This window comes from Sporomusa intestinalis, from assembly GCF_055383785.1.
In genome coordinates, this window is the sequence record NZ_AP042390.1 from 5,425,172 (window position 1) to 5,482,842 (window position 57,671).

The window sequence follows — 57,671 nt, forward strand, 5'->3', positions numbered from 1 at the left end:
GAAATCAGCGACGCCAGCTGGACAAGAACCTGGGCTGCTTTTTCAGCAGCTGATTCTCCTGCTTGCGAGTTGCCTGCCACCTTGCCGATACTACCGGCGACCTCATTAACCGTCGAACTCATCTCTTCACTCGAAGCCGCCAGGTGTTCGGAGGCCGAAGCAATCTCCTGGCTGGCCCTCATTACCGCCCCCACAAGCTCCCCCTGGTTAGCAATCATAATATTGAACGATTGCGTTAACCTGCCAATCTCGTCCTGCGACTTCACCTCAGCCCTGACTGTCAAATCACCCTGACCGACATATTGCATCAAGCCTGCCAGTTCTTGCAGTGGTTTGGTCAGCTTCCGTGCAACCCAGGCCGAGAAGATAATACCGATAACAAAGATCACTAGCCCGACTGCGCCCATAGTGAGCAGGCTCTTATTACGCACAGCAACCGCCTCAACCTCTGATTTACCGGCAAAGAGAACCCCAACCGGCTTTTGGTCACTGCCCAGCAGCGGCTGATAATAAGTAACATAAGGCATCCCCAAAATATTAGCATTGCCGGTAAACGGCATATTATTATTTAACACTGTCGTGGCAATATTACTATCCAGTTTAGTACCAACGACCCTTTTGCCGTCTTGCTCAACTGTGGTGGCTACCCTCACATCGCCGGCAAAAATAGTAGTATCGACTTTATGTACCGCTTTTACCCGATCAACAAATACATCCTCGGAAACAACAGTTCCCGCCACTACAGCCCCGGCAGCATTGCCGCCCGTGTCTTTTACCGGCACCACCGCAATACTCATAACAGCCTGGCCTGGTACAGCTTCATAAAAGGCGGCTGTCTGGCCTTGCTGAGCTGCTGTGACAGCTGCTTGACTTGCCATGATCTGGCCATCGCTGGCTATGCTCCGGCCCTGATTATCCAGCACCTGCACAAAAGATATCTTGCCCTGACTGCTCAGGCCTGCAATCGCCCGCATGGCAGCAGCAGGATCCTGGGCAACAAGCGCCTGCATAATATCCGGTCGTCCGGCAACCAGAGCCGCCGCTGTACTGACGCGTTCCCGGCAGTCTTCAAGCTCCAGGCTTAGACCGGCCACCCCCTGGATAGCTGCGCCGCGATTAACCCCGTCAGTATACTCAAACAAAAAGTAACTGCTCGCAGCTAACAGCAGGACTGAGATCACGAGTATAATAAGACCGGTATAAAGCGATTGTTTAAACTGAATACTTTGAAACATAACACAGCGCCTCCTTCATATAAAATAACTACTTATAAAAAATAATTATTTGTTAGTTTTTATATTCTATGTGCAAATAATAAATTCCTCTTTTATTACCTAAAAAAGTCCTTTTTTTCTATAAACCGGATGTGCCGCTGATCGCCATAAGGGCAATTTCCAGGTAAAAACAATGGCCCCGGCCAATGCCAGCAATCCACTAATAAAAAAGGTAGCCGGTGTGCCGATGATACCGGCGGCATGGCCGGCAAGCAAACTGCCGATCGGTGTAATTCCGCCAAAGGACAATACATACAAACTCATAACACGGCCCCGTTTATCTTCATCTACCAGGGTTTGAATAATTGTATTGGTTGAAGCCATCTGGGCAATAAGACCAAAGCCCATGATAAAAGCAATAGGCAGCGAAAGCCACAATACCTCGGCCAGGGAAAATGCCATTAGTCCTGCGGCAAAGAGAATAGAGTTGACTGCAATCATCTTTTCGATACCAACGACAGTCTTACGGGCTGCCAAACAAATAGTGCCAATAAGAGCCCCCAGACCAAAAACAGCCATTAGCCACCCCAATGTCTCCGGGCCGCCCCCTAAAACCTGTCCGGCAAACAACGGCATCAGCGGCATAACCGGAAAGCCCACCAGGCTTGTAAGCGCCAGCAGTAAAAGCACCATCCGGATAGGCAGGCAATGATATGTATAAGTACACCCTTCCTTTAATCCACATAGTATATTAGCAGATGAAGCCGCAATCACTTGCTGCCCAGTCAGCCTCAATGCCAATAGTGCCCCCACGCTGGCGATATAGCTCAGTCCGTTAAACAAATAGCATAACCCTTCCCCGAAAGCGGCAATCGCCAGCCCGGCAATGGAAGGCCCAATAATCCGCGCCCCGTTAAACATCGCTGAATTAAGAGCAATGGCATTAGCCAAGTCTTCTTTATCTTCAACAATCTGGGCAATAAAGGCCTGACGGGCCGGCATATCAAAAGAGTTAATCATACCTAACAATGTGTTTAGTATAACTATGTGCCATACCGCCACAGTACCGGTAAACACCAGGGCAGCCAGGGTTAATGCCTGCACCATACTCAGGACCTGCGTCCAGAGTATCACCCGGTACCTGTTCCAACGGTCCAGAAGCACGCCGGCAACCGGTATTAACACAACGCCGGCAATTTGTCCGGCAAAATCGACATTTCCCAGTATTTGCGGCGACTGGGTCAGGCGGTATACCAGCCAGATTGTTGCCGTTCGCTGCATCCAGGTACCAATCAGCGACAGGCCGTGCCCGAAATAAAACAGCCGGTAATTGCGATGTCTTAAGGCTCTAAAGGTTTGTTGAATATCCAACCGAAGCACCCGCCCCATTTCTAATACGCCAGATAACTATTAGTTTATTCCCGATTATGGCAGGCGTCAACTCTGGGCAGGCGATTAATTGCCAAATCCGGTGGTGGCCGGGAAACCCTGTGCTGTAAGAATATTGCGTGATTGGGGCGCAACACGGAAGCGGCTGAATTAGTTGTTGCTTCCAGCTCTTCCTCATGATACTATCGGTATTATAAGAAACTAATTGAAATTAGGCGATTTCAGTGAATAACTATCGTATTTATAGCATGCTCATCGGTGTCATTTTCCTGTGGGGCATCAATGTTGTCATGATAAAATACTTGACTAATTTTTATCCACCACTGGCTCTGGCCGGTATCCGGATGGTATTGGCGGCCCTCTTCTTACTGCCGGCAATATTGTATCAGGGTGGCTGGCAGCCTGTACCGCGCACAGCCTGGTGGCCAATCTGCGGTGTAGCTGTTTTCTGTATCTTTCTGCATCAGCTTAGCTTGTCCTGGGGCATCAAGGCTACCAGTGCTACACATGCCACACTGATACTCGCGCTCAATCCCTTGCTAACCACCCTGCTGGCCAGCTGGCTTATCCGGGAACCGCTCAGCAGGAACAAGTTACTTGGGGTCGCGTTCGGGCTGGCGGGGATACTACTTATTATTTCCGGCAAAGCCGATACAGTCGGCGCCAGCTTTCTCGGTGATGGTGTTATGTTCGTTGCCATGCTCACATATGTACTGGGCTCGCTGTGTGTAAAAAAAGGCACTGCTTTTGTTCCGCCGCTGGTTATCACCGCTTACAGTCATGTACTAGCTGCTCCGGCACTGATGGTGCTTGGCTTATTTACCAACCCGGTCTGGATGTATGAGGGGGCGCTGAATTTCTGGCCGCTGGCTGTTTTGCTGTTCTCCAGTTGGTTCAGCACAGCTTTGGGGGCACTGTTATGGAATACAGGGGTTCATCATATCGGTGCCTCAACCGCTTCCCTGTTTTTAAACGGCCAGCCAGTCGTCGGACTTTTTGCATCAGCCTTGTTTTTAAATGAACAATTAGTTTGGCAGCATTACCTGTCACTTTTTTTTGTACTCACAGGCGTTAGTCTGGGTACAGGCGTGCTGTGCCGCCGGTCAAAGGCCACTTATTAGCATTTCACTGCACTCTCGGCAGAAGGTTCTTACACTGATGGCTCATGGCATTCAGTATGATATGAAGAGGGCTATCGGCAAATTCGCCGATAGCCCTCTTATTCTTGTTATTTGCTTAACTTTGCTCTTACGGCACTAACAACCTCGCGGGCAAACGGGCCAAGATCATCATCGGCATAAGCCTTCATTATTCCGGCTGCAACCTGACGAATGGCACTTTTAATTACATCAGGGCTCGCGTACGGTTGGCTGCGCAAGGTCTCTTCGATTAAGACCGCAGCAGTCAGAGCCTGTTCAGCAGCCTGCGTATTAATATAGGCAACGCAGTCCGCCTGACCAAGGATGATCTTACCTACCGGCGTAAATATTGCCTGAACCAGGGCGGCAAGTTCGGCTGGCTCCTCGTCAACAATAATAATGGGCTCCGCCCCCTGGGCCATTTCCCTGGCCTGGGCAACAAACTTAGCCCCAATGTAGCTAAGATGAGTAGCAGCAGCTACAGCCAGCACGTCTTTAGTCACATTAGTCGCCACATTAATCATATTGATCGGCTTTCCCAGTTGATTGAACTCTTTAATTAAACTTATGACTTCCCGGTCAGGCACAACCAGGATAATTGTGCCCAATTCGGCCAGTTCTTCCAGATTAGCGGCCGCTGCAACCCCTGTTTGCCGGGAAACTGTCAGCAATCTGCTCTCATCGCGGTCAAAAATTTTAAGATTGACATGACCAGCTAATTTACCTGTGAGTACCTTTCCCATACGACCCACGCCAATCAAACCAACCGCCTTCATCTTCGCCACCTCATCTAATCAGGTTACCTTTCCTCCCTCTTATTCATACAATATAAGAAAAGACTTGCCGTTCGCAAAGTCCTTCAGGACGCATAGCCTTGGTCTTTTCTTACATTATCGGCTAGGGATGCTTTTAATGTTGAATTAAATTCTTTGTAATATATGCCTCTGGCTCCTAGGTGGTGCAGACTGGGATACAGGGTTGGAATTTAACCTCTAATTAACAAATTACTAACATACTTAAGCCGTAACACAAGTACAATTTAACATAGGCACACCTAGTTTGCCCAAAACAGTGCGGCCTTATTAGCTGAAGAAAGGGGATTGCTTTTTACACTGAGAGCGTTACGTCATACTTAAGGGGGCCATAGTCAATGTCAAAATGTTATGTACTTGATACCAACGTTTTGCTTCATTCGCCTAATTCCTTATTTGCCTTCAACGAGCATACGGTCATACTCCCGGAGGTTGTGATCGAAGAACTTGACCGGTTTAAAAAGGAAAGCAGTGAGCGTGGTGCCCATAGCCGACACGTCAGCAGACTTATAGATAATTTCCGGCTGCAAGGTAATCTGTTAGAGGGTGTTACCCTGAACGAGTTTGGTGGTATTTTACGGCTTGAGGCCAACCACACCTGTACCGAAATGCCAGTGCACTGGGATAAGGAAAAAGGTGATAACCGTATCCTTCAGGTCTGTAAAGGATTAATGGAAAGCGGCCATCAGGCAATTTTGGTCAGCAGGGATACAAATATGCGGGTCAAGGCAGCTATTCTTGAAATTCCGGCGGAAGATTTCCGCAATGACAAAGTCGCCACAATTGACCAGCAATATACCGGCCGCCAAACAGTATATACGACGAGCAAGATTATTAACGATTTTTACCGCGATGATGTTAATTGTCTGGACCCGTCCAAGCTTTTCACCTATGATGAAAACTCAGGCATCATGGCCCCTGCTGCATTCATTACCAATCAGTTTCTATTAATAAAGTCATCAGATAACGACAGACATACCGCCCTTGGACGGTTTGACGGCCAGAAAGTTGTCCAGCTGCGTTACCGCAGCCGGAATCCTTTTGGCGTAATCCCAAGAAATGTTGGACAAATATTTATGCAGGAATGCTTAATGATGAGTGCGGAAGAGGCGCCGCTTGTCATTATTAAAGGCCCAGCCGGCACAGCCAAAACTTTTTATTCGCTGGCAGTAGGGCTATATAAGCACATGGACTGCCGCCCGCGCGAGTACCATCACATTTTAATCTGCCGGCCTCATTGTATGCTTGATGAAGGGCTGGGCTACCTTCCCGGCACAGAAGCGGAAAAACTCGAACCGTATATGCGGTCGATAAAAGATAATTTGTTTACTTTAATGTCAGGCAGTTCAATAGCTGATGATAAAGATGTCGCCCAAGCAGAGGACACTGTCAATATGATGTTTGAAAAAGGTATTATTCAGACAGAGGCCCTGGCATACCAGCGCGGCCGCTCCCTCCAGCGATACTGGGTTATGTTCGACGAAATGCAAAATGCCACTCCCCGTCAGGCCAAAGCGGTGTTAACCCGGTCCGGACAGGGAACTAAGATTATTTTACTGGGAGATCCGGCACAAATCGATAACCCCCTCCTCGACAGCCAGTCCAATGGCTTATGTTATGCCGGTGAAAAGATGATTGGCTCTAAACTTTGCTATCAGCTAACGATGCTGCCGGAAGAATGTGAACGCTCCCCTTTAGCAGCGGAGGCTGCCATGCGTTTATAAAGAAAACGCGGCTTGCGCCGAGCCTGAGCGAAAGCGGAAGCCGCTGTTGCCCTTATCCAGGGAAAGTTAACCTTTCTATCCTGAAAAATACATTTTTCATTCTTTGCTGGTGCCAGCGTAATGGCATGAGTGTCTATCAGGATGAAAGATACCCCAGCCTGCAGGCTGGGGTATCTTTATTGCATCTATAGCAGTGTTTTCAGAATCGCCAGCCCCAGTCCGGCCAGCCCGCCGACAAGAACACCGTTAATTCGAATCCACTCCAGGTCTTCTCCGGCTTTCTCTTCAATAAAGCGATTAAGGTCTTCATCAGATAACTTCTGTAAGGCCTGCCTGGCAACTGTCCCCACAAGCTGATGCTCATTATCAATCAATTTATTGAGAAGTGCCTTGATATAGGCCTCGGCTTGACTCTGCATAGCAGGATTCTGTTTAAAGTTTTCCCAGCTGCTTTCCAGCTTATCGGCCAGCCAGCCAGTCAGGTAATGGCGATAAGTCGATGGAACTCCCAGTTCGTTCACCACAACCGCGATTAATGCCCGCAGCGGCTCCACAAGCGAAATCCTGTTAACAAGGCTGTTCTGCCAAACAGTAACCGCGTTTTCCCACTCAGGCGTCTCCAGCTTAACAATCAGTTCTGCCAGTTGATCTTCAAACCAAAGCCAAACAGGATGTTCTTCCTCATAAAGTTCATCTATCGTTTTAATAAGCTCCTGCTGTAGGGCCTCAGCCGCAGCTGACAGGTTAATCCCGTCTATACTTTCCATGAAACCCGTCACCACTGCCGACAGCCAGTTTTTCTTCGCTGTTTTCTGCTTAACCCGTTCCAGATAAAGAAAAATAGTGTCGCGGGTTTTTTCTGACCGGGCCAGTACAGCAAGCTCATCAATCATTGCTATATACACTTGCCGGCCTTTGCCTTGTTCCAGAAGCCAACGAATAGCATCGCCGGAGTGTTCAGCCAGCGGTTGATTCTTCAAAAGAAACTTAATCACTCTCGCGGCATATTTAGCAGCAATATCGGTATTAACTGACATTAGCAGCCCGGAAATAAGTTTATCAGCGGTTTGTTTAAAAAGCGGCTTGAAAGAAATGGTTTCCGACCGGACCAGTACCTGTTTAATAATTGCAGCCTCCATAAGCCTGTCAGTGATCGACTGTTTGCTAAGAAAGTCCTGCTCCACGGCCTGTACTAACCCTTCAATAAGCTGTTCCCGATTGCGGGGAATAAGCGCAGTGTGGTAAGGGAATCCCAGCGGCCGGCGAAATAACGCTGTTACGGCGAACCAGTCCGCCACACCGCCGGCCAGGCTGGCTTCGGCCACAGTCAATAACAGCCGGTACCACCAGTTACCCGGATACAGATATACCAGCACCAGCGAGACCACAAACAAAACGGCGGCGGCGGCCAGGGCCTGATTGGCCCTCCCTTTGACGGCCCTCATGGTCCCACCCCAACAGCAGTGATAACGAGGAATAAGACGATGCCAACCAGGCCGCCGACTATAGAGCCATTAATCCTTATCATTTGCAAATCATTCATTACTCTTGTCTCTATATAGTCGACAAGTTCGTCATCGCTAAAACCGGCCAGCCAATTGGCAATAAAGCCCCCAATCTCCCCCTGATTTTTTTCTACCCATTCAACAAAATAATCAATCAGCAGCGTATCAACCTTTTTTTGCCGGCTTTCATCATCTGTCAGTTCATCGGCCAGCTTTATTACCTGCCGGATTAACCACTTGGACCAGCCGGCGGCGACTTCCGGTTCAGCTGCCTGCTGCTCCCCCAAGCGCTTTGCCAGTTTCACCGCTAGTGGCCTTAGTTTTTGTTCAGCCTGCTGGCTGAATAGGGCATCAGTTTGCAGATTGCCGGCAAGCTCAACAAGCCAGCTGCGCAAACGCTGGCGCAGTGGATGGTCATAGCTGTGCATACCTTCCAGAAACTCTGCCACTTGTTCCTGGATCAGCCCTGCCACTGTGGCCGGATTGAGACTAAGCAGATTTTCTAATATCCACCCTGCGAGCTTACGCTGGTTTTGCCTGGCAGCATAGTCCCTGAGGGCACCGCTATACATCGTGGCAATGATATCGGCCATATACTTCTCACCAGTCATGTGTTTAATTTCAGCGATCGTAAAATCGATTAATTCCTCAACAAAGCCGCTTGCTAATGACCATTCCAAAGCTTGGCCGGCCAAAGGCGAAAATTTTATTTTGTCCGCGTTTTCTTGCAGCAATAAGTCAAGCCGGTCTGCTGCTTTCCCTGCATCAATAGCGCCACCGGCCATCAATACAAGGTCGCTTACTAAAGAATGCAACTGCTGTCTGGCCTCGGCCTGGCCCGCATAATGCATGATCAGTTTCGCTAAACCAACCTGGCCGAGTGTTTCTTTAATATTATTGACGGTTAGAAGTTCTTCTTCCACCATAGTAATAATTGCTTTTAAAATGCGTTCACGGTTTTTCGGAATAATTGCAGTACGGTACGGGATCTGCAAAGGCTTTCTGAACAAAGCCGTTACAGCATACCAGTCAGCCAGGCCGCCAACCAGCGCAGCGCTAAAGGCACTTGTTGACAGCCCGCCCCAAAAAGTGTGCTGATAAGGATAGCTCAGAAAAAAACCAGCAGCGGCACCCACTAAAGTTGCTGTCGCAATATGACGATTGTCAGCCTTCATCACTCCACCTTCTATTCCTTTTTCAGATTATAGGTAAATATTGAAAGCAGTATTCTAGCCTGCCAAATCATAAGATTAGACGATGCCTCAGTTCAGAATAAGCCAGCACTTCCTCCGGTTCCCATTTTTGGCCTGTCACGTCCATTGCTATCCCTTCTTCCGCACGGTACAATAAGAATACCATTATTGAAAGGGTGAGACAATGTCTATCACACGCTGGTTTTCTCATGCAATTACCGGATGTCCGGAAACAGACCTGGACCACACTATGTACGGTACAACCCATTGCCGCACCTGCGGCCGGGTTACCTTCGTCTCAGACACCCTGCCCAAAATCAGCAGATTTAAAAAATCAAATTATCTTAGACCGCGTTAACAATTACCCCGGCTAAGCCGGGGATATTTACATAACCGCCAGACTGGCTCCTCCAGACTGGCGGTTTATTATTTCCCAATTAAACCAACCTAGTTTAAAGGAAATATATCCAAGTCTGTCGAAAATAATGGAAAATATCACAGCCCCTGTTATTTTTACATAGAATATAGCACGGAAGAGCTTGGAGGGTTATTATGCAGTTTATTAAGAATCTCGCAACTGCCAAAAAAATAATCGGGTTAGTATTGCTGGTCACTGTCTTCTTAACTTGTGTCGGATATGTTGGTTATCACTTTACTGCTAAGCTGAGCGACAGTTTAGACAACATGTACGCAAACAGGTTACTGCCGGTGAAATATTTAAATGCGATGAGAGCGCACTCCCGGGCCATTGAAGCAAATATCGTCGAGTTGTTTCTGCCCAATATTGGCAAAGCCCGCGAAAACCAGCTTGCTGCCGATATTACCGCGCGGGTTGCCGAATTTAATGAAGTTCTGACCGTCTATGAGCAAACCCCGCTGGATACTTATGAGCAGGAGCGGCTGGGCAACCTCAAAGAAGCCCTCAGCGCCTACCGGACTGCCCGTGATCAAAGTCTTAGCATGGTTATAGCGGGACAAAAACAAGCTGCATATGAAAACTACGAGCACAATGCGCTAAAGCACTTAGATGCCATTAATGTTCTGCTTAAAGAGCTCGCTGATTACAGTGATACCAAGGCCGATGCAGCCAGCGAACAGGGCAGACAGGATTCGAAAATCGCCGCAGCAACCATCCTGGCAGCAGTTATTACCGCAATTATTCTCGCCTTATCTGTCGGCCTGTTCTTTTCACGGTTGATTGTCAATCCGATTAAACGTCTCCAGGCAATGACAGTCGAAGTCGGCCATGGAAATCTGACTGTACAGGAACATGTGGACTCAACAGATGAAATTGGACATTTGACCCAGGCTTTCAACACCATGATCGAGGATCAACGCAAGATTGTCAGCACCGTGCGCCAGGCCGCAATTGAGCTCGCTGCTGCCTCGGAGCAACTGGCGGCCTCCAGCCAGGAGGTATCATCAACTGCCACCGAGGTGGCACGCAACGTGCAAGAGGTGGCGCAGGAAGCTGAATCCGGCAATAAAGCGGTAGTGGATACTTCCAAGGTTTTGCTGGAGCTATCATCAATGATTCAAATTGCCAGAAAACTAGCCGAATCCTCTGTCCGCAATTCTAAAAACACCCTAAAAACCGCCACTGCCGGTTCAGAAACGGTATCAGAAGCGGTTGCCCGGATGTCAGGCATAAAAGATAAGACAGTCGAAACAGAAGAACAAATTGCCGTGTTAAGCAGATACTCCGAGCAGATCGGCCTGCTGACTGATACGATAACGACTATTGCCAGCCAAACAAACCTGCTGGCTTTGAATGCCGCCATTGAGGCGGCCCGGGCCGGTGAAGCAGGCCGGGGCTTTGCCGTGGTAGCGGAGGAAGTTCGTAAACTGGCAGAGCAGTCCAACCATGAGGCCGGTGAAGTCGCCGAACTTGTTAAAAAGATTGCTGAAAGCACGGCTGCTGCCGTTGCGGCAACGCAACACAGCCGGGCCGAGGTAGAATACGGGGTATCAGCCGTCAACCATGCCGGCGAAGCCCTGAACAATATTCTAACTGCAGTGAATAACACAGTCAATGATATTGATAGTATTGGCAATATCACGGCAGATGAGGTAGCCACTTCCGACAAAATAATTAAATTGATTAATACTGTGGCTTCCGGCATTGAAACAACGGCGGCCAATGCCGAAATGGTTTCGGCCTCCACTGAGGAAACAACCGCCACCATGGAAACAATTGCTGCCAGCGCCGAAGAAATGAGCGCCATGGCTAATCATTTGCGCAGTACTGTCGAAAGGTTTAACGTATAGCTTTCGCAGTTACGCAATCAGCCGTTTGGTCAGCAATCTGACGGCAAGGGGCATAAAGATGACAGCGACGGCCAACAGCACCCCGGCATGCACCAGCAGGCCGGGGTTAATATTTCCCAAGGCCATGGCCCGGCACACCTCAACACTATGGTAGATTGGATTAAACCAGGCCACAACCTGCGCCCATGCCGGCATCGAATGGATGGGAAAAAATACGCCGGAAAACAAATAAGACGGTGTTAAAAACAACGTAACATAATAATTGAATTTGTCAATATTGTCGGTTATGCCTGTGTAGCATATGGCTAAGAGTGAGAACGTCAGGCCAGGGATCACGAGAAACACCGGTATAAGGGCTGCCCACCAGGATTGCACCTGCCCGAGGACAGCAATCACACTCAAGATAACCAGCCCGAACAGCATACTTTTAAAGGTGGCATACATAATATCGCCGGCAACTATATCGCGGACAGTCACCGGCCCCGCCAGCATAGCCTGAAACGTTTTCTGATAATGAAGCCTGATAAAGCTTCCGTAGGTACATTCGAAAGAAGCCGCAAACATTGCCGACGAAGCCACCATCCCCGGGGCTATATACTGAATATAGGACAGACCGTCAATATTCTGAACAAAGGCGCCTAAGCCATAGCCCATAGCCGTAAGATACAGCAGCGGCTCAATAAAATTAAACATAATATTGCCAAACCAGATCTTACGGAATACCGCCAAATGGCGGGCAAAAATCTTTAGCATCGCTATTACTCTTCTTTCCCCCTGCCGGTAAGTTTTAAGAAAACATCTTCAAGATTGGCGGGCCGCAGCAGGCAGGCCTGCCTGGACAGCCCCCACCCGTCTAAACAACGCCACAGGGCCTCCCCATCAGCAGCATACAAAAACAAGCCGTCAACCACTTTGATTGCTTCACCGCCCCAGGCCGCAACCCTGGCTTCCAGACCTGCAGGCACCTGGGCCAACGGCAAATGCACCTCAACTACAAAAGGCAAAACACAGCGCCCGATTAACTCCCCCGGGCTGCCTGCTTCCAGGATAATGCCTTCGTGCATAATAACCAGCTGATCACATAATTGCACTGCCTCTTCCATATAGTGAGTCGTCAGGATTAAGGTAACTCCTTCCGCTTTAAGACTCCTTAACTTTTGCCACACCAAATGCCGGGCCTGAGGATCAAGCCCTGTGGTTGGCTCATCCAGGATAACAATCTCCGGTCTGTTCATAAGCGCCCGGGCAATAACCAAACGCCGTTTTAGACCGCCTGATAAACTCTCAATCGCGCAGTGCTCTTTATCTTCCAGCCCCATAAACTCCAGCAGCTCTTGCCCCCGCGCCCGGGCCTGGGTACGGGTTAAACCATAAATTCCCCCATATACCTCCAGGTTTTCGATAACAGATAAATCATCGTCGAGGTTATCCTCTTGCGGTACAACCCCCAGCCGGCCTTTAACAGCCGGCGGGGTTAGCTTAATGGATTGTTCAAACAGCCACAGCCGGCCTTCTTCCACAGTAGACATACCATAGATCATCCGCATTGTCGTTGTCTTACCGGCACCGTTATGTCCCAGAAAGCCAAAACACTGCCCCATATGTATGGTAAAGGAGATGCCTTTAAGGGCCGGAAAGCCGCCATATGTTTTCCCAAGCTTCTCAGCTCGTACAACCGGTAAATACATACAATCCCCTTTCATATTACAAGTCATATGTATATAATACCACTGCCAATACAGTTTTGTCTGCAATGGCCTCCCCGTTGAGCAAATAAAGGACAGCGCCAGCCAAAAACAGCTATGACCTCCTAAAAATAAATTTACGGAGTTCATAGCTGTTTCTTGGCTTATCCTGTATTTTTTTAACAAGGCGGCAGTTTATTCCGACTCAACATAGGCATCCATTGCCCCACCCGGGGCAATCATGGGCGAAACCATGTCTTCAGCAGCAATATTAGCAACAATCATTGACGGCCCCTGCCTTTCCCAGGCCCTGGCAAGAGCCGAGCAAAACTCATCTGCAGTATTGGTTACCGTTGCCGGGATGCCAAAGGCATTGGCAAAGGCGGTAAAATCCATCTGCACAGGCAGCAAGGAGGCCGAGTAGCGTTTATTGAAGAAACAATGCTGCAGCTGTCTAACCATCCCCAGGCTGCAGTTATTGACAACAATGGAAATAATAGGTAGACCCTCTGCCGACACAGTATACAACTCACAGCCTGTCATTTTCAGGGCACCGTCGCCAACAATATGAATTACCCGCTTATCCGGACAGGAAAGTTGTGCTCCCAAGCCTGCCGGCAAACCAAAGCCCATTGCCCCCAGACCGCCTGAGGTCAGGAAACTACGCGGACTGTTAACAGCAAGCCCCTGCGCTGCCCACATCTGGTGCTGGCCAACATCGGTAACATAGATTACCTCCTTATCACCTAGCTGACGATTCAATTCGCTCATCACCCAGGGAGCGGAGAAGTCCTGCCTGGCAGCAGGCGCGTCATACTCGGCCTGCCAATCCCTGATGGTTTGCCACCAGCCGGATAAGTCCCCCGGCCGGACGGTCTGCGTAAGCACAGTAAGAATATGATTCATCTCGCCCACTAACGGCACCGCGGCATCAACATTTTTATGCACCTCAGCCGGGTCAATATCAATATGAATAATAACCTTGCCGTCAGCATACCGGGCCCGGTCCCCTGTTACCCGGTCATTGAACCTGCTGCCGGTAACAATCAGAACATCCGCAGCGTGGACGGCATGATTGGCCTGCTTAAGCCCATGCAGGCCGGTCATCCCCAGCAGATTCGGATGCTTGCCGGGCATTGCGCCAATTCCCATCAGGGTAGTTACCACCGGCAAACCACATTGTTCGGAAAACTGCCGCAGCGACTGGCTGGCGTTAGCGCTGATACAGCCGCCGCCGGCAACAATAACAGGGCGCTGTGCATGGCTGATAGCCTCGGCCGCTTTAGCGAGCAGGGCCGGTAAATCAGGTGACTGCCTGATCTGCGGCTGCCGGGGATACTCGGCCGTAAGTTCGGCAAAGTCATATGTGTTTGTCTGTATATCACGCGGTATATCCACAAGTACGGGGCCGGGCCTGCCGGACTTGGCAATACAAAAGGCATGCTGCAGAGTTTCCTGCAGTCGGCTGATATCCTTAACCAGAAAGTTATGCTTAGTGATAGGCATAGTAATCCCGGTAATATCAATCTCCTGAAAAGCATCCCGGCCAATCAGGTTTGTTTGTACCTGGCCGGTAATCGCCACTACCGGGACGGAATCCATAAACGCAGCTGCCAAGCCAGTTACCAGATTCGTGGCTCCTGGGCCGGAGGTAGCGATACAGACCCCCACCTTGCCGCTGGCGCGGGCGTAACCGTCAGCAGCATGGGCTGCGCCCTGTTCATGCACCGTCAGTACGTGACGGACAGGCGAACCATACAATGCATCATACAAGGGCAAAATTGTGCCGCCGGGATAACCGAATACAATATCCACTCCTTGTCTGTTCAGGAACTCGACAATAGCCTGGGCACCGGTCATAAGCATAGCTGGTCACCTCAATCTGGCGATTACTTGCCGGCCCATTTCTTCAGTCGACACTCTGGTAAACCCGGACTGAAAAATATCTGCCGTCCGGTAGCCATCAGTCAGAACCTGTTCAACCGCCTGTTCAATCATTACGGCAGCTTGCTCATGGCTGAGCGAATAACGGAACAGCATGGCAGCCGACAGTATTGTTCCCAACGGATTAGCAAAGCCCTGGCCGGCAATATCCGGCGCCGAACCGTGAATCGGCTCATACAGTCCTGTGCCATCCCCCAAACTGGCCGATGGCAATAATCCGATCGAACCGGATAAAACGGCGGCCTCATCGCTTAAAATATCTCCAAACAGGTTGCTGGTGACAATTACGTCAAAGCTTCCCGGATTCAATACCAGCTGCATCGCACAATTATCTACATACATGTGACTGAGCTCAACCTGGGCAAAGTCCCGGGCTATCGCCGTAGCTGTTTTACGCCATAAGCGGGAGGTAGCCAGCACATTGGCTTTATCAACCGACGTCACCCTGCCCTTACGGCCGACCGCTGCCCGGCAGGCCAGCCGGACAATACGCTCGATCTCCGGCCGGCTGTAAATTTCGCTGTCACACGCCTGTTCCACCCCGTTAGTAACGGCCGCTTCCTGGCGGGCACCATAATAGATGCCGCCATTCAGTTCCCTGACAATCAGAATATTTACGCCGCTGACTATCTCGGCTTTCAACGGCGACTGCCCGGTAAGAGCCGGAAAAATTTTGACTGGCCGCAGATTGGCGTATAAGCCCAGTTCCTTGCGCAGCCCTAAAATAGCTCTTTCCGCTCTTAGCTCAGGGGCAATATGATCCCATTTAGGGCCGCCGACTGCGCCTAACAGCACAGCGTCAGCCCGGCGGCAAGCCTCAACCGTCTCTGCCGGCAGCGGTACACCATAGTCGTCAATCGCAGCACCACCGGCCTGTTTGGTTTCATAAGTAAAACTAAACCCGCTTTTGGCAGCAGCAGCCTGGGCTACCTGTAAGGCCGCAGCCGTAATCTCATCCCCAATACCATCACCGGGAATAACAACAATGTGTTTGTCACTACTCATGCTTTCCCCTCCCTGACGGCAAGTACTTGGCGGGTGTAATTAACCAATCCCCCGGCCTGGGCAATTTCCTGGATGAATCCGGGTAGTGCCGGCACAGCAAAGGTTTCGCCGGTTGCCAGATTTCTGGCTACCCCCCGGTCCAGATCCACGGCCAGGGTGTCGCCGTCCTGTATTTTAATCTCGCCTTCGCCCAGCTCAATCAGCGGCAGCCCAATGTTAATGGCATTCCGGTAAAAGATGCGGGCAAAGCTTTCCGCAACCACACAGGCAATACCAGCGGCTTGCAAAGCCCCGGGAGCATGCTCCCGCGATGAACCACAGCCAAAATTTTTACCAGCCACAATAATATCACCCTGCTGTACTTTACCGGCAAACGTAGGATCAATATCTTCCATTGCATGAGCTGCCAGTTCTTTCATATCGGCCGTATTAAGATAACGGGCCGGAATAATAACATCAGTATCCACATTATCGCCATAGCGCCATACTTTTCCTGAAAACTCCATTATATAACCTCCTCCGGGCCGGCAATCCGCCCTAATACGGCGCTGGCAGCCGCCACCGCCGGGCCGGCCAGATAGACTTCACTTTCCACATGCCCCATCCGGCCGCGGAAATTACGGTTGGTAGTCGCCACCGCCCGCTCCCCTTTCGCCAGAATACCCATGTGGCCTCCAAGGCAGGGTCCGCAGGTTGGCGTACTGACAACAGCCCCGGCTTTTACAAACGTTTCGACATAACCTAAACTGACAGCTTCAAGGTATACTGCCTGACTGCCGGGAATAACAATTGCCCGGACATTATCATGAACCTGGCGCCCTGCCAAAATGGCCGCAGCCTGCTCCAGATCCTCAATGCGACCGTTGGTACAGGAACCAATAACTACCTGGTTGATAGGGGTAGGCTCAAGGTCACGTACCGGCCGTACATTCTCTGGTAAGTGCGGCAGCGCCACCACCGGCGTAAGCTGACTTAAATTAATAGTGACAGTCCGTGCATAGGCAGCCCCGGGATCAGCAGCCACAGCGGTGTAAGCCCGCGTAACCCGCCCGGACAAATACCGCTCAGTAACAGCATCCACCGGAAATATTCCGTTTTTGGCGCCGGCTTCAATCGCCATATTGGCAATCGTCAGACGGTCTGTCATTGTAAGCGTGGCTACGCCCTCCCCGGCAAACTCCAGTGACTGGTAGCGGGCGCCGTCAACCCCAATCATGCCAATAAGTTTTAATATGATGTCCTTGCCGGAAACCCAGCGCGGCAGCTGACCTGTCAGTTCAACCTTAATGCTGGCCGGAACCTTAAACCAGGTTTCGCCTGTAGCCATCGCACAAGCCATGTCGGTTGAACCAACACCGGTGGCAAAAGCCCCCACAGCTCCATAGGTACAGGTGTGCGAATCGGCGCCGATAATCACCTCGCCCGGGGCAACAAGCCCCTGCTCCGGCAGCAGCACATGCTCAATTCCCATACGACCCACTTCAAAATAATGAGTAATATCATGCTTCCTGGCAAACTCTCGCATCGTCTTTGCCATTTCGGCGGATTTAATATCTTTATTCGGTGTAAAGTGATCAGGCACTAAGGCAATTTTATTTTTGTCAAACACTTGATTGCTGATTTGTTCAAACTCTTTAATCGCCGGTGGCGCAGTAATATCATTGCCTAATACCAAATCCAACCTGGCCCTGATAAGCTCACCAGGAGAAACCTCACTCAAACCGGCATGAGCGGCAAATATTTTCTCAGTAATCGTCATCGGTCTCGCCATCTTGTTACCTCCCCGCCGTCTGCCCGATTGCAGGAAACCCGCATACAGCCAGCATTTTATTAATTGCATTTACATAGGCTTTGGCACTTGCTTCAATAACGTCAGTTGACAATCCCCGCCCGCTAAAGGTGCGTCCATCACGTTCAATCCATACGGTAGACTCCCCCAGGGCATCCTCGCCGGCGGTTACCGCCTTGAGCTGATAGTCACGCAGGCCAACAGCAAAACCAACAGCCTGCTCAATCGCCTTAAATGCCGCATCTACCGGCCCATCGCCACAACTGGCGGCTTCACAAATGCCCGCACTTGTTTTAAGCCGCACAGAAGCAGTAGCCAAAGTCTGATTACCGCTGACAACATGGTGATAAGCCAGAGTGTACCATTCGGGCCGTACGGTTGCTTTTTCCACGATCAGGGCTTCAATATCCTTATCAAATACCATTTTTTTGCGATCGGCCAGATCCTTGAATTTAATAAACAGGCTATTGATAGTATCGGTGTCGATTTCATATCCCAGATGTTTAAGACGTTCCTCAAACGCATGGCGGCCTGAATGTTTACCAAGCACAATAGCATTGCGGCTGACGCCAACCACTTCCGGGCTGATGATCTCATAAGTCAGCGGATTATTAAGCACACCATGCTGGTGAATACCCGATTCATGAGCAAAGGCATTGTCACCGACAATCGCTTTATTAGGTGGTACGGCGATGCCGGTTAAGGTACTGACAAGACGGGATGTCCTGTAGATCTGCTGGGTATTGACATTAGCTGCGGCGCGATAATACTCACGGCGGGTATTTATGGCCATGACCACTTCTTCCAGAGCAGCATTGCCGGCCCGTTCCCCCAGGCCATTGATGGTACATTCCACCTGATCGGCACCAGCCGCCACTGCCGCCAGCGAATTGGCCACCGCCATGCCTAAGTCGTCATGACAGTGTACACTGATCCTTGCCTCGCTGATATTCGGGACATGCTCGCGGATATAAGTGATGAGGTCCCCGAATTCCTGTGGTGTTGTGTAGCCTACTGTATCCGGGACATTAATGACTGTAGCCCCGGCGGCAATTGCCCTGGTAAATACCTGACACAGGAAATCACGATCCGATCTTGAAGCATCTTCAGCGGAAAACTCAATATCCGCAGTCAGGCTCTTGGCGTAACTTACCGCCTCATCGACACGTTCCAAAAGCTGGAGCCGGGTCATTTTCAATTTATGTTCCAGATGAATATCGCTTGTGGCAATAAAAGTGTGTATCCGGGGCTTTTCTGCCGCTTTAATGGCCTGATAAGCAGTAGCTATGTCTTTTACATTAGCCCGGGCCAATGCAGCAATCGCGGGTCCCTTGACCCTTGCCGCAATCTGGCTCACTGCTTCAAAGTCACCAGGCGAGGCAACCGGAAATCCGGCTTCAATAACATCTACCTGCAGTTTGGCCAGCGCCAGGGCAATTTCCACCTTTTCTTCTGTTTGCAGACTGACTCCCGGTGTCTGTTCACCATCACGGAGAGTTGTGTCAAATATTTGAATTCTCCGAATTTCCATATCATAACCTCACCTTCGCTAAATACTGACTCACGGGGACGGTTCTTTTGAGTCATTTTTGGGTGAAGCAAGGGCCGGTTCCGCGGCTTGTTTCAGTAAAACCAGCAGTCACCGGAACCGTTCCCCTTCACGCACCCGGTTAGTAATTACTTTTTCAGCCAGGACATCATGCCACGCAGTTCGGCGCCAACAATTTCAATGTTATGAGCAGCTTCCTGGCGGCGTTTGGCATTAAACAGCGGTCGGTTAGCCTGGTTCTCCAAAATCCAGTTCCGGGCAAAGGTGCCGTTTTGTATCTCGGCTAGCACTTTTCGCATTTCCGCCCGGGTTTCCTCCGTAATAATCCGCTGCCCTGTCACATAATCTCCGTATTCAGCAGTGTCGCTGATGGAGTGGCGCATAGCGGCCATACCGCCTTCATACATGAGATCAACAATAAGTTTCATTTCATGCAGGCATTCAAAATAAGCAAGCTCAGGTTCATAGCCCCCCTCAACCAAGGTGTCAAAACCGGCTTTGATTAGTTCGGTTACACCACCACACAGTACGGCCTGTTCACCAAAGAGATCCGATTCAGTCTCATCCTTGAAGGTGGTTGTCAGCACCCCGGCCCGGGCACCGCCGATGCCTTTGGCATAGGCCAAGGCCAGGTCCTGTGTACTGCCGTTAAAGTCCTGATATACCGCCATCAGACAGGGTACGCCTTTGCCTTCGGTAAATACCCTGCGAACCAAATGACCCGGGCCCTTGGGGGCTACCATGAATACATCCACATTGGCCGGCGGCACAATCTGGTTAAAGTGAATGTTGAAGCCGTGGGCAAAAGCCAGGGCCGAACCGGGCTTAAGGTTGGGGGCGATCTCAGCTGCGTATACCTTAGCCTGCTTTTCATCAGGAATAAGAATCATTGTAATGTCCGCACAGGCAACCGCCTGAGCAACATTGGTAACAGTCAGACCGTCTTCACGCGCTTTTGCCGCTGATTTGCTGCCTTCATGCAGGCCTACAACAACTTTAACCCCACTGTCTTTTAGGTTTAACGCATGGGCATGCCCCTGGCTGCCATAACCAATAACAGCTACTGTTTTACTTTGAATAAGCTCCCAGCGTGCGTCTTGTTCATAATACATTTTGCTCATCGTTTTCTCTCTCCTCATATTCATAAATTGTATTTTCACCCCGTTCCAGCGCTACAAGGCCGGTCTGGATGGTCTCTAACAGTCCGTAAGGCACTAACAGTTCTGTCAAGGCCTTAAGCTTGCTTTCTTCCCCTGTTACCTCAAGGGTCACCGTGCTGCCGGAAATATCTACGACATTGGCCCGGAAAACTTCGGCTAGTTTCAGTATCTCAGCCCGGTTCTCACCAGCTTTGACCTTGATAAGTGCCAACCCCCGCACTACCGAATGGTTGAGCGGTAAGATCTGCACTGCTACAACCTCTACCAGTTTTTCGATTTGTTTTTTTACCTGATCAATAAATGCCTGATTACCGCACACCGCCACTGTTATCCGGGAGAACTCCGGGTCTTGTGTAACGCCGACAGTCAGGCTGTCGATATTAAAACCCCGCCTGGAAAACATACCGGCTACTCTTACTAAAACCCCCGGCTGATTATGGACTAATACCGAAAGAACGCTGGGTTGCACAATTACCACCTCCACTTGTTATGATGCTAACCTGCCAGAAATAAAAACGCCCCTATGACAGATCTGACTCTGGCATAGGGGCGCCTAACGCGCGGTACCACCCTACTTTGGGCTCATTGCACCAAGATTTCTCATGGCTACCGGCTAACGCCCGGTGTCGCTTTCGTCTAAAGTATATTGTATCCAGCACACAATATACACTTCAACAAAAGAGTTCCTGGGTGAGCATTGGCTCGCCTCACTGCGCCGGTTCGCACCAACCACCGGTTCTCTGAGCAGGAAGAGAGTTATATATCCCAGTCATTACTTTTACCATTATTTTACTGAAAAATAGTTACAATAAAGCTCTGCGAAATAGTTTCTACTTTTAATAAAAGTAAGAAACTTTCCGCAGAGCCTTTTATACTCACGGTGTAACACAGCAGCTGCCGTGTTTTGCGTCGCTTGGCCCAGTCCTGTAAAACAGCGGAACCCTAGACACACTTTCTTACGCGATATGTAACTTTGTATACATTATGCCAGCACGGCTGTTCTTTGTCAAGAGGTTTTTTTATATTGAAAATAACTTATTCCTGGGCGAATATTTCTTCCAACTGAACTATATGCCGGAGCTGGCTTAAAGATTCTCGTAAAAGTAACAGGTAAAAGCGACAATGCCTTTTACCAATAAAAATTGGGGACTGTACCCGCTTCATCCTGATAAGGATCAGCCGGCTTTCCTTCACTGCTAATCAAACGTTCGGCTAACGGCAGATTATCTACTTTTAATACTACCCGCGCCGTTTCTGCCGAGGTAGCCGCAAATGCGTATACATATTCCACATTGACGCCGGCTGCACTAAGCCTGTCAACCTGTTCAAACAGGCTGCCTGGCTGGTCGGTTACCAAAATTGTCAGCACAGGCGTGACTTTAACAGTAAAACCTGCTCCCCGCAAAATATGCTGCACCTTTTCCGGTTCATTGACGATAATCCGAAGTATGCCAAAATCCGACGTGTCGGCAACAGCCATTGCCCGTATGTTAATTTCATGCGCTTTCAAAACTCCTAATACTTCGGCCAGTTTACCTCCCTGATTTTCAATAAACACCGATAATTGATGAATAATCATGGTATCCCTCCAAATCGTTCTATTCACTCAACTGTTAACCGGAGCTAGACTCAGGACGCCAAACCCCTGAATAACGCGCACTGATCAGCGTCGCTGCTAATCAAAGTTGGCGTTTATCAACAACACGCTTAGCTTTGCCCTCACTGCGCTCAATTGTTTTAGGGCCAACAAGCCGCACGATGGCCGATACATTAAGTACACTGGCCAATTCAGCCTTTATTTTGGCTTCTAATTCCTCTAAGCCCCGGACTTCATCAGAAAACATCTCCTCTGTCACTTCTACGAGCACAGTAAGAAAATCAAGGTTCTCCTTCCGGTCTACGATCAGCTGGTAATGAGGTGATGTTTCGCCAATACCTAATAGTACACTCTCAACCTGAGACGGGAACACATTGACCCCACGGATAATCAGCATGTCGTCACTCCGGCCCAGGACTTTGCTCATTCTCACCAAAGTCCGGCCACAGGCACATTTTTCACGATACAAGACTGTAAGATCCCTGGTCCGGTATCGAATCATCGGCATGCCCTCTTTAGTAAGTGTCGTCAGCACTAACTCCCCTTTTTCGCCGTCAGGCAAGACTTCACCTGTCAAAGGATTAATAATCTCGGGATAAAAATGATCCTCATTGATATGCAGCCCATCTTGTACACAGCATTCAATGGCTACACCAGGGCCAATGATCTCACTTAATCCATAGATATCAAGCGCTTTAATCCCCAGCTGGGCTTCAATCTCAAACCGCATGCGCTCAGACCAGGGCTCAGCACCGAATATTCCCACCTTAAGTGAGGTCTCACGCGGGTCGATTCCCATCTCCCGCATAGTCTCAGCGATATATAGCGCATAGGACGGGGTACAGGCCAGCGCGGTTGTGCCAAAATCTTTCATCAACATAATTTGCCTGGTCGTATTGCCGCTGGATATTGGAATTACCGAAGCGCCCAAAAGCTCTGCCCCATAGTGAATGCCTAAGCCGCCGGTAAACAAACCATAACCATAAGCGACCTGAATGCACGATTGCCTGCTCAGACCGGCAGACACTAAAGAGCGGGCCGCAACTTCCGACCAAATGCCAATATCACGCTTAGTATAGCCAACGACAGTTGGTCTGCCAGTAGTGCCGCTGGAGGCATGAACCCGGACAATTTCCGACATGGGAGCAGCAAACAGCCCGTAAGGATAATTATCACGCATATCCTGTTTGGTTGTGAATGGCAGCTTTTCAATATCCGCTAACGCAACGATATCTTCAGGCAATAGCCCTTCTGCCTGCATCTTAGAGCGATAAAAGGGCTGCTGCCGGTACAATCTCGCGACAATCTCCCTCAATCGCCCGGCCTGGACGTTAGCCATTTCTTCCCGTACCATTGTTTCCGCAGGTTTATTCCAGTATGTAATCATATTTTACTCCTCCCAGATAATATAAGAAAAGCTATGGCTGGTGCCAAATCCCTCAGGCTGCCGGCAGAAGCCGCCTGTCCCTTTAGGGTATAGTCCTTCTGCTTATAATCAGAAACCGATTTAGTTCATATAAAAAAAAAACGCAAAAAGTCCTTTGCAGGAACTTTCCGCTAGGGTTTTTTTTACCCACGGTGTGGCCCTCAGGCCCTGTGCCGCTTGGACCAGGCACAGAACCAGCTGCCGGAACCCTAGGCACACTTCCAGTCAATGAAATATTTTTTTAGTGAGCTTTTGTATACTGTATTCGTGGAATATAATACCAGCTAAAAAAGCCAAAGTCAAGAAATATTTATCCCCTGTCTTTATTACCATGCATTTTGATGATATTATAAGGTATAACTAATGCTAAGGAGGTGAGGCCTATGAAGAAAACAGTCGCACTCATTGCCCATGATCGCAAAAAAGAAGAAATGCTGACATTTGTATTGAAAAACCAAGCAGCACTTTCCTTCTGCCACATCATTGCTACCGCTACGACAGGAAAAATTATCAGAGAAAATACAGAACTGGATATCACCACTTATCTTTCCGGCCCATTAGGCGGAGACCAGCAAATTGGCGCTCAAGTAGCCTGTCAGAAAGTGGATGCTGTGATTTTCCTCCGCGACCCGTTAACTGCGCAGCCCCATGAACCGGATATCACTGCCCTTTTACGAATATGTGATGTTCACAATATTCCTGTGGCCACCAATACGGCAACTGCCAACCTAGTGCTACGCTGTTTTTCACCAGATAAGGAATAAATTTAGTCCCCTTAATAGGATCTCATCTGAACAGTAATTTGCTGTTCCAGACTGGGGTCTATTTTATTTTACCAGAAATTTATTGTTTACATAATAAGTTAACTGTGTTATTATTGTTATGTTGTCGATTTAAATCTATGTGATAAGGAGGGCGTGATGAAACATTTTACACGTAATATAACACTGATTCTTCTCTTTACGCTGTTTACTACCCTGTTTATGCCGGCAGCACCTGCAAAAGCCTTTTCACTGACAGACTTAACTGGTTCTTCCGCCCAAAGCAGCAGTAGCTCCGGCGGAATACTAAACATTCTGTTAGCACTTTTGCTAGGCAAGATTCTTGGCAACTCAGACAACAGCGGCAACGCTAATAATATATCTTCTGTTCCTGTAACTCCAATTAGCCCGAATACCGCCAATGCTTCTACCAAAGGAGCATCCATTATCAACAGCGCCCAAAAATATATGGGCGTACCCTATGTCTGGGGCGGCACAACACCGGCTGGCTGGGACTGTTCCGGTTACACGCAGTATGTAATGAAAGAAAACGGAATTACTATTCCCCGGACGGCAGCAGAACAATATAGCAAAGGCGTTGCTGTGGATAAAGCGAATCTAAAAGTAGGCGACATGGTCTTCTTTACAACCTACAAACCTGGTGCCTCACATGTTGGCTTTTACATGGGCGATGGCAAATTTATCCATGCCAGCTCTGCTGCCAAGCAGGTAACCATTAATTCTCTGTCTGAAGAATATTATATTGAGCATTATATTGGTGCCCGCAGATATATATAATAACTTTGGACTGTAAGCCATCCAGAACTGGATGGCTTATTTTTTTACAGTTTTTATAACAGCAATTGCTTATATTTTTATCTATTAAATTACATAACATAATCGTATTCCCCTGAATGGCCCTATAACGAGGTGTTCACCGAAAAAAAATTTCTTACTATATCTTGTATATCGCTAGGCAATTGTAAATTGTCAAAGTTATTTAATACATAAGCTTGGAGACCGGCCAGAATTTCCGGGGTTATAACAATGGTGCCTGTGTCCGGTACAGCAGGCAAAGATGTGGAACTGACAATCGTTACGCGACTAGCCGGATTCATAAGGGCCGGCAGGTTTGTATACACAAAATTAGTTAAAATATCCTGCCAATCAGTTTGAATCATATTTAGTCCCTCTTTTTGATTTGAATTGTGCGTAAAGTCCGCACTTGACAAGCGCTTAGGCTTATGGACCTCAAAAGGCTAATAGTCAAACCTAATATCAAATCTGGTGGCAGTATCTGTGGACTCTACAATAAGCTTAGCTTTATGCCGGGCTACAATACTATAACAGATAGCCAATCCCATACCTATACCTGTATCCTTGGTAGTAAAAAATGGCGTGCCTAATTTGTCCATCACTTCTGGAGGTATCTTTTTGCCGTCATTTTCTACGGTAAGGATTACTTCTTTATTTACCTGTGTAGTTCTTATTGTAATAGTACCACCGCATTCAGTTGCTTCAATGGCATTTTGCACCAGGTTTAAGATTACCTGCCTAATTTCTCTGGCATCCAACGGAAGCTCAGCAATTGTCCCCAGCTTTGCTTGAATGGTTCTGCCATATTGATCCGCGGTAGTACTTAGCCTAGGTAAAAGATCAGTAATTATTGCATTAAGATTTGCATTGGACAATTCACTGCGTTTATTTTTTGCCATAGTCAAAAACTCAGTTATAATTGTATTGGCTCGGTCAAGCTCTTCAATCATGACAGCGGCCGCATCGGTCATAGCCATACTATCCTTGCGTTTTTGAAAAAGCTGAAGATAGCCCCTAACTGTTGTTAATGGGTTTCGTATTTCATGACCAATACTAGCAGCCATTTGACCAATAAGGTTAAGGCGCTCCAGGCGTAACCATTCTCTTTCCAGGCTCCGGCGCTCAGTAATATCAGTAAGTGTAATTAAAGCACATTTATTAACACCAAAATCTATAATATCTGCCGACATATATGCAGTTTTTCTTTCTTGGGAATTTGTAACATAATGGATTTCTTCATTTCTAATCTGCCTATGATCCTCCATCATTTGCCTGAGTTTTCCTGCTATGCTGCCACCATCGCCAAGATGAACTGAGCTAATAGTTCTGTTAATAATATCGTCTCTACTCATACCCGTATTTTCTATAAAAGCTTTGTTAACATCAACATATTTGCCGGCGAGAGTAGTTATAGCCATCATACATGGATTAGTATGAAATAAGATAGTAAAACGCTCTTCTGCACTTCTACGATTATTGAAATAATCCCTTATTGTTGTAAAATAGATTCCTCTAAGAAAATAGAAATACCCTGCTACTTTATATATATGACAGATAATAGGATCAGAATCATTATCATATATTACATATATCAATTCTCCGATTAATTCCAGTACAACGCCCTGAATAATATAGATCCCGGCCAAGTTCTTGGCAAGCCGGTAACGATAAACCACGATAACAAGGGTAATCGTCCGCAGCAGGGTGATCATATACTCTACAATAGTTCTGCAATCAGCTGGTAAAGTGGAGCTGACCGGTAAAATGGCTGGTAAAAATACAACAGACCGATACCAACCTGCTGAAACAACAATACCTATAAATACTATAAATATTGCAACCAGCTTGATTTGTTGAATATGAATTGTCTTATCAGGTTTTGTAAAAATTAAAGTAATCCCTGCCGCTTCCACTATTCGGGCAAGAGTCCAAAACCATGTTGCGGCATCAGCGTTAAGGCCAAATGGCATACCCTGAAAGGCAAGGCTGTGAAAGCCGTCAAATATGCCCACATAAAAAAAGATTACACTAAACATAAAAATATAACGTGATTTAGTTAAGGGGTACATGACACATCCCAAAATAGTGATAACAAAGCAGATAGCTATACTTATAAACTCCAATAAAATGTGAATAAGCAAAAAAGAATCAGCGCTCAATAATTCAATAAATATTTTGCCATAAGGTTCATATAGTAAAAAAATAAATAATGCTGCTGCAATAAAACATATGCTGTTACGCTCATGCCTAGAAATACAGGAAGACAATCCCAACTCCTCCCTCTTTATCTATACATCGATACCGAACTAATACTTGTTCAACTGAAATGATCCTCACCACCTCATATTTTTATGAAAAATAATACTAAATAACCGACTTTTAAACATTAGACAGCAAATTTCAAAATCCTTCCAATTTTTTAGAGCAAATTTCACCACTTTGAGACAAATTCTGTAAAGCCCTCATCTATCTCTTTACATAATAAGAAAGCACTCACAAAAAGTGAGTGCTTTCTTTCTAACCAGCAACTTCCTAATCTCCCGGGCCATCCAGCCAAGTACCTTCGGCTACCTACGACCATTCAGAGCACCCCATCTGTGCGATGCTGTTACAACAAAGCCGATCGCCAACCAGCCCTCGTAAAATAGTCTCATAGGCGACGGTATCGTTGTACACTGCGGGCGCCCCCTCCGACGTACTTCCAGTACGACTACGGCGGCGTCCTCGCTCCGCCTCGCAGCTGGGGCACTCTGAACGGTCTAAGCCTGTCGCTCTCCATAATTAAAAACACTCACTGCAACAGTGAGTGTTTTTCTTTCTAACCAGCAACTTCCTAATCTCCCGGGCCGTTTCCAGCCAAGTACCTTCGGCGTTTGTGGGCTTAACTGCTGTGTTCGGTATGGGAACAGGTGGAACCCCACAGCTATCGTCACTGGATTTTAGGTGAACATCTCGTTAGAGTATGTTCCCTGAAAACTTCACAGAAGAAAGATTTGCGCAATAGTAATTTACTGGTTGCCAGCTCGGAGTTACAACATACATTATGGATGTTATCGCTCCGCTCTAACTAAGCGACTCACACAACTTCCCGTTTCGCTATCGCTCGCGGCAAGCTGGTTCGCTGCTTATGTTTGCACTTCATGCAAACGAGGGTTTAAAGTCAAGTCCTCGGCCTATTAGTACCAGTCCGCTCCATGGATCACTCCACTTCCACTCCTGGCCTATCAACCTTGTCTTCTCCAAGGGGCCTTACTTCTTGCGAATGACAGACCTCATCTTAAGGCTGGTTTCACGCTTAGATGCTTTCAGCGTTTATCCTTTCCGGACGTAGCTACCCAGCTCTACCCCTGGCGGGATAACTGGTACACCAGCGGTCCGTCCACTCCGGTCCTCTCGTACTAGGAGCAGTTCCCTTCAAGTCTCTTACGCCCGCGATGGATAGGGACCGAACTGTCTCACGACGTTCTGAACCCAGCTCACGTACCACTTTAATGGGCGAACAGCCCAACCCTTGGGACCTACTTCAGCCCCAGGATGTGATGAGCCGACATCGAGGTGCCAAACCTCCCCGTCGATATGGACTCTTGGGAGAGATTAGCCTGTTATCCCCAGGGTAGCTTTTATCCGTTGAGCGATGGCCCTTCCACTCGGTACCACCGGATCACTAAGCCCGACTTTCGTCCCTGCTCGACTTGTCTGTCTTGCAGTCAAGCTCCCTTCTGCCTTTACACTCTTCGCGCGATTTCCATCCGCGCTGAGGGAACCTTTGGGCGCCTCCGTTACTCTTTCGGAGGCGACCGCCCCAGTCAAACTGCCCGCCTGACACTGTCCTCAGTTTCGTTACTCCTTGAGTTAGAACTCCAGTAAATAAAGGGTGGTATCCCAACATTGACTCCAATGAGACTTGCGTCCCATCTTCCCTGTCTCCCACCTATCCTGTACATCATTTACCAAAACTCAATGTCAGGTTGCAGTAAAGCTCCATGGGGTCTTTCTGTCCAGTCGCGGGTAACCTGCATCTTCACAGGTATTTCAATTTCACCGGGTCCCTCGTTGAGACAGTGCCCAAGTCGTTACACCTTTCGTGCGGGTCGGAACTTACCCGACAAGGAATTTCGCTACCTTAGGACCGTTATAGTTACGGCCGCCGTTTACCGGGGCTTCAATTCAAACCTTCGCGTTTCCACTAAGCTCTCCTCTTAACCTTCCGGCACCGGGCAGGTGTCAGCACCTATACGTCAGCTTTCGCTTTAGCAGGCACCTGTGTTTGTGGTAAACAGTCGCTTGGGCCTCTTTTTTGCAACTCATTCCCGCTTCGACCGCTTCTGGTCTACACGGTTTACAAGCTCCCCTTTTCCCGAAGTTACGGGGACATTTTGCCGAGTTCCTTAACGAGGGTTCTCCCGCGCACCTTAGGATTCTCTCCCCGCCTACCTGTGTCGGTTTACGGTACGGGCACCTAGTCTCTCACTAGAAGCTTTTCTTGACAGTCTGGGATCAGCAATTTCGCCATTATCTCTAACAGCTACCCGTCACTCCTCAGGCTTTACGCATCACGGATTTGCCTGTGATGCACCCTACAAGCTTAGACGCGAATTTCCATCCTCGCGCTTGCCTGCCCTCCTGTGTCACTCCCTCGCTCAAACGATCCTAGGTGGTACTGGAATATTTACCAGTTGTCCATCGCCTACGCTTTTTGCCTCGGCTTAGGGCCCGACTGACTCTGAGCGGACGATCCTTCCTCAGAAATCCTTAGGCTTTCGGTGGACAAGATTCTCACTTGTCTTTTCGCTACTCATACCGGCATTCTCACTTCTATACTCTCCAGCACTCCTTACGGTATACCTTCTCTGGGTATAGAACGCTCCCCTACCCATGTCGTTAGACATGCCATAGCTTCGGTTCCGTACTTTAGCCCCGGACATCTTCGGCGCAGCGACACTCGACCAGTGAGCTATTACGCACTCTTTTAATGGTGGCTGCTTCTAAGCCAACATCCTGGTTGTTTTTGTATCTCCACATCCTTTGCCACTTAGTACGGCATTGGGGACCTTAGCTGATGGTCTGGGCTGTTTCCCTCTTGACCACGGGTCTTATCACTCGTAGTCTGACTCCCAGGATTCCACTACAGGCATTCGTAGTTTGACAAGGTTCAGTAACCCATTAGGCCCCTAGCCCTATCAGTGCTCTACCGCCTGTACTTACTTCCTGAGGCTAGCCCTAAAGCTATTTCGGGGAGAACCAGCTATCTCCGCGTTCGATTGGCATTTCACCCCTATCCACAACTCATCCCAAAGCTTTTCAACGCTCACGGGTTCGGTCCTCCACGCATTTTTACCTGCGCTTCAACCTGGCCATGGATAGATCACTGCGGTTTCGGGTCTACACTATCCAACTTTCGCCCTTTTTAGACTCGCTTTCGCTTCGGCTCCGTGTCTTCCACTTAACCTTGCTGGATATTGTAACTCGCCGGTTCATTCTTCAATAGGCACGCCGTCAGCCTCCTACGGGCCTTCGACTGCTTGTAGGCATACGGTTTCAGGTTCTTTTTCACTCCCCTCCCGGGGTGCTTTTCACCTTTCCCTCACGGTACTATGCGCTATCGGTCGCCTCGAGTATTTTGCCTTGGAGGGTGGTCCCCCCTGCTTCCCACAGGGTTCCTCGTGTCCCGTGGTACTCTGGATTCCGGCCATTTCGCTCTGCCTTTCGCTTACAGGGCTGTTACCTTCTGCGGCCTACCTTTCCAGGTAGTTCGGCTAGGCCTGACGAAACTTCCGCCGGTCCTCAACCCCCGGATCGACATTCGACGTACGACTTTAGACTTTCGTAAGGGATTCGTAAAACTATCGTTTTACTCTTCGAACATCCAGTGTCGAAAGTCGAATGTCGATCCGGGTTTGGGCTCTTCCCCGTTCGCTCGCCGCTACTTGGGGAATCTCGTTTGATTACTTTTCCTCCGGGTACTTAGATGTTTCAGTTCCCCGGCTTACCTCCCGACTTACGCCGGGTAATGGTGCATGACCACCACTGGGTTCCCCCATTCGGATATTCATGGATCAGGGCCTGCTTGCGGCTCCCCATGACTTTTCGCAGCTTACCGCGTCCTTCTTCGGCTCTTGGCGCCTAGGCATCCACCGTATGCCCTATATAACTTGACTTTGTGTGCTGCAACTGTCTAGAAGCCGCCATCTGCTTCGTTGCTCCTCAGACGTTTTGCTTGCGTACGCGAGTACGCGGCGCGGCAACGTCTTCCGGTGCGCCTCGCAGCTGACACCTTCTAGCCAGTTTCGCCTGCCTTAAACTTTGCTTGTGACTCATTTAAGGACTTTTTGAATCCTAATTGCGCTTCGTTAAGTTACTTCACATATTTGCATATGAGAGGTACTTTTACTTTGCTTTCTTCTGTGCAGTTTTCAAGGAACATGTTTTCAGGAATATCTATGTTATCATCGTTGCCTGTATGTTTCAACAAGTAACTTTTGGTAACAAAAGCATTCCCTCAAAACCAAACAATGTAAATCTGTGCATCTGCCAAATGTACCGACCTGGAATAGAGCTCGCTTAATGATGTTCTTCGCTTACGCTCAGAACTAAGCGATTCACTCAGGTTTCCGCGTCGCTTTCGCTCCTAAAAACCTGGTTCTCTGCTTATCCCTAGAAAGGAGGTGATCCAGCCGCACCTTCCGATACGGCTACCTTGTTACGACTTCACCCCAATCATCGGCCCCACCTTCGACGGCTAGTTCCATTTCTGGTTACCCCACCGGCTTCGGGTGTGACTGACTTTCGTGGTGTGACGGGCGGTGTGTACAAGGCCCGGGAACGTATTCACCGCAGTATGCTGACCTGCGATTACTAGCGATTCCGACTTCACGGAGGCGAGTTGCAGCCTCCGATCCGAACTGAGAGCTTGTTTCTGCGTTTTGCTTGCCTTCGCAGGCTTGCTTCGCTTTGTTTAAGCCCATTGTAGTACGTGTGTAGCCCAGGACATTAGGGGCATGATGACTTGACGTCATCCCCGCCTTCCTCCGCATTCTCTGCGGCAGTCTCCCTTGAGTTCCCGCCTTTACGCGCTGGCAACAAAGGATAAGGGTTGCGCTCGTTGCGGGACTTAACCCAACATCTCACGACACGAGCTGACGACAGCCATGCACCACCTGTTTTCGCGTTACCCGAAGGTAAGGGATCTATCTCTAGACCTTTCGCTCAATGTCAAGCCCTGGTAAGGTTCTTCGCGTTGCGTCGAATTAAACCACATACTCCACCGCTTGTGCGGGCCCCCGTCAATTCCTTTGAGTTTCAACCTTGCGGCCGTACTCCCCAGGCGGGGTACTTATTGCGTTAACTCCGGCACAGAAGGGGTCGATACCCTCTACACCTAGTACCCATCGTTTACGGCCAGGACTACCGGGGTATCTAATCCCGTTCGCTCCCCTGGCTTTCGCGCCTCAGTGTCAGACACAGTCCAGAAAGTCGCCTTCGCCACTGGTGTTCCTCCCAATCTCTACGCATTTCACCGCTACACTGGGAATTCCACTTTCCTCTCCTGCACTCAAGCCTGGCAGTTTCCTGCGCCCATACGAAGTTGAGCTTCGCACTTAGACACACGACTTACCAGGCCACCTACACGCCCTTTACGCCCAATAATTCCGGACAACGCTTGCCACCTACGTATTACCGCGGCTGCTGGCACGTAGTTAGCCGTGGCTTCCTCCTTTGGTACCGTCATTACCCTATATTATTTACATAGGATACGTTCGTCCCAAACGACAGAGCTTTACGACCCGAAGGCCTTCTTCACTCACGCGGCGTTGCTCCGTCAGACTTTCGTCCATTGCGGAAGATTCCCCACTGCTGCCTCCCGTAGGAGTCTGGGCCGTGTCTCAGTCCCAGTGTGGCCGTTCATCCTCTCAGACCGGCTACTGATCGTCGCCTTGGTGAGCCGTTACCTCACCAACCAGCTAATCAGACGCAGACCCATCTCTCAACGATAGCTTATATATAGAGGCCATCTTTCTTATCTCCGTCATGCAACGAAGATACCACATTCGGTATTAGCACCACTTTCGCGGTGTTGTCCCCAGTTGAGAGGCAGGTTGTCTACGCGTTACTCACCCGTTCGCCACTAAGTAGCTATTGCTAACTACTCCGTTCGACTTGCATGTGTTAGGCACGCCGCCAGCGTTCGTCCTGAGCCAGGATCAAACTCTCCAATAAAGTTCTTAGTCTTGCGACTATATATATTGAAGCCGTTTTATCGGCTCAATTCAATCAAATTTGTTGTTGGTTGTGCTGCATGGCAGCACACCGCACATCTGGCTTTTATGATGCATTTCTTTACATTGTTCAGTTTTCAGGGAACGACGCGCACGGATGCGCTAGGATCACGGGCGTATCATGGACGATACGCTCTGCCCGGGACCGACGCGCATGGATGCGCTAGGATCACGGGCGTATCAGGACGATACGCTTTGCCCGGGACCGACGTGCGCATCATGTTAATACGCTTGCATTCATTATTGTCTTGCTTACTGCTGAATGCGACAGCTTTTATATACTATCATGTCTATTTCATTATGTCAATAACAATTTAGGCTTTATCATTAAATATAATGCGGTAAGTATTAATTGCGGTTATTAGTTTATTGTCAATAAAGCAATTTATGCTTCCCCTAATTCAAACCAACTGACTTTTGTACGGCAGAATTGAGGATATATTTAAACATAAAGACAAACAGCCTGACTTTCTTGAACCAGGCTGTTCTCCCCTTACCAGAAGGTACGCGGCATAATTCGTTCCAGTGGCCAGACCGGGTTACCCATACAATCAGCAGGGCCAATTTTTTCAGCTATCTCAGCGATTGCGGCAGTAGCTACTACAGGTATACCTATACGGCTGGCGGCCTCGCTGATGCCCTTAGCACCGCGCTGAACAATTTCAACAGTAGTTTCTTCAGCCATGTGGGTATTATTAAGTACAGCATCGACCCTGCCTAGCGTTGCGACATATTCTAAAATATTGTCTACGGTTGAGGTAAAGGGACGTGACATATTAAGTACAGCGATAATTTTAAGATACGGATTCTCAAACGCGCCTTCTACCAGATTAAAAATCCTCGCACCATGTACACCATAGCCGACGTCCATAATAATATTACCTTTACGCCGCAATACCCAGCGCATTGAGCCTTTGATCACACTGCCTGCTTCTCCCAGACCCATGGTATCATGAGTTTCCCATGCCACTACATCAAGCCCTTGCTCTTCAAGCTCCTTTTTGATCGGCCGCAGGGTATAGCACGGCTCAACCGTGTCCAAATCGACGAGAGTAACAGCCAAGCCCTGTTTCTTAAGATAAATAGCCCTGTTTACGGCATTTTCGCTTTTACCGCTGGCATATTCGCCCACATAGGCTTCAATAATCGGTTCAGTTAAATGCGCTGTTTTTACAGTCTCCACCGCTTAATACACCCCTTGTCCATGCAATCAATTATAAGCTACAGGCTCTAGTGCGCAATTTAACAGTCGTAATTTGTTAATCCTCCGACAGGCTAATTAATAAATATTTTAAACAATATCAGCAAAACAACACCTGGTAATCCCAAAAAACCGGCGACAAGAGCAGTAATTGGATTAATACCAATCGTAAAACCGAAGTAGCCGCCGACCAGATTAACAACCCAGAGCATAATCCCCCCCACTAAACCGTTGTATATTAGTTTAAACACCAGTTTAATGGGCATTAAAAACATCCGGCCGATAAGGTAGATTAAAAGAATACCGAATGCGTAAGCAATAATAACATTAAATTCTAAACCTGCCGGTAAAAGCGACATCTCCTCACGCCCTTTCAGAACTAGCTTGTTCTAATTTTACCATGCTATAATACTCTGCGTATAGTTCCCGTATCAGAAAATTCCGCTAGGTTGGCGCCCAAAGGATAGCGAACGCCTTCCTGCCGGGCCTGTCTGAGCAAATACATATACCTGCGTTCACAGGCTTTACTCAGATAAATAGCATAATCAATTAAATCGGTATCAGTAACTGAATTATAATAATTTTGAGCATACAACCAGTCCCGCCGGGCCTGATCCACTACCTCCGCCAGACCAGGCAGGTTCTTACCGCCAGATTGTTCGTTATCCCAAAGACCTAATAGCCGCCGCCATGCCATCATCCATATCCCTCCACCTGAATAACTAGCCTTAAATGTGATCAGTCACCACATCCTGCTATAGACAATATATGTTGGCCAGTCCAAAAAAATGAAAAAATACCGGAATGAAGATTCCGGTATTAGGCATGCGGCTTAACTGAATGGTGCATATGAACCCCTTCATACCGTGCACGCTTTAACAAATATGTATATTTTTTTTCGGCAGCATGAATGAGAAAAGTGGCATGATCGACTAAATCAACATCAGAAACATTGTTATAGTAGTTTTGGGCACTCAGCCATTCCTGTCTTGCTTGCTCAATCTGTTGGGCCAAAGGGGGAATACCGGGAACAATCGTCACATTTTGGGGTATAAAACTATGGATAATGTTCATTAGCACTGTCTTCATTGCATCTCCTCCCTGTTATAGTATTCCCATAAACAGGCAGGATAAACAGTGGCTTTACATTTCCCTGCGGTTTTCCAGGGCTTTGGACAAAGTGACCTCATCAGCATATTCGAGGTCCCCCCCCACCGGCAAACCGTGAGCAATACGCGTGACTTTAACACCAAGCGGTTTCAGCAGTTTGGCAATATACATGGCTGTAGCCTCACCCTCGACATTGGGATTGGTAGCCATAATTACTTCCTGGATCCCCTGACCGATTCGGTCTAAAAGCTCTTTCACCTTGATATCGTCAGGCCCTATACCTTCAAGCGGTGATAGTGAACCATGCAGTACATGGTATAAACCATTAAATTCACGGGTTCGTTCCATTGCCGTTACATCTTTAGGGTCTTCAACAACACATACAAGTGACTTATCCCGCCCTTCAGACCGGCAAATCTGACAAGGATCGGAATCTGTTAAATCAAAACAAACCGTACAGTAACCAACCCGCTCTTTTGCATCTGTAATGGCCTGTGACAAAGCAAGCACCTGGCTTTTATCCATTTTGAGCACATGATAGGCAAGGCGGGCCGCCGATTTAGGTCCAATCCCCGGCAAGCGGCGAAAATGCTCAATTAGCCTGGCAATTGGCGCAATATAGCTCATAAATTAAAACATTCCTGGTGGCAGATTAAGACCGCCGGTTAGTTTTCCCATCTCCTGGGCCATCATATCATCCACTTTGGTCATGGCCTCATTAACAGCAGCGGCAACCAAATCCTCCAGCATTTCTACGTCTTCAGGATCGACGGCAGAAGGCGAAATTTTCACCGACTGAATTCTCTTTTCCCCGGTGACTACAACTTTAACTGCGCCGCCCCCGGTGGATACTTCAATCGTCCGGGATTTAAGTTCTTCCTGAAGTTTGGCCATATCGCCCTGCAATTTTTGCACCTTTTTCATCATTCCCGCCATATTTCCCATATTACCAAACATGTGTCAGCCTCCTAATTTTTTTTATCTTCCTCAATTTTTACTATTGTACCGCCAAACATCATTTGTGCCTGCGTAACAGCCGGATGATTAATACCAGGATCAGGCTGCACAGAAACTGCTGGTGGTGCAGCTGTTGGCTTGGCGACCGGTGTATCCTGTCCCAGTACACAAATAATTCGTACTTGCTGTCCGGTAACCTGAACAAGTGCCTTTTCGACAATTGCCCGATAATCGTCTTTTTCAGTCCGTTCTTTCGGAAAAGTGGCCGAAAAACGTACTGTTGCCTGATTATCAGCAAGGGATATTAAGTGACCTTGCATAACACAGGCGTGTACGGACCGCTTTCCACTAACTAAGAGTTCCTTAAGTACAGCTGCCCATACTTCATTTAAGTTGCTTATATTACCTGCCGCCTCAGCAGGAGGCGGCGGTATAACAGGTTCAGACCCCGCAGCTGGCACCTCAGACTGACGGGGAGCTTGGGGAGCCGGTCGGGACAGCTCAGGTGCACCAGAAGCCGGCTTGGGCGGCGTTGCCGGCTGTGGGCTTACATTGACAGGACTTGCCACCCCTACCGCTGCTTGGCTGGCAAAACGGGCCTCGAGCACGGCAATCCGCTCCATTAAAGCAGCAATATCTGTGCTTACCGTCCGCCGGCATAAAGTGATAAGTGCCATTTCCACAGCAATGCGCGGTTCAGCTGCCCATTTTGTCTCGTTTGCGGTCGTATGCAAAAGCTCCAGCATCGCTACCAGTTCCTGATGAGAGAATTTAGCGCTTTGGGCGGCTAAAACTGATTTATCCTCACTGTACATCTCAATGTTTTCAATAGTAGGAGCGGCTTTAAACAGCATCAGGCTGCGGGCGTGCAGTGCCATTTCAACAAGCAATTGGCGTACATCTTTGCCCAGGCTGATAACCTCATCGAGTTTGAGCAGCAAGCTGTGAGTATCACGTTCAGCTATTGCATCTGTTAACTGCCATACCCATTCGTGACCAATTAATCCCAGCAATTGCCTGACATGGGCAGCAGTTATTAAACCGCCGCTATCCAACGCAGCGCATTGATCCAGAATGCTGAGAGCATCACGCATTCCGCCATCAGCCTGAACAGCAATCAGTCTAAGCGCCTCAGGCGCCACCTGTAGATCGCTGTGTTTTGCAACCAGCGCTAACCGCTGCTCAATTTCTCTTACACCGATGCGGCGGAAATCATAGCGTTGGCAGCGCGAGTGAATTGTCGCTGGAATTTTATGGGGTTCAGTTGTGGCCAGGACAAACACTACATGGCCGGGCGGTTCCTCCAGCGTCTTCAGCAGAGCGTTAAAAGCCTCTGTCGTTAACATATGGACTTCATCAATTATGTATACTTTATAGCGCCCGTCTACCGGTGAAAATTTAACAGTTTCTCTAAGATCACGAATTTCGTCAATCCCCCGGTTGGAGGCCGCATCTACCTCAAATACATCCATTGATGTGCCGGCAGTGATCTTTTCGCAGTTTGGACAGGCATTACAGGGGATTGTGGTAGGACCCTGCTGACAATTCAGGGACTTCGCCAAAATTTTAGCGGTAGTCGTTTTGCCGGTACCCCGTGGTCCGGCAAACAAATAGGCGTGGGCAATCTTACCGGAGGCAATCGCATTTTTCAGGGTCACACTAATATGATCCTGCCCGACTAAACTGCTAAAATCCTGTGGCCGCCACTTTCGATACAATGCCACATAGGCCATCCCCACACCTCCTTACCTTACAAGATTGTTATATTCCACACGAGTAAAATGTTTCCCTTTTTCGGGAAAATAATTATATAAAAAGCTTGTTACACGTGGCTTGCCTGCCTTAGTTGTATATAGCAAAAAAGCAGCCCGGCATTGGCTACTTTCAATAATTTATAGATTTCAGTTAGGTTAGAACGGCTTTGTTTTCTACGACGGACCATAGCAACAGCCAGGCACCCTTACGGCACATAAAAATGATCACTTAGCGCTGCTTCCTTCCGGATCTGACGCGGTTCATGAGTTCCTATTGCGTAAGACCCGGCCCTGCTATAGCCCGGCCTAGAAAACAAAAAGCCGTATCAGCGGCCCCGCAATTGTAGATCTTATGGCGGAGAGAGAGGGATTCGAACCCTCGGTACCCTTTCGAATACACACGCTTTCCAGGCGTGCTCCTTCAACCACTCGGACATCTCTCCATGTGCTCTCGACAGAAACTTATTATATACTATTAAACCAGACATTGCAAGCGCCATTTTATTACATCTACAGATATAAAGGTTACTGTAAAAGCCCCAATCAGCCTTGACCAGATACTTTTTAATTATAACCAGTGCTCAAGGCCTTGTCAAGCTACCGCTGGAAAAACATTTTAGACAGTTTAAATATTATATACTAATTAAAATAACTTGTCTAGTTATTTTAATGGCAGCAGGCCAAACAAAAGTGAATGAGGCAACAGCCAGCAACATATTATCAATCGCAGGATCGCAGCTTCCTAACAAGATACGAGTAAAAGCCCAACCCGTACTTATGGGTTGGACCTTTACGGTAAATACCAAATACAAAAAGTGCCCAAATTACGCCTAAACTCCAGCTTGTTGCCGTTCCGCGATCAAGTCCTCCAGACGTTCTTTTTGACGCATCAGTTCGTCTAGCGGGATTTCACCCACTCCCTGAGCAGTCGCTACTGGCGCGGCCGGGGCCACAGCGCGCACTGACTGTTCCGACATCAGCTTGTACCCAAATGCCCCGGCAATAGTGCCAACAACTAGACCTATCCAAAAGTCAGTTCTTGTAAACATCTATATTCACCTCCTTTCCTACTCTACCACCGCTTCTTATGAGCCACTAAAATCCGGGCACTATTGAGCACTACGCCAATCGTCGCAGCATTATGAATAAGAGCCGAGACCATCGGATTGGTTCGCCCAATCGCCCCCAGCAGCATTGCTGCCGTATTGACGGCAATGGTTGCAGTAAAGTTCTGCTGGACAATCTTCATTGTCTGCTTGCCTAAGGCAACTACCTCCGACAGTACCAGCGGGTCCTCTGAATTAATAGTAATAGCAGCTGATTCCACGGCAATATCGGTCCGCCGTCCACCCATAGCGACACCTACATCGGCAAAAGCCAAAGCAGGCGCATCATTAACGCCGTCGCCCACCATCAGGACCTGAGACCGCCGTTTTATCCGGTTTACCAGCGTTGCTTTATCCTCCGGCAAAACCTCGGCATAATGAGCATCAAGATCCAGAGCGGCGGCAACATGATTGGCCACCGGTTCCGTATCACCGGTAATCATGACAACCTCATCAACCCCCTGGCGCCGCAACTGGTTAATTGTCTTTTTCAGATTAGGACGTATAGGGTCACTGACAACCAGCAACCCTAATAACGCTTCGTCTCTCGCCACATAGACCAGATTATAGCCGCATTCCGCCCCGGGGTCGTCGCCAAAGCCCCGGCAGTCCAGCTTGTACTCTTCCATAAACCGCCAGCTGCCAACCAAAATTCGCCCGCCGCGAATATCCTCAAAGTCCGGAACTTCAGCCAAAATACCGCGGGCGACAATAGTTTCCGTACTGCTATGCGGCGGAATTTCCCAGCCTAATGCCGCCACATGATCCAGGATAGCGCAAGCCAAGGGGTGAGCTGAATGTAATTCGGCGGAAGCGGCCAAAAGCAGCAGTTCCTGTTCGGTAATGCCTGGTGCCGTTTTAACCGCGACAATTTGCGGCTTACCAACAGTAATGGTACCGGTCTTGTCCATCACGACCGTATCGATCCCCGCCAAAGTCTCCACATAATTGCCGCCCTTAACCAGTACCCCCCGGCTGGCGGCCCGCCCGATCGCCGCCGAAATGGCGGTAGCGGTGGAAAGTTTCAACCCACAGGAAAAATCAATAAACAGCATATTCAGCACCCGCTGCCAGTCCTTGGTTGCCCCATAAACCAAACCGGCGGCAATAAAGGATATCGGTACCAGCATGTTAGCCATACGGTCAGCAAAATTTTGCACCGGTGCCCGCCGGGCCTGCGCCTCTTCTACCATGTGAACGATACGGGCTAAAGCCGTATCATCCCCCATTTTTTCTACCACAATCTCCAAAAAACCATTTTGCAGAACAGTGCCGGCATAAACATAATCACCAGCCTGTTTTTCAGCGGGTATGTATTCACCGGTAATTGAGGATTGGTCTACAGCTGCGGCCCCCGCTAACACTCGGCCATCAACACATATTTTTTCTCCGAGGTGCACACCAACCCGGTCTCCCGGCTTGAGGCTTTCCACTGCCACACGGACTTCATGGCCGTCATCCTCTATTTTCCAAATATATTGCTGGTCAAGCCGCAGCAAAGTGGAAATATGCTTACGGGCCCGCTCCGCAGTATAAGTAGTCAGCATCTCGGCAAAATTAGAAAGAGCCAGGAGCGTCAGGCTTGATTCGGGTTTTCCACCTAAAATCGAGGCCATGACGGCAGTTGTCGTCAGCGTGTCAGCATTAGGCTGCCGCTCAATCAGCAAACTGCGCACCCCACTGGCAATAAATTTCCGGGCTACAAACAGGACAAAAGCACTACGGCCCCAATAAACAGCAGTAAATGCTGCCGGCATAGCCATACGCAGCAATTGCAGCCCCACCAGACCGGCGCCTGCCAGTATTGCATCCCGGCGGTATTCAAGGAACAGAGAGTTTTCCTCTCCCTTATACTGCTTAACGGCAACAGCCTGGACCGGACGATCCGGACGACCTGCATTGTGAATCTCCGCCACTATAGCCGGCATAGCCAACTGCCCGGTATAATATATAGTCAGCCTGCCGGTGTCATCAACAAAGGCACTGCCAACAGCCAGATTTTTCCTTATACGGATCTCCAAAAGCGCTTTTTGTTGTGCAGATAAAGCCTTATTTACAGGCAGAGTAATATATCGGTATCCCATCAGCGACGTCCTTTCAGCAGAGAATAGGCCCACCATATCATCTGCGGCCCTGATGGACGCTGGCCCAAATTCCACATTTTGGCCCCTCCGCGCACTAGCATCAATAACGCCATAATTGTCCGCAAATCCAGGACAGTTGCGGTATTCTGAAATATCGTACGGTTCATTCGCCGGAAAAAACGTTGAATCTCCATGCCAAGCCTGCCATAATCGGCCCGTGGCCCCGGCAACCTGTGCAATTGCTCTAGATATTCCATCACCAGGTCAAGGTACTCTTCCGGCAATGTGTATTCTACGAGCAAGCTGCCGGTTTCCGGGCTTATCTTAACCTGGGAAATCCCTTTTATCCCCCCTAAATGACGCTGCCAATCCAACGCCAGCTCCTGGTTATGGAGCAAATCCTCATGCTGATACCGCCGCCTGCCAGGCAAAGCATGCACCAGAGAAAAGCCGTCGCTACGCAGCAGTTGATTTAGCTGACGTCCGGCAGAAATCCCTAAGGCTAATCCGGTAAGATAACTCATTTCGTATCACCTTCCATATTGTTTAGCTACTAGCTTCTCAACATCGCGCAGCAGGGGGTTTTGGGAAATAGCTTCGGGTGAATAATGGATAAGCAGTGAACCAGTAGCCGTATTAACAGTGTAATCCTTAATTTCCGGTATTGTCGCCAGATAATCGCTCACCTGCCGGGCTACCGCCTGATTATTCAGCAGGTGCTGCGAGAACAGGCGGACACGACCGGGCATATAGTGCAGGACTTGCGTCTGTTGTAAAAAAAATTTAACTTTAGTGGATGAATTGACGACCAGGGAAGCTAGGTCCATCTCATGTCTCTCCTTGTGCAAATAATGAGTAAACTGCCTGCGATGCTGCCATGTATGAATAGTCGCCAGCAGGACAAAGCCTAATCCCAGCCACAAATGCACTCGCTTGTTGAGCGGCAGGGTGAGAATACTCCCCAGCAGCGACACTACCAAGCCTAAATTTATTCTCCCATGGCATAAATTCATCACATCAGCTCCTTTTATCTCAGAATTGAATATGATTATCAATTAATTCTTATAATTATCATACTATTGATACCAATTGGTGTCAATATATTTACCAAATTATGCTTCTAGGTTTTGCCTGCGCCAAAAGAGCCCCTGACCGCAGCGGCCAGGGGCTCTTGACAAGTTATAAAGTTTACTTTTCTTCCTTGTGGCAGCTGGATCCGCAGCCACTAGAGCAATGGCATTGCGATTTACCTTGTACTTCACGCCAAACTAATCTAGCTATATAGCCAGCCGCAATCAAACCAATAACAGATATAGCTATCGTATCCATCTTATTCACTCCTTTTCTGTTAATACCCCAGTAAGGTGCCAATCTGATATACGAGGAAGGACATTATCCACGCCAGCGCCGTCGTATAAACGCAGGCAAAAGCCGGCCATCTCCAGGAATTCGATTCGCGTTTGATAACAGCTAACGCTGCCAGGCAAGGCGAATAAATAAGCACAAACACCATCAGCGAATAAGCGATTAACGGGGTAAAGGTGGGATCGTCGGCCAGTGCCTGCTGCAGGGCAACCGAACCCTCGTCATCTGTACCGAGATTATAAATTGTTCCCATTGTGCTGACTAAAACCTCTTTGGCCGCAAAGGAGGCTACTAAACCAATACCCGCCTTCCAGTCAAACCCTAGCGGTTGAATTGCCGGCTCGATGAATTTACCCATCCGCCCGGCATAGCTTTGTTCCAGCTTTTCATGAGCCTGCTCGCTTTCATAGGCGGCGAGCTGCTCATCCGTTTCGCCTTTAAGCTCTAAGTAGCGGGCAGCCAGAGGATATAATTCAGGGTTAGCCACTTCCAGCTCTTTGACTTTGGCATCTTTCTCAGCTGTCAACGCTGCTAGTTCCGCACCTTCCTCCTCAAGTTCTTCACTTGCTGCGGCAAACTCTTCATCTATTGCTGTCATATCGGCAATTAATGCTTCCAGCTCTTTATTCTCTTCAATTGCCCCGATATTTAAAGGCTTGACAATCTCCTCGTCGACCTGCTGACTAAAGCTGGTTTCAGCCTGTGCAGCCAGTGCCTCATAGTCTTTGCTGAAATCAACCTCACTCGGATAGTTAACCATAAACCAAACCAGGATCGAAACAGCCAGGATTATCGTACCGGCTTTTTTCAGATAGAGTACGCTCCGTTCCCACATATGCAGCAGAATGGACTGTATCGTCGGTATACGGTAAGGGGGCAACTCCATAACAAAAGGCTCCGGTTCGCCGGTAAAGAGTACACTCCGGAAAATACGGGCCATAACAATGGCCAGAAATATACCTAATACATAGATGGAAAACAGCACTGTACCGGCAACACTTTCATGGAAGAAAGCAGCGATCAGCAGCGTATACACAGGCAGTCTCGCACTACAGCTCATAAGCGGTGTTACTAAGATTGTGACCATACGGTCCCGCGGGTTTTCGAGAGTTCGCGTACCCATGATTGCCGGCACGCTACAGCCGAAGCCGAGCAGCAACGGGATAAAGGACTTGCCATGCAAACCTACTGCATGCATAACCCTATCCATGATAAAGGCTGCCCTGGCCATATAACCGGTATCTTCAAGCACGGCAATTCCCAAAAATAGTATAATAATATTAGGCAAAAATACGATAACTCCGCCGACACCACCGATGATGCCGTCAACCACCAGCGATTTCAGATCACCGTCAGGCATTGTTTGGCCAACCCACTCACCTAAAGCCCCCATACCCTGTTCAATCCAATCCTGCGGATAGGCGCCTGCAGTAAACACAAAATTAAATAATAGCCACATGAGTCCAAGGAATAGGGGTAACCCAAGCGTACGATTTGTTAACACTCTATCGATCTTATCAGATGCACTTAAGGCGCCGTCACGTTTGGAAGTAATGACCTGCTGACTCAGCGTGCCAACAAACTGATATCTGAGATTGGCAATGGCCAGTTCCGGATCCATGCCGGAAGACTCTTGCAGGCTTTTCCGGGCTGCGTCAACAGCAGTTAGAACACGGGCACCTTCCGCTAACGCCTTAACTGCATTAACGACCTCTTTATCGTTTTCCAGCAGCTTCAGGGCCAGCCAGCGCTGCGGGTACCGCAATTCATGTTTTACGTCGATCAGCAAATTACTGATTTCAGTGATTTTGGTTTCGACATCAGCACCATAATCAATAACAAACGATTTTTGGGCCTTATCGCCCGCTACTTGTACAGCAGCAGCCAAAAGATCATCCAAGCCGGTGTTGCGGTTGCCAATTGTCCGGACTACCGGCACCCCTAATTTTTGGGATAATACTTTATCGTCAATTTTTGTGCCTATGCTTTCGGCAACATCGACCATATTGAGGGCAACTACCATTGGCCGTTCCAACTCCAGCAATTGCACGGCCAGATATAAATTACGCTCCAGATTGCCGGCATCCAGGATGTCAACAATGACATCAGGTTTATCCTGCACAATAAAATTACGGGCCACCAGTTCATCCAGCGAATGAGCAGTCAGGCTGTATGTACCTGGCAAATCAACCACTAACAGTTCATGATTTTTAAACTTACGGTACCCTTCACGTTTTTCAACAGTTACCCCGGGATAGTTGCCCACATGCTGTCTGGCGCCGGTAACACTGTTAAATATCGTTGTTTTGCCTGAATTGGGGTTACCAGCCAGCGCAATGCTCAATTTGGTATTTTCCAACGTAAAAATCCTCCTTCTTCCTGCTCCCTATTTTACAGTAATGTTGCAAGCCAGGGAATTGTTTAGCATAATCCGACTGCCGCGAACCTTAACAATGACGGATTCATTGGTACGGCTCAGCACACAAACCGGCGTTCCCGGTGTAAAGCCAAGATCAGTAAGGCGCGAGCGTACTTCCCGCGGGCCGCCCAATGCAGCTACGACCATCAACTGACTTGGTACAGCATTATGGATCGGCATAAATCGTCACTCCTTACTCACTTAGTTGGATTTCGATATTTTTGGCCTCGACCTTGCGTAAGGAAAGGTTAAACCCCATGACCTTGACTTCCATCGGGTCGCCAAGGGGAGCGTATTTTTGCACCTCTACTTTTGAGCCAGGCACTACCCCCATGTCAATAATGCGGCGTTGGACAGGTCCATTACCATGAATCTTTGCAACTGTCCCCCGCTCTCCAGGCGATAATTCACTTAACAATTTTACCACATCTGATTCCTCCCCATTACTTTTACATTATCATCAGCTCTGGCGTTATCTGCCGATAAATTATATCATGACACTAATAATCATTATCACCATAATAACACAAATCTGTCTAGAAAACTATAGTGCGCCCCCTTTTTTTTACAAGTTCGAATTCGGCAGCCTGCAAACCGGAGATATTGCGGAAGTGCGAACCTGCTGCTCCTTATCCTCCGGCTATAATAACACCGTCACTCTCCGTTAACTGCCCCGCCGCCATGGTCAGCACCCTATTCCCAAATTGCAAGGTATCCAGTTCATGTGTAACGATTAGAATCGTCGTACCGTTTTTGTTGAGCCGGGCAAAAAGCTCCATAATTTCTTTTGTCGTTTCCAGATCCAAATCCGCTGTGGGCTCATCAGCAATCAGAATATCCGGCTCATTCATCAGCGCCCTTGCAATCAGAACACGACGCAATTCTCCGCCGGAGAGCTGAGATGGCAGCATATCGGCAAGAGCAGCTATGCCCACCTCGTCGAGAAGAAACGCCGCCCTGCCAGTTGCATTCCCTTGGCGCTTAGCAAGAAAATAAGGCAATCTGACGTTATCAAAAACGGTCAGGCTGGAAAGTGCTCCGGCCCCTTGCGGTATGTATCCCAGCCGCGCATTACGCAGTGCCGAGATTTTATCATCTTCTAAGGTGTAAATATCCGTCCCTTCCAGCCTGATACAGCCTGAAGTGGGTAGCAAAAGTCCGGCAACCATATTGAGCAGGGTGCTCTTGCCGCTGCCTGAGCGGCCGATAATACTAACAAAATCACCACGGTGAATGGCTAAATCCACATTATTTACAGCGTGGAACATTTTATCCCTGCGCATATATTCCTTGCTTAGGCTTTTGATTTCTAACAGCATCATTCACCCTCCCTTATGGCGGTATAGATTTCGCTGCGCCCGATTTTGATTGCAGCATAAGCGGAGGCAAGGGGACCTGCGGCAAAAGATATCAGGAAACTCGTAACCGCTACTAGGGATAAAGTCCCGTATGAGGGCTGTAAATAGGGCAAGCCCAACAGTGAGGCGATATATGTGCTGAACGGGAAAACGATGAGAGCCGCGGTTATAATTCCAACCACTGCCCCGGAAAGGCTGATTAGCGAGGATTCGCAGAGGATCAGCTTTACCAGCTTACTCTTTGGCGCCCCCAGGACCCTGTATATGCTGAACTCCCGTTTTCGTCCGTTTAAGGTGACAGAGAATACAATAATGAGTACGCTGACAGCCAAGACCCATAAAATGCCTGCCAGTAAGTAAATGTAGGTTGTAAGTCCCACCAGGCTGCCGGAGATATCGCTGATCATGTTTTTTGCAACCACCACATGCACGCCTTCCTTGGCATAAGCCTGAAGGATGTTGTTTGCAGTGTCTTTTACGTCATAGCCGCTCTTGCTCTTAACCATGACAGAGGAAATCAGGTCAGCATTCTCGGCCACCGGATGCGCCCGGAGGCGCTCGGAGGCCCGGGCCAGCTGTTTCGCTGTCGAAAGGTTCATAAATACGGAAGTATCAAACCCCATACCCGTTTTTTCCAGGCGGGCAACGATCAAAAAAGTCTGATTGAAGAATTTGAGCTTTTGTCCAACCTCCGCCTGCAGACTGCTGCCAATCACGATTTCTCCATCTGTAAGTGGAGAACTAAGCGTCCTTGACATCCACGGCCCAATGACAAAATCCGTTTCGGACTCAAAGCCAATGAGTTGAATAGGATAGGCACAGCAGGAAGCACTCAGCGTTGCGATATAGAGTTGCGGAGAAACCGCCTCTACCCCTTCAACACCGGCTACTTTTTCCGTCGTGCTGGCAGCAAAATAAAAAGTGCTCGGTTCTCCCCGTAAAAGGGCGCTCTGGATATCCGCTTCATAGCCATAGGGAATCGCGAGAATGTCCGCACCCATTCTTTTTGACAGGTTATTCATACCGTTTTCCAGGCTTTTTGAGAGCACTGTCCCGCCGAAAAGCGTAAAGGCAAACAAAGCTACAAGAAGAATCAGGCCGGTTGTCCGAAACGGTTTGCGCTTCAGATTATGCAAAGCAATATTAACGGTGGTTAACGGCTTATTGTCCATCTGTTTTCACCTGTGTTTTATTCGCTGCCGAAGATAGATGGTGTCCGCAACACAAATGGTCATGCTGCTTTTTATTACGCCGCCAGAGATAAAAGGCATTGGCGGCACAAACAGCCACCGTTAAGGTGCTTAAAACATACAACGCGGGGAAGGTTGTCATCCTGCAAGCCATAGTAGGCATTGCGCATCCGCCGATGAGCAGAGCGGGGACCAAAAAGGCTAAAACGCCGGCCAAAGCGGTCATGCAGCTTACGCCAATCCGCGTGAGCGGTGATTGGAAAATAATCATCAATATACCACCGCACAGAATCAGCAAACCGATGCCGATTTCAGCCTGCCCGGACCAAAAGCATTTCATCGGCATCGTACCGCCCGCTGCGGTTTCAATGACCTTGGTACAAGGGGGAAAAATGTAAACTGGCACAAGCGCGGTCAGCAGCCCCAACACAGCAACCACAATACCGGATAAAAACCGGTTTTTCATATTAAACCTCCTCGTATAATTTTTATTTTCTACTATTCATAACCTAATGCTTTTTCTGTTGCATTCAACTATCCTTGCACGCCAGCATACAAACGCTATGTTTAGCGGAGGTTACAAAAACCGCTTCGCAGCCACCAAAAAAAGCGTATCAGCAGATCATACGGCTATTGTTTTGTTATGCGATTCCCGCAAGGCCGTTTAGCGGCCTATTCTTTCGCTGCGTCCAGGGCACTGCCCACGGCTTCATGAAACTGGTTGTAGGAAATGGTAGCGCCGGATATGGCATCAACCGCCTCAACCACCTGGGTTTCTACAAGCTGCTGTGCATACTGCTTCATGGCTTTTACGGCAAGCTGTGCCTTGTCATAATACTCCTGGTTGGAGATTTCACCGTTCACTTTTCCGTAGTTTTCATCTTTGACGGTTCCGTCCTTTTGCCAGATAATAAACTCGCAGGCTGTAATCGCGCTGTCTTTGATGGTGATCGTTACCGCTCCGTAAGCGCCCCGGTCGTCTTCGCTGCTTTTTCCGGTGTAAGTGCCGTCCTTATAGGTAACATCGCGGGAGCTGTCCTTACAGCCGGTGAGCAGCAGCAAAACAAGCAGCAAAGTAAAGCTAATGGAGATAACCTTTCTTTTCATTGAGAACCCCTCTCATTCCTGTTCATTTTGGATGATTCTCGCAATCCGCCCATGCTCCAGCACGACAGTTCGCTGGGCTTCCTCGGCCACCTCGGGGTCATGGGTAACAACGATGATGGTACTGCCGTCCTTGTGAAGCTGCTTGAAAATATCCAGCACGATCTTCTCATTCGTTTCATCCAGATTGCCCGTGGGTTCGTCGGCCAGGATAAGCATCGGGTAGTTAATCAGGGCCCGGGCAATGCAGACCCTTTGCTGCTCGCCGCCTGAAAGCTGACTGGGCAGATGCTTGGCCCTGTCTCCCAGGCCAACGCGCGCCAGCGCCTGCAATGCCTCCTTTTCATCCGGCATACTGTGGTAGTATTGAGCGACCATCACGTTTTCCAGTGCAGTAAGATAATTGATAAGATGGAACTGCTGAAAAATCAGTCCGATCTTGTCCCGCCGGATGTTGGTAAGGCTGTTCGCATTTTCCTTGGAAATATTTGTGCCGTCCAGGATAACGGAGCCGTTGGAAGGCTTATCCATGCAGCCGATAATATTCATCAGCGTGGTTTTCCCGGATCCGGACGGTCCCATAATTGCCAGCCATTCGCCTTGCTTAACAGTGAGGTCAATATTTTGCAGAGCCTTAACGTTGCCATAGATTTTGGAAATATCTTTTAGCTCTAATAAATTCATTCTGTCATTCCTCCTTTATTCACCGCGTAAAACGATGGCTGGATCAACATCTGTCGCACTCCTGACAGGTATTAGGCACGCCAGTCCGGTAATCGCAATTGATATAACCAAGGTCGCCGGTATCAAAAGTGGTTGAAAGGATATGGAACGGTTGAAAACATTCATGCTGACCGTCTGAGCAAACATAAAGCCAAACACAACCCCCAGCAAACCGCCCAAAGCCCCTAACAGTAAGCCTTCTCCCAGGAATTCCAGCACGATGCTTTTATTGGCAGCCCCCAGCGCTTTTTTCAGGCCGATTTCCTTGCGCCGTTCCGTGACGACCGCCATCATCGTGGTTGCGACACAGATCATGGTGAGCAGCAGCACGACTACCGTAACAAGATAGACCAGTGCCTGCAGTTTAGTTAGGACAGTCCCTTCCGACTCCGTCACCCGCTTAACAAGACGGGGGGTGACATCCCCGGTGTTTTCGCTGATCTGCCTGACGATACTGTCCAGTGTTGCCTGCGAGGCGGAAATGCTGCATTCGACGACATCTATCCCGCCGCGGTTGCCCATCATGCCCTCAAAATCCGGCAGCGACATAAAGATGAAGGCTTCCTCCGTGCCTCCGGTCTGCACGATACCGGAGACAACAAAATCACGACTGAAGCTCTGTCCGTTACTGTCCGTACCGGTGACAGTAACGTTGCTGCCAGGGGAAAGGCGGATGAGATTTGCTACTTCCTGACCAATAAGTACCTCTTTCCCGATTTCGGGCCACCGGCCTGAGACAAACCAATACGGGCTGGTTTTTTTCGCTTCATTGATGTCCGTACCAGCCGCCATAAACGGCTGTTCATTGATTTTAACTGTCTCATACCGGTAAGGCGCGATTCCCACGATATCATCCTTGGGAATAAAAGCCTTGGCCCTTTCAATCGCATCAGGGCTTAAAACCGCAGCTTCACTGGCGGGAACCAGGATCAGGTTCGCGCCATAGGAACGGAATTCCTGACCCATCTGCCGGGGAATATCGTAATAAATGGTTACAAGGCCGGAGAGAATGGTGGCGCCGATTGCCACCGCCAGCAATGCAACAAACATTCTGGAACGACGGCGGATCAGCGAGCTTGTTATCATTTTTACATACATCGTTTGCTTTTTCATTTTAATCACCTGCCATGTAAGACTTCCGCCGGACGCAGCTTCAACAGAAAACGAATGGACGGGATACTTCCCGCCAGGGTTACAAGAAATACCAAAACGGCGACAATCGGAATGACCATAGGCTTGATGTCAATGGCTGTACCGAACACTGAATGCCCGATAATTTGGGCAAAGCCGAGTCCGACGAAATATCCCGCTATACCGCCAACAACGGCCGTTATAAGTATCTCCGTTAAAACAAGCCAGGAAATGGGTCCGTCGTGGGCGCCAATCGCTTTTAATAAACCAATCTCGCGGCTGCGCTCCATGACGCTTGCCGTAACAAGATTGGAGATACCCAGCGCCGAGCCAACGAGGCTCAAAATAGTAATGAGCAGCATCAAAAGCTGAGTTTTCTCCAGGATGGCCCCCTCCGATTCAGCCACCTGACGAAGGGGCTTGGCGACGGAATTAGTGATCACTTCTTCAATCTGATAGCAGATCGAGCTGACGTAAGCAGTGCAATACCATATTTCATATTCCTTAATGGAAAGGCTCTTAATATTTTGTGCCGCCCTGCGGGCCAGCTCATTGTCGGGCGTTGTCAAGGCGCTGACCTCTACGCGGCTGACAAGCCCCGGCCGGTTGGTGAGTTCTTGCGCGACCTGCAAAGGAACATACATTTGTTCGTCTTCGTCACTGCCCGCGTCGAAAATGCCCTTGACTGTCAATTCCCTTGTCTGTCCCCTGACGTCAATAATGATGGTATCTCCGACCTGAATATTGTTCCTGCCCGCCACAAGGCTACCTACCATGACGGAATTTTCATCCTGATCAGTCAGCCACTCGCCGGATACATCCCACCAGCTTTTCATTTTGATCATTCCGGTATCCAGGGATTCTCCTGTGGGAAGATCCAAATGGCGGCTGAACCATGTTCCCACAAGGTTCACTTCATTTTTCCGGGAATTTAGTTGCACTTTTGTATTAAGATAGGGCGTAAAATCCACGATGTTGAAAGCCCAGAAAATCGTTTTTATATTGCCCAGCTCCGACTCTTGCAAATATTGATCCGATACGCCGGAGCCTTCCTCAATACCATAAAGATCGTCGAGCAGGGAGGCCCCCTTAGGCATTACGTTTATATTCGCGCCGTATGTCTTTAACTCCTGATTCACTTTATCGCCGACATCCAGCATCACATTCAGCATGGCGGTGGCAAGAGAGGCTCCCAAAGCGATTGTAAAAGCGATCATCAGCATTTTTCCCTTTTGCCGAAAGAGCGCGCCTTTTACCATTCTCCAGAACATATGCTCACCCCCTATAAAAACCTTTTCTTTTCATTTTCTAAATCCTGTATCTGAATTACCATATTGCCGCCAGTGATGGTATAGCCAAGCGGTACAGGGTTGCATCCACCCTTAAACCCGATTGTGGACCTATTCATGACCACATCGCAGAGCTTGCAGACTACCTCGTCATCGCGCTCATAATAACCGGTGGGCCCGCAGATATCACAGGCGTCAAGCCCGACGCCATAGGCCACTGCATTTTTTTTGATAACGATAAACCGGACTTCGGCGCCGTCCGCGGCCGTATATGCATAACGGTGCAGATGACCGTCATTGACATTATCAAGCGGGATCACAATCTCACTGCCGGTAACATGCATTGGTTCAGCCGGGGAAAGGACGATCTCCCGCTGATCATATGCTTTTATAACCGTCAGGCTTACAATCGAAAGAATATATCCTGTCAGAACAACAGCGCACCAACGCCTCTGTCTTCGCGCCATTGCCCGAATTTTACGGTGCTCGGCGGGATTTCGATACGTTGCCTTATGACGCAGGCTTTTAACCCAGAGAACCAGCGGAAATACGAGCGTGAGTAGTATAAGCGCGTATAAAAACCAATCGTTGTGATTGATGATAGGCTTTAACATTTCAAAAAGCCATTTTTTCATGGGAATAATACGCCTGGCCAGCAGCGGCTGCAGAATGGCGGCGAGCTGATTGACCATATTGATCGCAAGTCCCGCTGTCGTCAGTATCCGCACCAGCGTAAAAGACAGCCCTGTCCCGGCTTTATACAGGGCCAGCGCGGAAAGCCCAACAATAAGCAGTCCCGCCAGATATCCAATCATCTTAAAAAGAAAATCCGTACTTAGTACGCTTTCTCCCGGCAATACAAACTCTGTGGGATACAAGAATATGTCGGGCAGAGCATAGAGTAACAGGAAGGCCGCTAAAACGGCATAGGTAACATTCCCTATCTTTTCATGCAACCCAGGCGCTCTTTTCTGCAGAGCGCCCCAAGCGAGCGCATAGAAAAAAATTTCCGCAAGTACTGCGACAGACAAAAAACCGATGTTGAAGTATTCCCGATTGATCAGAACGGTTGTAGATTTAAGAATCGCCAATATAAGCGCGGCTACAAGGCCTGCCGCAAAACCCCAAAACAGCCATTTTTTTTGTTTCTGCCTGTCGACGAGATGTGCAAGCGCAAACAGCATCGCCAAAAGAATGCCGGTGGTGAGAAGGTTCTGCACAACCTGTATGAGATATTTCAGCACGGTGTCGCCACCTCCCGTAAGCGTACCAAACCGCGCCATGACAGCTCGCGCCTGCACGCGAGCCAGTTATGGCGCGGTTTATACAAAATAAATAACTTATTTAAGGCGTAAAATTACCAAACCCTGGGGACCCAATCGAATTTCCATTCTGCTACAAGCGGTTCCTTCCAGAACTTTCCTGTAACGCCGGTTTCCTTGTCAACATGCAGCAGATAGCCCTGCGCCTCAGGATTTTCGATGATAAAGCGTACCGTATAAGTGCCGGCCGGGCCCATTTTGATGTTTGCGCCGTAGTGCGGGCCGTCGCTTGCAGCCATAGGCATGAAGGACCCTTCCGTTTTCTTGCCATCCTCACTGATAATCTCATACTTAACGGTCAAATACGGGACAAAATCACCGATGCCATAGCCCAGATCATTTTGCAGGGCGGAGATATCCGCCTCCATGTGCATATCAGCATCAGCTGCGGCGAGGCTGCCGCCAGCAGGCTCCATATCGACCGGCTGGAAATAAACGCCCGCCACATTCAGGGGGCCAAGCTCGATATCGTCGCCAATTGGGAATTCCTCGAAGCCGGCCACATCACCGGGAGCCGCCGCACCGGCTTTCTCGTCAGCTTTAGGCGCGCTGCCTGTCGTTGTATTCGGTGTACCGCTCTGCGAGCAGGCGGTAAGAATAAGCGACAGGGCCATAACCAGTACAAGGATAATAAATGACATTCTTCTCATTTTCATTGGGTTATACCTCCTAAGGTTTTTTGGTTTTTTGAGCCTCAGTTACTAACATACCTGCTTATTCAGGTTTATGCTCCGGCTGCTGCAGCTCTATTAATCGCCGGGAGGGGCTACATTCAAAGCGCGTGCCTGCCGCCATTTTCTGATCTGGACCACAAAAGTGGCGATTGTCAGCGCCAGCAGCGCAGCTTGGGGGATCAGCGTTTCCATAGTGGGGTAAATTCCTAAAATATCAACCGAGGAAATCCCCGCTACAGGCGTGACCCCGACGAGGTTGCCTTCCTGCAACTCCTTGATACCAGTGCCGATAAAGGAAATAGACATGATAAACAGCAAGATGCTGGTACCGAGGAAAAACGGCTTCAGCGGCAGCTTGATACTCAGGAAACGGATCATGAGATAGATAATCACCAATATCACGCAACCCACGGCAAGACCGATCCAAATCATGTTGAAATAGGTCTGGGTACCCGCCAGGAGCGCCTGATAGAACAGGATTGTTTCCGCGCCTTCACGGAAAACCGCAAGGAATGCCGCAAACGCAAGGGAAAACACACTACCCCTTGTTATGGAACTCTCGACCTTGCCTTCTATATACTGCGTCCATTGTGCAGCCTCAGCCTTGGACAACATCCAGTTGCTCACATAGAACAACACGACGACGGCAATCAACATGGTCACACCCTCGATAATCTCCTGATTCGCCCCGCTTGCCGCCGCCAGGTTATTCAGGATAACCGCCATGACAACACTTGCGCCCAGCGCGATGAAAGACCCCCAATAGACCGCACGGGTTTTGTCCGCGTTGCCGCTTTTTACCAAGTAGGCGATAATCGCGCCAACAATGATAATGGCTTCAAAGCCTTCCCTGGTTATGATCAGAAGGGAACCGAGGAACACACCCAGCGCGCTTTCTTCTTTGCCGTCAAGCTGGTTTGCATCCTCCCGCAGCAGTCCGACAAGCTTGTCCAGTGAAGCTTTAACTTCATCGTTCGGACTGCCGGCGGTCATAGCCTTCTTCACATAACTGAACTGATATTCCACTGTGGCCGCGCGATTGCCCGAAATATATGCCATCACGGTTTTTTCAAAGCCCAGCTTTTCATAGTAACCAAAATACGCGACATCCACCTTGTCCTTGGCCGCTTTTATATCTCCTGTCCGATAGATGTCGTATGACTCGTTTACAATAGCTTCCATCGCGTCTACAACTTCGTTCCAGGTTTTGTGCTCCCCAGCGGCGAACGCGGTCATAGATAACATACTGATAATAAACATCATCAGTGTGATTGCAATGAATGTTTTACGCACCTCTTACACCTCCTTTCCATAATTAGTAATGATAGAAAGATATGGCGACACATTATCCATACCCTGCCGGTATCGTAAGACACATAAAATAACTACGCAATTTTTCGGCGTTGGACAGGTCCGTTATCCGACAGGTGAGCTTTATAATGACACTAATAATCATTATCATCATTATAATATAGTTACGTAAAACACTAAAGTACGCCCTGCTTTTTTACAAGTTCGAATTCAGCAGCCTGCAAACCGGGAATATTGCGGAAGTACGAAGTATAATCTTGCGCATAGCAAACTATTTTTACTATGAGGCCAGAAGCAATAACCATCTCTAAGATTTTTCTGTAGACAGGTGCGCTTTTACTATGCAGGGCATTTCCACAGGCAAAATCAAAAACTATGTTTGGGGGTCGATGCAGCAGTATTCCTTCGATTGCTTTCGTCAAATCGTCAAAGTCAACGGGAGCAAACTCACGCAAAGTAGTGATGCGGACATTGTCGCTATCATGATCTACAGCAAACGCCATTTTAGCAGTTAAAGGTTTTTCATTGGCATTCATAACTACCGGCTCAGACACCAGAGAACTTAATCCACCGGCGGTTGCGCCAAGCAGCTCATCAATAATCGACAGCAGTTTGTCCTCTGTAAACGGCTTCAGGATATATCCCTTGGCCCCGTGTTGCAATGCGTCAAACACCTTATGTTTCTGGCCCAGGGCACTTACCATAACAACCCTGGCACCCGGGTCAAAGGCAGTAATTTGCGACAACGCATCAATTCCATCCACGCCAGGCATAGTAATATCCATCGTTACCAGGTCTGGAAGATGCTTTTTGTACGCAGCAACGGCCTGTTCGCCATTTGCCGCTTCCTCTACCACCACATGACCGGCTCTGATTAAAAACGTTCCAATGGTTTTCCGCATCATTAAGGCATCGTCAACAACTAACACACGCGCCATTCTCATCGCCACCTTTCCTCATAAACGAGATTAAGCTTAGCTGCATTTCTCCCACGGCAGTTATTAACTTCCAGGAATAAATAACTGCGTTTCTATATTTAGCGGTAGCACCTTCTGCCCAAATGGTAACCGGCGCACCAATATCTACCGCTTGTTGCCAGTCCGGCAGTTGCAACAGTGAATTGCCGACGGTAGTATTAAAAAATTCGGAAAAGGCACTTTCTAACCAGGTATCGTCATAACCAGCCGGAGCCAGATCTTGTAAGTAATAGCCGGCCAGCCGCTTGACCAATTCTTCATCAGCACTGACCATTAGCCGACCGGTCAAGGTCCCCTTAACATCAATAAAGGTTGAAATATCACGCATGCTGACTATCCCGGTATTTACTTCTTCCTGGTTGACTGCCAGTACCGGAATACCAAATTCGCCATTGAGGAGAGCTTTTGCCTGATGAATAACCTGTCCGCCAAAACGGGAAATGTCAAAGCTGTCTTGCTGTTCGTCAGCTGCCAGCGGCAGGGTAAAGAGGAATCGAGTCCCTTTTCCTACCGCTGTTAACACTTCAATCGTTCCGCCAAGCTTTTCAGCCTCATATTTGACAGCAGACAAGCCCACACCCCGGCCGGATAATTCACTGGCAGCCGCCACACTGGAAAACCCATCGCCGAAAATGAGTTGCACAACCTCAGCCTCTGTTAAACTGCAGGCCGCCTCTTCAGTGCATATCCCTTTAGCAACCGCAAGCTGTCTAATGGTGCTATCATCAATACCTCTGCCATCATCAGCAATTGTCACGACCAGGTTCGCACCATCCTCCTGCAAATCGCAGCCAATATAACCGGCAATCTCTTTACCTGCCGCCAGCCGTTCCTCCGGCGTCTCCAGGCCGTGGGCCACGGCATTGCGGAAAACATGGACAAGTGTTTTAGCAAAATCATGATATTTCATTGGATCTACCAGGGTTTTTGCCCCTGTTATCACGAGCGGATTAACCTCTTTTCCCTGATTTAAGGCGACATTGGCAATGTATTCAGGAAACATGGCCAGCAAATCCGCAAACGGTTTGTAGCGCAAGCGCTGCAACTCGGCAATAAAGATTCGGGCTTGGCCAGGTGCCAGCAGCCGCTGAACCTTATCCTCTAATTGACGCAATTTGCTGTTCTCTATCACAATCGTCTCATCCTGCAAGAAAAACTGATCTCCTAAAATCCGCTTAAGTTGTGTCAGTTCTTGCTCCAGCCAACCATACAATACCGCAGGCGGGTAAATATTGAAACAGGCCGTCAGATCCTGCTGTTCAATACCGTTGGCCGTCTTATCCCGCAATTGGGCCAAATTCGACTCCAATTCGTGCAGGCCTGCGGCCACACGGCACATCCCCA

The 57,671-nt window shown here is 48.8% G+C and carries 49 protein-coding genes, 1 tRNA gene and 3 rRNA genes (2 of these 53 running past the window's edge); 5 read left to right on the forward strand and 48 right to left on the reverse strand.

Features of this window, described 5'->3' with window-relative positions; all coding sequences use genetic code 11:
* Positions 1 to 1,235: the 5' portion of a methyl-accepting chemotaxis protein gene (locus tag ACZ481_RS25150; RefSeq protein ID WP_464768080.1), read on the reverse strand. 730 nt of this gene lie to the left of the window's left edge; 1,235 of the gene's 1,965 nt are visible here — the first part of the coding sequence; the start codon lies at positions 1,233 to 1,235; its stop codon lies off the left edge, out of view.
* 99 nt (positions 1,236 to 1,334) lie between these two features.
* Positions 1,335 to 2,585, reverse strand: coding sequence for an MFS transporter (locus ACZ481_RS25155; protein WP_464768081.1), 1,251 nt, complete (start codon positions 2,583 to 2,585; stop codon positions 1,335 to 1,337).
* A 242-nt stretch (positions 2,586 to 2,827) separates the two neighbouring features.
* Between ACZ481_RS25155 and ACZ481_RS25160 the strand changes: the two genes are divergently transcribed.
* Positions 2,828 to 3,724: a DMT family transporter gene (locus ACZ481_RS25160; protein ID WP_464768082.1), complete on the forward strand. Its 897-nt coding sequence runs from the start codon at positions 2,828 to 2,830 to the stop codon at positions 3,722 to 3,724.
* Positions 3,725 to 3,831: 107 nt separating this feature from the next.
* Here ACZ481_RS25160 and ACZ481_RS25165 read toward each other — a convergent pair whose 3' ends face one another.
* On the reverse strand, positions 3,832 to 4,518 hold the full coding sequence (locus tag ACZ481_RS25165) for an NAD(P)-binding domain-containing protein (protein ID WP_464768083.1): 687 nt from the start codon (positions 4,516 to 4,518) through the stop codon (positions 3,832 to 3,834).
* A gap of 374 nt (positions 4,519 to 4,892) precedes the next feature.
* On the opposite strand from ACZ481_RS25165, the gene ACZ481_RS25170 reads away from it, so the two are divergent.
* A complete protein-coding gene (locus ACZ481_RS25170; protein WP_464768084.1) occupies positions 4,893 to 6,278 on the forward strand; it encodes a PhoH family protein in 1,386 nt (461 codons plus the stop codon).
* A gap of 185 nt (positions 6,279 to 6,463) precedes the next feature.
* Here the strand turns inward: ACZ481_RS25170 and ACZ481_RS25175 are convergent, their stop codons facing one another.
* Together ACZ481_RS25175 and ACZ481_RS25180 are read right to left on the reverse strand one after the other, a co-directional pair.
* Positions 6,464 to 7,723 carry a DUF445 family protein gene (locus ACZ481_RS25175; RefSeq protein ID WP_464768085.1) on the reverse strand — a complete coding sequence of 420 codons (1,260 nt, stop codon included), beginning with the start codon at positions 7,721 to 7,723 and terminating at the stop codon, positions 6,464 to 6,466.
* Positions 7,720 to 8,958, reverse strand: a complete 1,239-nt coding sequence (locus ACZ481_RS25180; protein ID WP_464768086.1) for a DUF445 domain-containing protein — start codon at positions 8,956 to 8,958, stop codon at positions 7,720 to 7,722. The genes ACZ481_RS25175 and ACZ481_RS25180 overlap by 4 nt, the downstream gene beginning before the upstream one ends.
* Positions 8,959 to 9,528: 570 nt before the next feature.
* Here ACZ481_RS25180 and ACZ481_RS25185 point away from each other — a divergent pair.
* Positions 9,529 to 11,244: a methyl-accepting chemotaxis protein gene (locus ACZ481_RS25185; RefSeq protein WP_464768087.1), complete on the forward strand. Its 1,716-nt coding sequence runs from the start codon at positions 9,529 to 9,531 to the stop codon at positions 11,242 to 11,244.
* A gap of 9 nt (positions 11,245 to 11,253) precedes the next feature.
* On the opposite strand, the gene ACZ481_RS25190 is transcribed toward ACZ481_RS25185, so the two are convergent.
* The 11 genes from ACZ481_RS25190 to ACZ481_RS25240 form a co-directional block, all read right to left on the reverse strand.
* On the reverse strand, positions 11,254 to 11,997 hold the full coding sequence (locus ACZ481_RS25190) for an ABC transporter permease (protein WP_464768088.1): 744 nt from the start codon (positions 11,995 to 11,997) through the stop codon (positions 11,254 to 11,256).
* 5 nt (positions 11,998 to 12,002) lie between these two features.
* Positions 12,003 to 12,932 carry an ABC transporter ATP-binding protein gene (locus ACZ481_RS25195; protein ID WP_464768089.1) on the reverse strand — a complete coding sequence of 310 codons (930 nt, stop codon included), beginning with the start codon at positions 12,930 to 12,932 and terminating at the stop codon, positions 12,003 to 12,005.
* 192 nt (positions 12,933 to 13,124) lie between these two features.
* On the reverse strand, positions 13,125 to 14,789 hold the full coding sequence (gene ilvB / locus ACZ481_RS25200) for a biosynthetic-type acetolactate synthase large subunit (protein ID WP_464770691.1): 1,665 nt from the start codon (positions 14,787 to 14,789) through the stop codon (positions 13,125 to 13,127).
* Between the two features lie 12 nt (positions 14,790 to 14,801).
* Entirely contained in the window at positions 14,802 to 15,878 is a 1,077-nt protein-coding gene (gene leuB, locus ACZ481_RS25205; RefSeq protein ID WP_464768090.1) for a 3-isopropylmalate dehydrogenase, read from the reverse strand.
* A complete protein-coding gene (locus ACZ481_RS25210; protein WP_464768091.1) occupies positions 15,875 to 16,384 on the reverse strand; it encodes a 3-isopropylmalate dehydratase small subunit in 510 nt (169 codons plus the stop codon). The genes leuB and ACZ481_RS25210 overlap by 4 nt, the downstream gene beginning before the upstream one ends.
* A complete protein-coding gene (gene leuC / locus ACZ481_RS25215; RefSeq protein WP_464768092.1) occupies positions 16,384 to 17,649 on the reverse strand; it encodes a 3-isopropylmalate dehydratase large subunit in 1,266 nt (421 codons plus the stop codon). Before leuC ends, ACZ481_RS25210 begins: the two co-directional genes overlap by 1 nt.
* Before the next feature lie 4 nt (positions 17,650 to 17,653).
* Positions 17,654 to 19,198, reverse strand: coding sequence for a 2-isopropylmalate synthase (locus tag ACZ481_RS25220; RefSeq protein WP_464768093.1), 1,545 nt, complete (start codon positions 19,196 to 19,198; stop codon positions 17,654 to 17,656).
* Positions 19,199 to 19,344: 146 nt separating this feature from the next.
* On the reverse strand, positions 19,345 to 20,337 hold the full coding sequence (gene ilvC / locus ACZ481_RS25225; protein ID WP_464768094.1) for a ketol-acid reductoisomerase: 993 nt from the start codon (positions 20,335 to 20,337) through the stop codon (positions 19,345 to 19,347).
* A complete protein-coding gene (ilvN, locus tag ACZ481_RS25230) occupies positions 20,318 to 20,848 on the reverse strand; it encodes an acetolactate synthase small subunit (protein WP_464770692.1) in 531 nt (176 codons plus the stop codon). Before ilvN ends, ilvC begins: the two co-directional genes overlap by 20 nt.
* 657 nt (positions 20,849 to 21,505) lie before the next feature.
* On the reverse strand, positions 21,506 to 21,955 hold the full coding sequence (locus tag ACZ481_RS25235) for a hypothetical protein (protein WP_464768095.1): 450 nt from the start codon (positions 21,953 to 21,955) through the stop codon (positions 21,506 to 21,508).
* A gap of 100 nt (positions 21,956 to 22,055) precedes the next feature.
* Positions 22,056 to 23,360 carry a phenylacetate--CoA ligase family protein gene (locus tag ACZ481_RS25240; protein ID WP_464768096.1) on the reverse strand — a complete coding sequence of 435 codons (1,305 nt, stop codon included), beginning with the start codon at positions 23,358 to 23,360 and terminating at the stop codon, positions 22,056 to 22,058.
* A gap of 422 nt (positions 23,361 to 23,782) precedes the next feature.
* Here ACZ481_RS25240 and ACZ481_RS25245 point away from each other — a divergent pair, with 422 nt between their 5' ends.
* Both ACZ481_RS25245 and ACZ481_RS25250 read left to right on the forward strand, forming a co-directional pair.
* Complete coding sequence (locus tag ACZ481_RS25245) at positions 23,783 to 24,163, forward strand: methylglyoxal synthase (protein WP_464768097.1); 381 nt, start codon at positions 23,783 to 23,785, stop codon at positions 24,161 to 24,163.
* Between the two features lie 156 nt (positions 24,164 to 24,319).
* On the forward strand, positions 24,320 to 24,958 hold the full coding sequence (locus tag ACZ481_RS25250) for a C40 family peptidase (RefSeq protein ID WP_464768098.1): 639 nt from the start codon (positions 24,320 to 24,322) through the stop codon (positions 24,956 to 24,958).
* A 122-nt stretch (positions 24,959 to 25,080) separates the two neighbouring features.
* Here the strand turns inward: ACZ481_RS25250 and ACZ481_RS25255 are convergent, their stop codons facing one another.
* From ACZ481_RS25255 to ACZ481_RS25410, 32 genes are all read right to left on the reverse strand, one after another.
* Positions 25,081 to 25,341, reverse strand: a complete 261-nt coding sequence (locus ACZ481_RS25255; protein ID WP_464768099.1) for a hypothetical protein — start codon at positions 25,339 to 25,341, stop codon at positions 25,081 to 25,083.
* Between the two features lie 78 nt (positions 25,342 to 25,419).
* Positions 25,420 to 27,243, reverse strand: a complete 1,824-nt coding sequence (locus ACZ481_RS25260) for an MASE3 domain-containing protein (protein WP_464768100.1) — start codon at positions 27,241 to 27,243, stop codon at positions 25,420 to 25,422.
* A 553-nt stretch (positions 27,244 to 27,796) separates the two neighbouring features.
* Positions 27,797 to 27,913: ribosomal RNA gene (rrf, locus tag ACZ481_RS25265) — 5S ribosomal RNA — on the reverse strand.
* A 219-nt stretch (positions 27,914 to 28,132) separates the two neighbouring features.
* Positions 28,133 to 31,134 (reverse strand): 23S ribosomal RNA (locus ACZ481_RS25270).
* A gap of 500 nt (positions 31,135 to 31,634) precedes the next feature.
* A 16S ribosomal RNA gene (locus tag ACZ481_RS25275) occupies positions 31,635 to 33,193 on the reverse strand.
* The 16S, 23S and 5S rRNA genes sit together here, the layout of an rRNA operon.
* A 552-nt stretch (positions 33,194 to 33,745) precedes the next feature.
* Positions 33,746 to 34,435, reverse strand: coding sequence for a hypothetical protein (locus ACZ481_RS25280; RefSeq protein ID WP_464768101.1), 690 nt, complete (start codon positions 34,433 to 34,435; stop codon positions 33,746 to 33,748).
* A gap of 92 nt (positions 34,436 to 34,527) precedes the next feature.
* Positions 34,528 to 34,812 carry a pro-sigmaK processing inhibitor BofA family protein gene (locus ACZ481_RS25285; protein WP_464768102.1) on the reverse strand — a complete coding sequence of 95 codons (285 nt, stop codon included), beginning with the start codon at positions 34,810 to 34,812 and terminating at the stop codon, positions 34,528 to 34,530.
* Positions 34,813 to 34,856: 44 nt separating this feature from the next.
* Positions 34,857 to 35,153, reverse strand: a complete 297-nt coding sequence (locus ACZ481_RS25290) for a YaaL family protein (RefSeq protein WP_464768103.1) — start codon at positions 35,151 to 35,153, stop codon at positions 34,857 to 34,859.
* 119 nt (positions 35,154 to 35,272) lie between these two features.
* Entirely contained in the window at positions 35,273 to 35,542 is a 270-nt protein-coding gene (locus tag ACZ481_RS25295) for a YaaL family protein (protein ID WP_464768104.1), read from the reverse strand.
* Positions 35,543 to 35,596: 54 nt separating this feature from the next.
* Positions 35,597 to 36,190, reverse strand: coding sequence for a recombination mediator RecR (recR, locus tag ACZ481_RS25300; RefSeq protein WP_464768105.1), 594 nt, complete (start codon positions 36,188 to 36,190; stop codon positions 35,597 to 35,599).
* A gap of 3 nt (positions 36,191 to 36,193) precedes the next feature.
* On the reverse strand, positions 36,194 to 36,520 hold the full coding sequence (locus ACZ481_RS25305) for a YbaB/EbfC family nucleoid-associated protein (RefSeq protein ID WP_144352233.1): 327 nt from the start codon (positions 36,518 to 36,520) through the stop codon (positions 36,194 to 36,196).
* 11 nt (positions 36,521 to 36,531) lie between these two features.
* Entirely contained in the window at positions 36,532 to 38,253 is a 1,722-nt protein-coding gene (gene dnaX, locus ACZ481_RS25310) for a DNA polymerase III subunit gamma/tau (RefSeq protein WP_464768106.1), read from the reverse strand.
* 374 nt (positions 38,254 to 38,627) lie between these two features.
* Positions 38,628 to 38,717, reverse strand: a tRNA-Ser gene (locus tag ACZ481_RS25315).
* A gap of 387 nt (positions 38,718 to 39,104) precedes the next feature.
* The gene (locus ACZ481_RS25320; protein ID WP_464768107.1) at positions 39,105 to 39,323 is read right to left on the reverse strand and encodes a hypothetical protein; all 219 of its coding nucleotides are present in this window, start codon (positions 39,321 to 39,323) and stop codon (positions 39,105 to 39,107) included.
* 23 nt (positions 39,324 to 39,346) lie between these two features.
* Positions 39,347 to 41,464 (reverse strand): heavy metal translocating P-type ATPase, encoded by a 2,118-nt coding sequence (locus tag ACZ481_RS25325; RefSeq protein WP_464768108.1) that lies wholly within the window; start codon positions 41,462 to 41,464, stop codon positions 39,347 to 39,349.
* Positions 41,464 to 41,988 carry an HMA2 domain-containing protein gene (locus ACZ481_RS25330; RefSeq protein ID WP_464768109.1) on the reverse strand — a complete coding sequence of 175 codons (525 nt, stop codon included), beginning with the start codon at positions 41,986 to 41,988 and terminating at the stop codon, positions 41,464 to 41,466. The genes ACZ481_RS25325 and ACZ481_RS25330 overlap by 1 nt, the downstream gene beginning before the upstream one ends.
* Positions 41,989 to 41,994: 6 nt before the next feature.
* Positions 41,995 to 42,477 (reverse strand): HMA2 domain-containing protein, encoded by a 483-nt coding sequence (locus ACZ481_RS25335; protein WP_464768110.1) that lies wholly within the window; start codon positions 42,475 to 42,477, stop codon positions 41,995 to 41,997.
* A 335-nt stretch (positions 42,478 to 42,812) separates the two neighbouring features.
* Positions 42,813 to 45,188: a ferrous iron transport protein B gene (feoB, locus tag ACZ481_RS25340; protein ID WP_464768111.1), complete on the reverse strand. Its 2,376-nt coding sequence runs from the start codon at positions 45,186 to 45,188 to the stop codon at positions 42,813 to 42,815.
* Positions 45,189 to 45,215: 27 nt separating this feature from the next.
* Positions 45,216 to 45,428: a FeoA family protein gene (locus ACZ481_RS25345; RefSeq protein WP_144352240.1), complete on the reverse strand. Its 213-nt coding sequence runs from the start codon at positions 45,426 to 45,428 to the stop codon at positions 45,216 to 45,218.
* A gap of 13 nt (positions 45,429 to 45,441) precedes the next feature.
* Positions 45,442 to 45,675, reverse strand: a complete 234-nt coding sequence (locus tag ACZ481_RS25350; protein WP_464768112.1) for a FeoA family protein — start codon at positions 45,673 to 45,675, stop codon at positions 45,442 to 45,444.
* A gap of 202 nt (positions 45,676 to 45,877) precedes the next feature.
* Positions 45,878 to 46,570 (reverse strand): ABC transporter ATP-binding protein, encoded by a 693-nt coding sequence (locus tag ACZ481_RS25355; RefSeq protein WP_464768113.1) that lies wholly within the window; start codon positions 46,568 to 46,570, stop codon positions 45,878 to 45,880.
* Positions 46,567 to 47,778: an ABC transporter permease gene (locus ACZ481_RS25360; RefSeq protein WP_464768114.1), complete on the reverse strand. Its 1,212-nt coding sequence runs from the start codon at positions 47,776 to 47,778 to the stop codon at positions 46,567 to 46,569. The genes ACZ481_RS25355 and ACZ481_RS25360 overlap by 4 nt, the downstream gene beginning before the upstream one ends.
* Positions 47,768 to 48,262 carry a DUF4418 family protein gene (locus ACZ481_RS25365; protein ID WP_464768115.1) on the reverse strand — a complete coding sequence of 165 codons (495 nt, stop codon included), beginning with the start codon at positions 48,260 to 48,262 and terminating at the stop codon, positions 47,768 to 47,770. The genes ACZ481_RS25360 and ACZ481_RS25365 overlap by 11 nt, the downstream gene beginning before the upstream one ends.
* Positions 48,263 to 48,468: 206 nt before the next feature.
* Positions 48,469 to 48,903, reverse strand: a complete 435-nt coding sequence (locus tag ACZ481_RS25370) for an FMN-binding protein (RefSeq protein ID WP_464768116.1) — start codon at positions 48,901 to 48,903, stop codon at positions 48,469 to 48,471.
* A 12-nt stretch (positions 48,904 to 48,915) separates the two neighbouring features.
* Positions 48,916 to 49,584, reverse strand: a complete 669-nt coding sequence (locus ACZ481_RS25375; RefSeq protein WP_464768117.1) for an ABC transporter ATP-binding protein — start codon at positions 49,582 to 49,584, stop codon at positions 48,916 to 48,918.
* Positions 49,585 to 49,599: 15 nt separating this feature from the next.
* Positions 49,600 to 50,736 carry an ABC transporter permease gene (locus tag ACZ481_RS25380; RefSeq protein WP_464768118.1) on the reverse strand — a complete coding sequence of 379 codons (1,137 nt, stop codon included), beginning with the start codon at positions 50,734 to 50,736 and terminating at the stop codon, positions 49,600 to 49,602.
* A gap of 5 nt (positions 50,737 to 50,741) precedes the next feature.
* Positions 50,742 to 52,025, reverse strand: a complete 1,284-nt coding sequence (locus ACZ481_RS25385) for an ABC transporter permease (RefSeq protein WP_464768119.1) — start codon at positions 52,023 to 52,025, stop codon at positions 50,742 to 50,744.
* An 11-nt stretch (positions 52,026 to 52,036) separates the two neighbouring features.
* Positions 52,037 to 53,326 (reverse strand): Fe-S-containing protein, encoded by a 1,290-nt coding sequence (locus ACZ481_RS25390; RefSeq protein WP_464768120.1) that lies wholly within the window; start codon positions 53,324 to 53,326, stop codon positions 52,037 to 52,039.
* 74 nt (positions 53,327 to 53,400) lie between these two features.
* A complete protein-coding gene (locus ACZ481_RS25395) occupies positions 53,401 to 54,021 on the reverse strand; it encodes an iron transporter (protein WP_464768121.1) in 621 nt (206 codons plus the stop codon).
* A gap of 93 nt (positions 54,022 to 54,114) precedes the next feature.
* Positions 54,115 to 55,332 carry an FTR1 family iron permease gene (locus tag ACZ481_RS25400; RefSeq protein ID WP_464768122.1) on the reverse strand — a complete coding sequence of 406 codons (1,218 nt, stop codon included), beginning with the start codon at positions 55,330 to 55,332 and terminating at the stop codon, positions 54,115 to 54,117.
* 194 nt (positions 55,333 to 55,526) lie between these two features.
* The gene (locus ACZ481_RS25405; protein ID WP_464768123.1) at positions 55,527 to 56,294 is read right to left on the reverse strand and encodes a response regulator; all 768 of its coding nucleotides are present in this window, start codon (positions 56,292 to 56,294) and stop codon (positions 55,527 to 55,529) included.
* Positions 56,266 to 57,671: the 3' portion of an ATP-binding protein gene (locus ACZ481_RS25410; protein ID WP_464768124.1), read on the reverse strand. 1,087 nt of this gene lie beyond the right edge of the window; only the last 1,406 of its 2,493 coding nucleotides appear in the window; its start codon lies off the right edge, out of view; its stop codon occupies positions 56,266 to 56,268. The genes ACZ481_RS25405 and ACZ481_RS25410 overlap by 29 nt, the downstream gene beginning before the upstream one ends.

What these genes read in the sequence shown, in the direction of transcription:
- ACZ481_RS25165 (WP_464768083.1), bottom strand. Translation starts at nt 4,518, where the DNA reads ATGAAGGCGGTTGGTTTGATTGGCGTGGGTCGTATGGGAAAGGTACTC.
- ACZ481_RS25170 (WP_464768084.1), top strand. Translation starts at nt 4,893, where the DNA reads ATGTCAAAATGTTATGTACTTGATACCAACGTTTTGCTTCATTCGCCT.
- ACZ481_RS25175 (WP_464768085.1), bottom strand. Translation starts at nt 7,723, where the DNA reads ATGAGGGCCGTCAAAGGGAGGGCCAATCAGGCCCTGGCCGCCGCCGCC.
- ACZ481_RS25180 (WP_464768086.1), bottom strand. Translation starts at nt 8,958, where the DNA reads ATGAAGGCTGACAATCGTCATATTGCGACAGCAACTTTAGTGGGTGCC.
- ACZ481_RS25185 (WP_464768087.1), top strand. Translation starts at nt 9,529, where the DNA reads ATGCAGTTTATTAAGAATCTCGCAACTGCCAAAAAAATAATCGGGTTA.
- ACZ481_RS25190 (WP_464768088.1), bottom strand. Translation starts at nt 11,997, where the DNA reads ATGCTAAAGATTTTTGCCCGCCATTTGGCGGTATTCCGTAAGATCTGG.
- ACZ481_RS25195 (WP_464768089.1), bottom strand. Translation starts at nt 12,932, where the DNA reads ATGTATTTACCGGTTGTACGAGCTGAGAAGCTTGGGAAAACATATGGC.
- ilvB (WP_464770691.1), bottom strand. Translation starts at nt 14,789, where the DNA reads ATGACCGGTGCCCAGGCTATTGTCGAGTTCCTGAACAGACAAGGAGTG.
- leuB (WP_464768090.1), bottom strand. Translation starts at nt 15,878, where the DNA reads ATGAGTAGTGACAAACACATTGTTGTTATTCCCGGTGATGGTATTGGG.
- ACZ481_RS25210 (WP_464768091.1), bottom strand. Translation starts at nt 16,384, where the DNA reads ATGGAGTTTTCAGGAAAAGTATGGCGCTATGGCGATAATGTGGATACT.
- leuC (WP_464768092.1), bottom strand. Translation starts at nt 17,649, where the DNA reads ATGGCGAGACCGATGACGATTACTGAGAAAATATTTGCCGCTCATGCC.
- ACZ481_RS25220 (WP_464768093.1), bottom strand. Translation starts at nt 19,198, where the DNA reads ATGGAAATTCGGAGAATTCAAATATTTGACACAACTCTCCGTGATGGT.
- ilvC (WP_464768094.1), bottom strand. Translation starts at nt 20,337, where the DNA reads ATGAGCAAAATGTATTATGAACAAGACGCACGCTGGGAGCTTATTCAA.
- ACZ481_RS25235 (WP_464768095.1), bottom strand. Translation starts at nt 21,955, where the DNA reads ATGATTATTCATCAATTATCGGTGTTTATTGAAAATCAGGGAGGTAAA.
- ACZ481_RS25240 (WP_464768096.1), bottom strand. Translation starts at nt 23,360, where the DNA reads ATGATTACATACTGGAATAAACCTGCGGAAACAATGGTACGGGAAGAA.
- ACZ481_RS25245 (WP_464768097.1), top strand. Translation starts at nt 23,783, where the DNA reads ATGAAGAAAACAGTCGCACTCATTGCCCATGATCGCAAAAAAGAAGAA.
- ACZ481_RS25250 (WP_464768098.1), top strand. Translation starts at nt 24,320, where the DNA reads ATGAAACATTTTACACGTAATATAACACTGATTCTTCTCTTTACGCTG.
- ACZ481_RS25255 (WP_464768099.1), bottom strand. Translation starts at nt 25,341, where the DNA reads ATGATTCAAACTGATTGGCAGGATATTTTAACTAATTTTGTGTATACA.
- ACZ481_RS25285 (WP_464768102.1), bottom strand. Translation starts at nt 34,812, where the DNA reads ATGTCGCTTTTACCGGCAGGTTTAGAATTTAATGTTATTATTGCTTAC.
- ACZ481_RS25290 (WP_464768103.1), bottom strand. Translation starts at nt 35,153, where the DNA reads ATGATGGCATGGCGGCGGCTATTAGGTCTTTGGGATAACGAACAATCT.
- ACZ481_RS25295 (WP_464768104.1), bottom strand. Translation starts at nt 35,542, where the DNA reads ATGAAGACAGTGCTAATGAACATTATCCATAGTTTTATACCCCAAAAT.
- recR (WP_464768105.1), bottom strand. Translation starts at nt 36,190, where the DNA reads ATGAGCTATATTGCGCCAATTGCCAGGCTAATTGAGCATTTTCGCCGC.
- ACZ481_RS25305 (WP_144352233.1), bottom strand. Translation starts at nt 36,520, where the DNA reads ATGTTTGGTAATATGGGAAATATGGCGGGAATGATGAAAAAGGTGCAA.
- dnaX (WP_464768106.1), bottom strand. Translation starts at nt 38,253, where the DNA reads ATGGCCTATGTGGCATTGTATCGAAAGTGGCGGCCACAGGATTTTAGC.
- ACZ481_RS25320 (WP_464768107.1), bottom strand. Translation starts at nt 39,323, where the DNA reads ATGTTTACAAGAACTGACTTTTGGATAGGTCTAGTTGTTGGCACTATT.
- ACZ481_RS25325 (WP_464768108.1), bottom strand. Translation starts at nt 41,464, where the DNA reads ATGGGATACCGATATATTACTCTGCCTGTAAATAAGGCTTTATCTGCA.
- ACZ481_RS25330 (WP_464768109.1), bottom strand. Translation starts at nt 41,988, where the DNA reads ATGAGTTATCTTACCGGATTAGCCTTAGGGATTTCTGCCGGACGTCAG.
- ACZ481_RS25335 (WP_464768110.1), bottom strand. Translation starts at nt 42,477, where the DNA reads ATGAATTTATGCCATGGGAGAATAAATTTAGGCTTGGTAGTGTCGCTG.
- ACZ481_RS25345 (WP_144352240.1), bottom strand. Translation starts at nt 45,428, where the DNA reads ATGCCGATCCATAATGCTGTACCAAGTCAGTTGATGGTCGTAGCTGCA.
- ACZ481_RS25355 (WP_464768113.1), bottom strand. Translation starts at nt 46,570, where the DNA reads ATGATGCTGTTAGAAATCAAAAGCCTAAGCAAGGAATATATGCGCAGG.
- ACZ481_RS25360 (WP_464768114.1), bottom strand. Translation starts at nt 47,778, where the DNA reads ATGGACAATAAGCCGTTAACCACCGTTAATATTGCTTTGCATAATCTG.
- ACZ481_RS25365 (WP_464768115.1), bottom strand. Translation starts at nt 48,262, where the DNA reads ATGAAAAACCGGTTTTTATCCGGTATTGTGGTTGCTGTGTTGGGGCTG.
- ACZ481_RS25370 (WP_464768116.1), bottom strand. Translation starts at nt 48,903, where the DNA reads ATGAAAAGAAAGGTTATCTCCATTAGCTTTACTTTGCTGCTTGTTTTG.
- ACZ481_RS25375 (WP_464768117.1), bottom strand. Translation starts at nt 49,584, where the DNA reads ATGAATTTATTAGAGCTAAAAGATATTTCCAAAATCTATGGCAACGTT.
- ACZ481_RS25380 (WP_464768118.1), bottom strand. Translation starts at nt 50,736, where the DNA reads ATGAAAAAGCAAACGATGTATGTAAAAATGATAACAAGCTCGCTGATC.
- ACZ481_RS25385 (WP_464768119.1), bottom strand. Translation starts at nt 52,025, where the DNA reads ATGTTCTGGAGAATGGTAAAAGGCGCGCTCTTTCGGCAAAAGGGAAAA.
- ACZ481_RS25390 (WP_464768120.1), bottom strand. Translation starts at nt 53,326, where the DNA reads ATGGCGCGGTTTGGTACGCTTACGGGAGGTGGCGACACCGTGCTGAAA.
- ACZ481_RS25395 (WP_464768121.1), bottom strand. Translation starts at nt 54,021, where the DNA reads ATGAAAATGAGAAGAATGTCATTTATTATCCTTGTACTGGTTATGGCC.
- ACZ481_RS25405 (WP_464768123.1), bottom strand. Translation starts at nt 56,294, where the DNA reads ATGAGAATGGCGCGTGTGTTAGTTGTTGACGATGCCTTAATGATGCGG.